The sequence below is a fragment of the Corynebacterium sp. LaCa_282 genome (assembly GCF_057198125.1).
Genome location: NZ_CP191095.1, coordinates 1492781 through 1550451 on the forward strand (window position 1 = coordinate 1492781; position 57671 = coordinate 1550451).

Consider the following 57671-nt stretch of genomic DNA (forward strand, 5'->3'; position numbering starts at 1 on the left):
ACCGCCGGCGGATTCGCCCATGAGGGTGACCGAGTCTGGGTCGCCGCCAAAGGCAGCGATATTGTCGCGGACCCAGTTAAGGGCCAGAATCTGATCCGCCACGGCGGGGTTGGCGCTGCACTCGCCGCCGAGGCTGCGCAGATCGAGATATCCCAGGGCGTTGAGGCGGAAGTTGATGGATACGTAGACCACGTTCATGCGGGTGGCGAGCTCAAACCCGCGCAGCATGAGCATGTGGGACGAGCCCATGATGAAGCTGCCGCCGTGCAGATACACCACGACGGGCAGCTTTTCCTCTGTGCGGGGGCGCACGATGTCGAGGTACAGGCAATCCTCGGAGCCGACGATGCGGTCGGTCCAGGAGTATGTGGGCTGTGGGGCGATCGGCCCGAATTGGCTGCAATCGCGCACCCCGTCCCAGCGCGGTGCTGGGCGCGGGGCGCGGAAGCGGTTGTCGCCGGCCGTAGAGGCGCCGAAGGGAATGCCGCGCCATGTGCGCACCGGACCGGCGCTGATGGGGCGATCTACTCGCAGGTCTTCTTCGATGACCCCGCGCACCCAGCCGGAGGTCGTGCGCACGGTGAGCTCATCCGCGTAGGCGTTCTGTGCCTGTTCGTGGGCCTTACGGGCGCGCTCGTGTGCGCGCATGGCCCGCAAGCGCGCGGCAGCGGTGGACTCTTCGGAATAAAAGTCCCCAGTGTCACGTTGATTTTCCTGCGGGTAAGGCATACTCCCTACCTTAGGTAGGTTGCACGCCGGTGGCGATCCGAATCGCACATGCGCGCCCACCTTATTTCAAGGTCAGGGCTATGCTAGGTAAAAATTCAATTAATACCACTACCCCAACGAACTTAAGGATTGGTATGGGAAAAGGCATGTCCATATTTAAAAAGTCCACCCCGGATAAAGCAGCTAGCGACACGTATGACATCGATCCGGAGCACAGCGGGCGGTTTACTAGGGCGCTGCTGAGCTCCCTGGACCGCGCCGTATCCGTGCAATCTGGTGTTATTTCCAAATACGTCAAGAATCTAAAGAAGCACCACCCGGATGCAACTGACCAAGAGTTGCAGGGCTTTATCAATAAGCACTTCATCAATATCACTACCGGCACGGGCGCGGCCGCTGGTGCCTCCGCTTCCGTGCCCGGCATCGGGCTATTTACGGGTGCGGCCACCATTGGTGCGGAATCCGTGGTCTTCCTCGAAGCCGCAGCCTGGTACATCCTGGCGTCCGCGTACCTGCGCGGCGATGACATCTCCTCGCCCGAGCGCCGCCGCGCCCTAGTGCTGGTGGTATTGACGGGCTCGAAGGGCTCTGCGGTGGTCGATACCTTTGTCGGTGACCTCGGCACGGTCACGGGGGCGCGTTCCGTGGCCTCCCTCTCCCGCTTTTCCGGGCCCACGCTATCTGGCATCAATGGCCGGTTGACCAAGGTATTTACCAAGCAGATCACCAAGCGCATGAAGTGGGCCTGGGTGGGCAAACTCATGCCCATGGGTATCGGGGCGGTCATTGGCACGAAGGCCAATCGCAAGCTGGCCAATCAGGTCATCGAACACGCCCGCCAGCAGCTCTCCCCTCTTTCCCACACAAAGGCGGGGATTCGATGATCGTTTAGAGCGAATTCGCTACCCCTAACATAGTGAAGGTGAGGGATTGGCCCGTATCATATAGGCAGACACTTTGGCGGGTGAGATATGCGCTCGTGCAAAGTCCGAACTAAAGTCGAATAAACGACCATTTTAAAGCAGAGAAATGAGGCGAATACCTGCCGTGAGCACATCGAGCATCTTCGGCCCGAATGCGTGGCTGATAGACGAGCAGTTCCAGCAGTACTCCAAGGATCCTAGCTCCGTAGACAAGGAGTGGCGCGACTATTTCGAAGCAAACGGCGCGCCCAAGGCGCAGCCAGAAGCTGAGGCTCCTTCTCAAGCATCTAAGCCACAGCCAAAGAAGGCGCAGGCAGAGTCTAAGTCCTCGGCCAAGAAGACCGAAGGCACTACCACCGCCCGCAAGCAAGAGGCCCGCGATACCAACGTGAAAGAGTCTGTATCTAAGGCCAAGGAAAAGTCCGCGAAGGCAAAGCATTCTGCGGGCAAGAATGCGCAGTCTCCGCTGGATAACCTAGAAGATTACAAGGGCGGCGACGAGCGCCAGCTCAAGGGCATGTTCAAGGCGATTGCTAAGAACATGGAAGAATCCCTCGAGATTCCTACCGCTACCACCGTGCGCGATATGCCGGTCAAGCTCATGTGGGAAAACCGTTCCATGATCAATGACCACCTGAAGCGCACCCGCGGTGGCAAGATCTCCTTTACCCACATTATTGGCTACGCCATGGTCAAGGCCGTGCAGCTGCACCCTGGAATGAACGTGCGCTACGAGGAAAAGGACGGCAAGCCCTTCGTCGTCCAGCCCGAGCACATCAACTTGGGCCTGGCAATCGACCTCCCGCAGAAGGATGGCTCCCGCGCCCTCGTGGTCGCCGCCATCAAGGAGTGCGAGACCAAGTCCTTCGCCGAGTTCATTGAGGCTTACGAGGACATCGTTACCCGTTCCCGTAAGAACAAGCTCACCATGGATGACTTCTCTGGGGTCACCATTAACCTGACCAACCCGGGCGGCATCGGCACCCGCCACTCCATTGCCCGCCTGACCAAGGGTGCAGGCTCCATTATCGGCGTTGGTTCCATGGATTACCCGGCAGAATTCGCCGGTGCCTCCGCTGACCGCCTGGCTGATCTGGGCGTCGGCCGCCTGGTTACGCTGACCTCCACCTATGACCACCGCGTTATCCAGGGTGCAGAGTCTGGCGAGTTCCTGCGCACCATCGGCCAGCTCATTGTTGATGATGCCTTCTGGGACGAGCTCTTCGAGTCCATGGGCGTTCCTTATGAGCCCTTCCGCTGGGCACAGGATATCCCCAACTCTGGCGTGGACAAGAACACCCGCGTCATGCAGCTCATCGAGTCCTACCGCTCCCGCGGGCACTTGCTTGCCGATGTCAACCCCCTCGGCTGGTCCCAGCCCGGCCTGCCTAGCCCGGATCACCGCGACCTCGACATCGCTACGCACGGCCTGACCATCTGGGACTTGGACCGCGTCTTCAACGTCGGCGGCTTCGGCGGCAAGGAACAGATGACCTTGCGCGAGGTACTCTCCCGCCTGCGCGCTGCTTATACCCTGAAGGTCGGTTCCGAATACACCCACATCCTGGACCGCGACGAGCGCAGCTGGATGCAGGACCGCCTCGAGGCCGGCATGCCTAAGCCGACCAACGCCGAGCAGAAGTACATCCTGCAGAAGGTCAACGCCGCCGAGGCATTCGAGAACTTCCTGCAGACCAAGTACGTGGGCCAAAAGCGCTTCTCCCTCGAGGGTGCCGAGACTCTCATCCCGCTGCTGGATTCCATCATCGACACCGCTGCGGGCCAGGGCCTCGACGAGGTCGTCATGGGCATGCCGCACCGCGGCCGCTTGAACGTGCTGTTTAATATCGTGGGCAAGCCGCTGGCAGATATCTTCGGCGAGTTCGACGGCAACTACAAGGGCGGCCAGCTCGGCGGCTCCGGTGACGTGAAGTACCACTTGGGCTCCGAGGGCGAGCACCTGCAGATGTTCGGCGATGGCGAAATCAAGGTCACCCTTGCCGCCAACCCGTCGCACCTCGAGGCCGTCGACCCAGTCATGGAGGGCATCGCCCGCGCCAAGCAGGACATCTTGGACAAGGGCAAGGACGGCTACTCCGTCGTTCCCGTCATGCTCCACGGCGATGCGTCCTTCACCGGCCTCGGCGTCGTACAGGAGACCATTAACCTGTCCCAGCTGCGCGGCTTTACCAACGGCGGTACCGTCCACATCGTGGTCAACAACCAGGTGGGCTTTACCACCACCCCGGATTCCGGCCGCTCCACCCACTACGTCACCGACCTGGCCAAGGGCTTTGACTGCCCGGTCTTCCACGTCAATGGTGATGACCCAGAGGCCGTTGTCTGGGTAGGCCAGATGGCCGCAGAATACCGCCGCCAGTTTGGCAAGGACGTCTTCATTGACCTCGTGGTCTACCGCCTGCGCGGCCACAACGAGGCCGATGACCCATCCATGACCCAGCCGCAGCTGTACTCGGTCATCGAGAACCACGAGCCGGTGCGCGAGCACTACACCAACGAGCTCATCGGCCGTGGCGACCTGTCTGCCGAGGACGCCGAGGCAGCCGCACGCGACTTCCACGACCAGATGGAGTCCGTGTTCACCGAGCACAAGGAAGCCGAGAAGGCCGGCCCGAAGGAACAGACCGGTATTACCTCTTCGCAGGAACTCACCCGCGGCCTGGATACCTCCATCACCGCAGAAGAGATGGCCGAGCTTGGCGATGCCTACGGCAACCCACCCGAGGACTTCGAGTACCACAAGCGCGTGGCCAAGGTGGCCAAGGACCGTGCGAAGTCTGTCCGCGAAGGCGGCATCGACTGGGGCTGGGGCGAGCTGCTCGCCTTCGGTTCCCTGGCTAACCAGGGCAAAGTCGTGCGCCTGGCCGGCGAGGATTCCCGCCGCGGTACCTTTACCCAGCGCCACGCCGTGACCTTCGACCCCCGCAATAGCAACGAATACAACCCGCTCAACTCCCTGGCAGTGTCCAAGGACAATGGCGGCAAGTTCATGGTCTATAACTCCGCGCTGACCGAGTTCGCCGGCATGGGCTTCGAATACGGCTACACCGTGGGTAACCCCGACGCCCTTGTGGCATGGGAGGCTCAGTTCGGTGACTTCGCCAACGGTGCCCAGACCATCATCGATGAGTACCTGTCTTCCGGTGAGGCCAAGTGGGGCCAGTTGTCCAGCCTGGTTCTCCTCCTGCCGCACGGCTACGAAGGCCAGGGCCCGGACCACTCCTCCGCCCGCATCGAGCGCTACCTGCAGCTGTGCGCGGAAGGTTCCATGACCGTGGCTCAGCCGTCCACCCCGGCTAACCACTTCCACCTGCTGCGCCGTCAGGCTTTGGGCGAGATGAAGCGCCCGCTGGTCGTCTTCACCCCGAAGTCCATGCTGCGTAACAAGGCCGCCACCTCCTCCGTTGAGGAGTTCACCGAGGTCAAAAAGTTCCGCTCCGTTATCAATGACCCCCACTTCGTGGACGTCAATAACAAGAAGGTCGGCGACACGAACAAGGTCAAGACCATCATGCTGGTCTCCGGCAAGCTCTACTGGGACTTGGAGAAGAAGCGTGAGGCCGACGGCCGCGATGACATCGCCATCGTCCGCGTGGAAATGCTCCACCCGATTCCGTTCAACCGCCTGAGCGAGGCATTCGAGATGTACCCGAACGCCACCCAAGTCCGGTTCGTACAGGACGAGCCCGCCAACCAGGGCCCATGGCCGTTCTACAACGAGCACCTGCGCGACCTCATTCCGGATATGCCGGAAATGGTCCGCGTCTCCCGCCGCGCCCAGTCCTCTACGGCTACGGGTAACGCCAAGGTACACCAGATTGAGCAGAAGAACCTGCTTGAAGAGGCCTTCGACGTTTAACCACGTGTAACCGCCGAAAAGGCACCTAGCGCGCTGCAGCGCTGAATGCCCCAGTGAGGTTATTTCCTCACTGGGGCATTTTCATGCGCCTTCGCCTCCCGCCAGCCACCTACCCGCCCCTCGCGCTCACCGGCGAGGTGGAATGGGCATCAGCAAGCACCGCCCGTGAGCGCGAAGGGAGGGGACCGTACTCAGCCTCGAAACCACCCACCCTTCGCGGTCACGGGAAAGGCGATCGCTCATTCAAGACCCGCTGCCGGTGAGCGCCAAGGGCGCGGTGCAGGTATCGCAGCCCAGGACAGGCGCGGCCGACACAACCACACACCCACCTACCCGCCCCTCGCGCTCACCGGCGAAGCGGAATGGTCATCAGCACGCACCGCCCGTGAGCGCCAAGGGAGGGTACCGTACTCAGCCTCGAAACCACCCACCCCTCGCGCTCACGGGGAGGACGATCGCCTGCTGAAGGACGGCTGCCGGTGAGCGCGAAGGGCGGGTGGAGGTGCCAAGGGGCGCGCCGGGGTGAGGCGTGATTGAAGCGCGGGCTAGGAGCTCGTCAGGTCGGAACCGCCGGTGGACGCGGAATCGCCCTCGCCGTCTACGATGTCGCCGCCTGAGGATTGCATCCATTCGCGGACGGCCTTTTCCACGCTGCCCTTTTCCTCGGCGTCTTCGGCTAAGTCGGAGAGGTCTTTGTGCGTGATGAACTTGGTGAGGGAAGCAAAGGCGATTTCCTCCTCACGTTCGAAAAGCCTCTTCTGATAAACCACCACGAAGTTTTCCGGAAGTTCCGGCTCCGCGTCCTCGCAGCCGTAGGCGCCTGAAGGTTCTACGGTGGCTAGATCCGTGGGCAGAGAGGACATCAACGCAATATGGGTGCGGGCGAGGAAGTCTTCCCCGCCAGGCTGAGTGTCTTCTTCGGACTTCTTATAATCTTGCGAGATGTCGCGCGCCTCGCTGGGGTTGAGATAGCTGAGGAAATCGCCCGTACAGCCAACATAGAAGTTGCCTTCTGGATTGAGGCTGCGGCCTTTGTCTCCGTGAGACTGATATTTATCCTCTTTGAGCACGGTGGCCTCGCGCCCTGCGCGTGCGAGCATTTGGCGGTAAATCTCGCCCAGTACCACTTGGTCGGTGTCATCTGGGTCGACCACGATGTCTACGGACTTGCGGTCACTAGCCTCTGCGGAGGGCTCGGTAACAACGTGGTCAGCGCACCCTGCCAGCAACGTGGCGCTGAGTACAGCGCCTGCACAGGCAAGGGCAGGACGGGCGAACATGCGCATGGTGTTAGACGTTCTCCTTCACTAAATGCAGTGGCTTCTCGCTGAGTCTACCGCGCGGGCGTGTTTACCTGAGGTAGCGCCGTGACTAAGATGGCAAGAGTTATGTCTAGCTCTATTACCGAATCAGCCGTACGCGAGGCTCTTTCCCACGTACAGGATCCAGAAATCGGCCGCCCCATCACCGAACTGAATATGGTGAAATCGGTCGATATCGAAGGAAACGATGTCACCGTTGGCATTTACCTGACCATCGCGGGCTGCCCCATGAAGTCCACCATCGAGACCAATACCCGCGCCGCGGTCGAGGATATCGACGGCGTTGGCAAGGTTACCGTGACCATGGACGCGATGAGCGATGAGCAGCGCCGCGAGCTGAAACAGAAGCTGCGCGGCGGCCAGGCCGAGCCCGAGATTCCTTTTGCGAAGCCCGATTCGACGACCCGTGTCTTTGCGGTGGCGTCGGGTAAGGGTGGCGTCGGCAAGTCCTCGATGACCGTCAACCTGGCCGCAGCGCTGGCGGATAAGGGCCTGAAGGTGGGCATTGTCGATGCCGATATTTACGGCCACTCCGTGCCCAGCCTGCTCGGCTCGACCGATGGCCCCACCGTGCTTGATGATGAAATGCTGCTGCCGCCCATCTCTCACGGCATTAAGCACATCTCGATTGGGCAGTTTGTGGAGGGTAACGCGCCCGTCGTCTGGCGCGGGCCCATGCTCCACCGCGCGCTGCAGCAGTTCTTGGCGGACGTCTTCTGGGGCGATCTCGATGTCCTCCTCCTCGACCTGCCTCCGGGTACTGGCGATGTGGCGCTGTCCGTTGCGCAGCTCATCCCAAATGCGGAGCTGCTCATCGTCACCACGCCGCAGGCCGCCGCAGCCGAGGTGGCCGAGCGCGCCGGATCCATCTCCCAACAAACGCGCCAACGCGTGGCCGGCGTGATTGAGAACATGAGCGCCATGGTCATGCCGGATGGCTCCACCATGGACGTCTTTGGTGAAGGCGGCGGCCAAATCGTCGCAGACCGCCTCGGCGTCATTCTGGGCCACGAGGTTCCGCTGCTGGCCTCCGTGCCGCTGGATCCGGCCCTGCGCTCGAATAGCGATGCCGGCACGCCCATCGTGCTCGAGGCACCCGACTCCCCTGCCGCCAAGGAAATCAGGGCGGTTGCTGATAAGCTCGCCATCCGCTCCGATTCCCTCGTGGGCAAGAGCCTCAACCTGGGCGTGAACTAAGAGCGCGTTGTATTAGGTAACGTCGCTCCACTCAGAGCCGCCGCCGGTGGAATCTTCCCCACCGCGCTGCGGCTTTTGTTGTTGCTGGGGCGGCCGCTGCGCCGGCTGCTGGGTGGTGTCGCCGTATACCTCGGCGTAGTTAAAGCTGGGCCGGGCGGGGCCATTGTTGTCCTGCGCGCACTGTTCGGGCTCTTTCGGCGCGGTGCCGGATTTGATGTCTTCGGCCATCTTCTTGGGGTTGAAGTCGTCCCAGGCGGAATCATCGCCATCGAAAAGCGCCTTGGTAATAGCACCCTTGGGGCCTAGCCGCGTCCACTGCGCTGCTTGGTTGAGCGGGCCGCGGATATCGTCGAATTCCGCGGAGATGGACCCCATCTCACCGTTGAGCTCAGCCTTCGCGTTATTGATGGCCTTGCGGGCGGCGTAGATGGCCGCGCGCACGTCCTTGATGACCTCCGGCATGCGCTCCGGGCCGATGATGACGATGCCGAGGAGGACAATGACAATAATCTCGGGCCAGCCAATGGAAGAAAACACGGTTAAATCCTCGCCCTCCGTTTAGTTCTGCCCGCGCTGATTGTGTTTAATCGCGCGTACCACCGTCTCGACTTTATCCAGGAAATCCTGCTCCGGCCGGTGCGCCGGGGTCGACGCATCGGGGCCCGGGGCCACACCCTCCGTAGCCATTCCCGCCAGCTTGGCCAATAAGGACTGCGGGGCCTTCACCACGGAATCATCGCTGCAGTGACGCACCCACTCGGAGGCGTGACGCTGGTGGTGCACGTCGGCGCGGCACTCCGCGCAGTGGACTAGATGGATGCGCACGCGGTGCATGGCTTTGGGCTCCATCTCCCCGTCCACGAAGGCAACGACGGCCTCTGGGCCAAGGTGACCGATGGAATCGCTGCGCCGCGCCCGCGCCTTTGCCTTATCCCGGGCTTTCGCCTGCGCGGGAGTGAACTCGCCCCGCACGCTGAGCGTGGAGAGGGTGCGGCGTCCTCGCAGTGAGTCCATCGACACCCTCCTCACGTTCATTCCACAGACGGATTACTCACACTTAAGTCCCCCTGCCGCGTGGCAGGGGAGGTAATGATTCGATTCTAGCGCGTGCGCAGCAAGATGCGCGCCTCCGCATTGGTCTGTGCCTCTTTTTCCAGCGCCGCGCGCAGTTGGGAGCGGCCGCGGTGGATGCGAGAGCGCACCGTACCCATTTTCACGCCAAGGGTTTCGGCGATTTCGTCATAGCTCATGCCTTCGATATCACACAGAACCACGGCAACGCGGAAATCCGGCGCCAAGCTATCCAGCGCGGACTGCAGCACGGGGTCCAAGTTGGCCACGGTATAGGCCTGCTCCGGGGTCATATCCGTCCCCGGCACCCGCTCGTAATCCTCAGGCAGGGACTCCATACGGATCTTGGAACGGTGACGCACCATATCCAAAAAGAGGTTCGTGGTGATGCGGTGCAGCCAGCCGCCAAAGGTACCCGGTTGGTACTTATCCAAGGAGCGGAAGACACGCATGAAGGTCTCTTGGGTGAGATCCTCGGCATCCTGCTGGTCACCGGATAAACGGTAGGCCAAGCGGTACACGCCATCGGCGTGCTCTGCCACCAATTCGGCCCACGAAGGCATCGTGGCTTCCCCAGCATCGAACGCCGCGGTACCGGTCAACTCCACGTTCGGATCGGTGGAGGCAACGGACTCGGCATCGCGCTTCGTTTCTGTCATGGGTGTCATTTTTCTATACTCGGCGCGGAAACTCCAGCCACTGCGCTGATAATATCCTGTGAGTCCGTCACATACTTCCCACAGACCACAATTTCGCTGGCTAGGCGCGTTTTTGCCACCCTTGCGCGCAACTTTACCTATTGTTTTATTCGTGACTACTACCGCATATGACGCACTGCGCTCCTATATCGATTCCACCAGTGAGCCTTCGGCGGCTCTCCGCGGCGCCCGCAACCACGCCGAGGAATACGGCCTGCCCGTCCCGGATGAATCCACCGGCCAGCTTCTCACCACGCTGACGGCGACGTCTTCCGGTGTGGTAGACCGCCCCCAGGCCGTGGCGATTACCCCCGCCGCCTCCGTCGTGGGTCTCTACCTGTTCGCGGGCATGCCGGATAACGGCATCCTCACGTGCATCGACCCAGAAGCCGAGCACCAGCGCAGCGCCAAGGCCGCCTTCCGCGAGGCCGGCTACGCCCCCACCCGCGGCCGCTTCCTTCCCTCGCGCCCCCTCGACGTGCTCGGGCGCCTGGCCACCGAGGCCTACCAGGTCATTTACGCGGACGTCGCCGCCCTCGACCTCCCCGCCCTCATCAAGGCGGCTTGGCCCCTGCTGCACCAACACGGCACGCTGGTGCTTGCCAATGCGCTTCTCGATGGCACCGTCGCCGACACCTCCCGCACCGACCGCGATACCGCCGCCGCGCGCGAGGCCGATGAATACCTCCGCGAGCTCGAGGGCGCCACCGTAACCCGACTGCCACTGGGTTCGGGGCTGACGCTGGTGACAAAACTTTAAGGGGGCATCGGCAAGCAAGGGCCCCTGCACGCGCTAAAAGATATCCGTATTCTGGGTGTACATGACAGCCGGACACTGCCCCAAAAAGTTCGCGAAAGCACCGCGTGGCAGGTCAACGAGTTTCCTCCCCGGCGTGGCTGCCACCCCAACCCAAGCTTGTAACCCGCACCTGATTTAAGAGAGGAATGCCGTGACGACTCACCGCCCCGAACTCCACTTCATCCCCGATGCCGGCATCCTAGACGCGCCCGCCGGCATCCTTCGCGATGGCGATACGTGGCACATGTTCTACCAGTACCGCCCCACTCCCGATGCCCCGGCTCGCTGGGGACACACGTACTCGGAGGAAGCGCCGTTTAACTGGCTGGACTGCGATGACGTCCTTGCCCCAGTCGGCGGCGAGCTCGCCCTTCGCGCGGGTTCCGTGGCCCAAGGTGAGGACGCCATCAACCTCTATTTCACCTCCGTGACCGCGACGGGCACCTCCATTCGCCTCGCGCGCTATTCCGGCATCGACGATGTCTGCGAGGTCTCCGATGACTCCTCGGCCCTCGACCCCAACGTCGTGCGGTTTGGCGAGGTGGCCGGCAATACCACCGACCACACCCGGTTCCGCTCGCCTTCCGTTGTTCCCGATTGGGCCACCGATGACCGCGAGGACGGCCACAAGGGCTGGCTCATGCTGGCACTTTCTGGCCGCACCGACACCCCGCAGCCAGTCATTCTAGAAAGCCACGACGGCATCTCGTGGTCCCTGCGCGGCGGCCTTACCTTCGAAGGTGACCCGGGCTTCCTCGACGGCGAAGTGCCCGCCGATTCCCCCATTCCTCCGGTGGTCTCCCCGCGCATCGTGCGCCTGCGCGATGAAGTCGACGAAGAGATCTACGACGTACTCTTTGTCACCCTCGAGCGCGACGGCCGCGATGTCTCCGGCTACCTCGTGGGCCAGCTGGAAGACACCACCTTCACGGTGGTCTCCGGTTTCCGCCGCGTGGACTTCGGCCACGATTTCTCCCGCCCGCGCAATACGAATGCCACCGCAGGCACGATTCCTGAAGAACGCCGCTACGAGCGCGCCGTCATCCTCGGCCTGCTCAACGGCAACGGCCGCGGCGACGACGCCACCCAGCACGCCTCTTGGGATGCCGAGGGCTGGTCGAATGCCCTCTCCCTGCCGCGCCAGGTCACGCTCGAGGGCGGCGTCCTGTACCAGGCACCGGCCACCGGCCTGCCCGAAGCGGTCAAGCTTTCGGATTACGCGCGCTCCTGGACCGGCGTCATGGAGGTTCCCACCGGCTCCAGCGTCACCATCACCCTTCGCGATGGCAACGGCGACCCCGCCGCCTCCATCTGCCACTCCGGCGAGGAAATCAGCCTCGATCGTTCCATGAACAAGGCCTTCGATCACTTCTTCGCCGATTCCGCTCCCGCCACCGCCACGCTTGCCGATGGCGACTCCGACACCCTCACCATCATCCAAGACGGCTCCACGGTGGAGGTCTTCGTCGACGGCGGCCTCATCGCCATGGCCTCCCGCGTGTACTTCGACGGCGGCTGCTCCGGCATGGATGTCGAGACCACCGGCGAAGCGGTCATCGAACAAGACTGGCAGCGCTCCGGCTCCAAGCTCTAATACTGCTGCCCTGCCGCCCTGGCGCCACGCGCCTTTCTGCCCCGCCTGTCGCCACCCGCCTTTCTGCCCCCGACCCTCGCCACCCGCCCTTCGGCCCCAGCCTGGCGCCAACCGCCCTTCGCGCTCACCGGCGAGGCGTCGCAACATCGGCAAGCAGCGCCCCGTGAACGCCAAAGGAGGGTACGGTAACTGGCCAATTCCACCCCCGCCCTTCGCGCTCGCCGGCGAGCGACTCCGGCCATCAGAATGTGCTTGCCGTGAGCGCGAAGGGCGGGTATTCCTTCCATCTGACCCCAGGACCGAGCGCACGGGTCAAATGATGCCGGCCTTAGCCGCATTCTGCACCCTCGTTTTCCGTCAGCCACCGCCCTGCCGATGCCACCAGCCCTTCGCGCTCACGGGCAAGGTGGAGGGGCATCGGCAAGCTGTTCCTCGTGAGCGCCAAGGGAGGGTACGGTGACTGGCCGATTCCACACCCGTCCTTCGCGCTCACCGGAAGCGAAAAAGAACCGCCCCGCGCGCTGCTGGTGAGCGCGAAGGGCGGTACAGGTTGCCGCGAGGCGGACCTGCGATTAAGAAACCGCGCGGAGGCGGTCTAGGCGGGCGCGGGCGGTGACCGTCAGCGTGGGTGGAAGGGCGGCCATGCGCTCGGCGAGCTCGTCGGCGCTGATGTGGCGAGCGGACGGGCTCATTCCTACCTGTGCGGCGATGGCCGCTTTGTCCAACTGGATGGGGAAGGAAATATCAACCGGATCGGCGGCTTGCTCGAGGTAGCCTTCCGCCTGCTCATACATGCGCTCGACCTTGCCCTCTTCCACGCCAAGGATGCCGAGGGGTTCGCGCAGCTCATCGAGGTGCCCCGCACCCGGGGTCAGGACGATGACCTGGCCGCCGGGGGCGAGGACGCGCTGGAATTCGGATGGGTTGCGCGGGGCGAAGACCACGGAAATGGCATCGATGGATTCATCGCGGATGGGAAGTTGCTGCCAGACATCGGCAACCACGGCGCCCACGCGCGGGTGACACTTGGCCAGGTGCTTGGCCGCATGCGGGGAAATATCGAGGCCAACGCCGCGCGCGCCGTCGATGGAATCAAGCGTGTGGGCTAGATAGTAGCCGGTTCCGGCGCCGACCTCGAGGAGCGAGGCGGGCGTAGATGCAGACAGCGAGCTGGCATCGAGCGCGTCTTGCACCGCGCCGGTCACAGACTCGACGAAGGGCGCGAAATGGCCGGTGGCTAGGTAGGCTTCGCGGGCGTTGACCATATCCATGTCATCGCCCTTGTGCTTCAGGCCAGCACCGGCCGCTAAGGTCACATACCCTTGCTTGGCCACATCAAAGGAATGGCCAGACTCCGAAACGAGGCGGGAAAAATCATCGGCGCCGGAAAGCGCCGTGCCGTCGTTTGGATCGGCCAGAATGTCGACGATATGAGAAAGCATGTATCCAGACTAGCTAGAAACCTCGGTTAACAAAGAACCGAGCTCCGCGGCCTCTTCTTTGTTCAGCTCGATAACGATGCGCCCGCCGCCGTCAGATGGGATGCGCATGACGATCTTGCGGGATTCCACCACCGCTTCCATTTCGCCGCCAGTGGTACGTGGCTTCATTGCTGCCATAGTAGGGCTCCTTAACTTTCTTCGTTTCTTTCCAGCTTAGTCCCTTTTTGCCCGCTTTTCCGCGCGGCCTCCAATTCCTGCTCCAGCTGCGCGAGCAGATCATCAACCTGATCCTGGCGGTACCCGCGCGGGACGACCTCGAATTGCACATCCTCAAAACGGCCTTGAGCTGCGGCGAAGCGGTTATTTTCCAGCACCTTCTGCGGCTCATCGGGCGGGTCCATCACGGTCCCGGGCCCAAAAATCGAACCCCACAGCCACGTTCCGATCACAATGAACGCAATGAGCACCACGATGAGCACAATCCAGGACAGCATGGCCTAAATCCTACCCAGCAGCGGCGGGCGCTGAGCAATCGGCGCTCCCACCCCAGCGCGCGAAAGCAGCGTGCGTGCCACGATATCCGCCATCGGCGCGAGCTCATCAAGCGGTCGGTTGCGGTGGACTCGGGTACCTAGGTCGACTTCTGTCAGCCCGCCGCGCTTGCCGATGTCCACCAGCAGCCCCGCTTCCACCCCATAGCCCTCCACGAAGGGCACCTCTAGCGCGGCAGAGCGGCGAAGCGCGTACTCGCCGCCTAGGGGCTGATCGATGTGGGCTAGCTCTGGGAAGAATTGCCGGATGAGCGGCTTTGCGGTCAATTCGGTCACGCGTCCGCCACCGGTGGGTTGGCCGTTGAGGCTGCGGCGATAGCGCGCCTTGACCATGTTCACACCCGGATCCGCAAAGGGTGCCGCGAGCGCTGTGACCATGCCGGGCGCGGCGGATTCTAGGTCGGCGTCGATGAATACGACGATGTCCCCGCGCGCGGCGGCGACCCCGCGCCAGAGGGATTCGCCCTTGCCGGGGCGCGGTGGCTCAGGCAGGATATCGCGCCAGTTGCGCACATCGGCACCGGCGGCGCGCGCCACTGCGGCGGTGTAGTCGGTGGAGTCGGCGTCGATGACGAGCACTTCGAGGGGGTCATCGGCAAGGCAGGCGCGGATAACGCCGGCCACGGTGGATTCCTCATTGAGCGCCGGGATGATGACGGAAACGCTCATGCGAGCCCGCGCGTGGTGTCAAGGGGTGCGGCCGTGCCCTGGATGGCGGCGGTCATGCGAATGACGTCGACCGTCTCAGCAACCTCGTGGACGCGGAAGGCGGCCACCCCGTGCGCTGCGGCCCAGGCCGTGGCGGCCAGCGTTCCGGCGACTCGGTCTCCTACCCCGCGCGCGAGGGTCTCGCCCACGAAGTCCTTATTGGAAAGCGCCATGAGCACGGGCCAGCCGGTAGCGACGATCTCGTCGATGCGCCGCAGGAGTTCTAGGCCGTGATAGGTGTTTTTACCAAAGTCGTGTGTGGGATCGATGAAGGTGAGTTCTTCCGGGCAGCCGAGCCCCGCGGCCTTTTCTGCCAGGGCGGTGGTCTCAGCAATGACATCGGCGACGACGTCGTCGAAGTGCACGCGGTGTGGGCGGGTGCGCGGGGTAATCCCGCCGGTATGCGAGCACACGTAGCCCACGCGGTGGTGGCCGGCGACCTCGATAAGCTGCGGCTCCCAGCCGGCCCACGTGTCATTGACCAGCCCGGCCCCGGCGGCGATGGCGGCCTCGGCCACCTCGCTGCGCCAGGTGTCTACGGAAATAAGTACCTCTGGGTGCCGCTCGTGCACGCGGGCGATGGTGGGCACGACGCGGTCGATTTCCTCCGCGCTATCCACCTCCTCGCCCGGCCCAGCCTTGACTCCGCCAATATCGATGATGGAGGCCCCTGCCGCAATGGCTTCATCGCAGCGCTTAAGGGCGGGGTCCATGTCAAAGGTGGCCCCCTTGTCATAAAAGGAATCCGGGGTGCGATTGACTATCGCCATCACGCGCGCGAGGCTCAACGCGGCTCCCTAATGCGTTTATCGCTCATGACCTTGTGGCGCTCGATGATGTGGGCGACGGCCTCATCGGGGTCATCGGTAAGCAGGAAAAGCTCTTGGTCATCTTCGTTGATGTACCCGCCGGCGGCGAGGGTATTTTTCATCCACTCCAGCAGGCCCGACCAGTACTCGGTACCCATGAGCACGATGGGATAGTTGGTGACCTTACCCGTCTGAACCATGCAGAGAACCTCGAAGAATTCATCCATGGTGCCCATGCCGCCGGGCAGGCAGACGAAGGCCTGGGAGTACTTCAAGAACATGGTCTTGCGGGCGAAGAAGTAGCGGAAGTTCAGGCCGAGGTCCACGTACTTATTGAGGCCTTGCTCGTGCGGCAATTCGATGCCGAGTCCCACCGAGAGACCATCGCCCTCGTGCGCGCCCTTATTCGCAGCCTCCATGATGCCGGGGCCACCACCGGTGATGACGGCGTAGGCGCACTCGGCGAGCTTGCGGCCGAGTTCTTCGGCCATCTGATAGCTCGCATCCTCAGGCTTGGTGCGCGCGGAACCAAAGACCGTCACTGCCTTGGGCAACTTGGCAAGCGCATCGAAGCCAGCGACGAATTCGCCTTGGATGCGCAGCACGCGCCACGGATCGGCATGCTGCCACTCGTGGTCCGCGCCGGATTCCAGCAGGCGCTGGTCAAAGGTGGAGCCTTGTTCTCCCTCGCTGCGCAGCAAGAGCGGGCCGCGCAGGGTACGCATGTGGTCAGGGGTCATTTTTATCCCTTCAAGTAATTAAGCAGAGCGGTTGAAACTTCGGTGATTTGCGCCGTGGGCACCTGCTCGTCCTTCTTATGCGCAAAGCCCGGATCGCCGGCGCCAAAATTCACGGCCGGAATGCCCATCTCAGCAAAGCGCGAGACATCGGTCCAGCCGAACTTGGCGCGGACGTTGCCACCGACGGCATCGACAAGCGCGCGTGCCACAGGCTGCCCCAAGCCAGGCAGGGCGGCACCGGCGATGTCATCGATCTCTATGGTGACGTCCTCATGCTTGCCGATGACCCCCTTCATGTACTCCAGCGCCTCCTCCGTGCTGCGATCCGGGGCGAAGCGGAAGTTGACGAACATCCATGCCTCGTCCGGCAGGGTATTGGTGGCCACGCCAGCCTCCATGTGGACGATGTTCAGGCCCTCGCGGTAGGTGCAGCCATCGATGGTGACCTCGCGCGGCTCGTAGTCAGCAATGCGCGTCATGACGGGGGCGAGCTTGTGTGCGGCGTTGGAGCCCAGCCAGGCGCGGGCCGAGTGCGCGCGGGTGCCATGCGCCGTCACGCGCAGGCGAATCGTGCCCTGGCAGCCGGCCTCGACCATGGCGCCGGAGGGCTCGCCCAGGAGCGCGAAATCGCCCTGCAACCACTCGGGGTGGTCCTTTTGCAAGTGGCCCAACCCATTAAATTCAGTAGATACCTCTTCGCCCTCATAGGCAATGACGGTCAGATCGTGCTGGAGCTCTTCCGATTCATGCAGGTGAGCAAAGGCGTTGAGGTAGACCGCCATGCCGGATTTCATGTCCACAGTGCCGCAGCCGAACATGATCTCGGCGCCATCTTCGGCGGTGTCCATGCGATGCGGTACGTTATCTGCCAATGGAACGGTATCGATGTGGCCTGCAAGAACCACGCGAGAATCCATCCCGCGGTTCGTGCGCGCACACACGGTATTGCCAAAGCGGGCGACCTCCACGTCTAGACCACGCAGGGCTTCTTCCACCGCATCCGCGATGGCCTCCTCGTGGTGGGAGGGGCTCGGGATATCGACGAGCGCCTTGGTCACTTCAATGGGGTCGGCATATAGATCTAAAGTCACAAGCCGCCATGGTAGCGCCCCGCTGGGTCCGTTGCATTGTGTAATGTTCACTTCACTGTAAAAAATAACCTCTCACAAGGTGGTAATTATGGCCGAAGCCACACAATTGAAATCGCGACACCTCACCATGATGGGCCTTGGCTCCGCGGTGGGTGCCGGTCTCTTCTTGGGCGTCGGATTGGGAATCCAAATCTCCGGCACCTCGGTGCTCATTTCTTATGCCGTCGCCGGCGTCCTCATCGCGCTCATCATGTGGATGCTCGGGGAAATCGCCGCGGCCCGCCCTTCCCTGGGTTCTTTTTCCACCTATGCCGGCCAGGCCTTCGGCCACTGGGCGCGCTTTACGATGGGCTGGATCTACTGGTTCATGCTCATCATGGTCATGGGTGCCGAAATCACCGGCGCCGCCGCGATCATCGGCAGCTGGTTCGATATTGCCCCGTGGATTCCCGCGCTCATCGCGGTGGCCTTCTTTGCCGTGGTGAACTTAGCCGCCGTGCGGGGCTTCGGTGAATTCGAGTTCTGGTTCGCCATCATCAAGGTCGCCGTCATCATCGCCTTCCTCGTCATCGGCATCCTCATGGCACTGGGCATCCTGCCCGGCATGGATCTCTCCCGCGCTGGAACCAACTTCACCGATAACTTCCTACCCAATGGCATGCCCGGCTTCGCCGCGGGCCTGCTGGCCGTGGCCTTCGCCTTCGGTGGAATCGAGCTGGTGACCATCGCCGCCGCCGAGTCCGAGGATCCAGCCCGCAACGTGGCAACTGCAGTGCGCGCCATCATCGTGCGCATCATGATCTTCTACATCGGCTCCATCGTGGTTATCACCATGGCCCTGCCGTTTAGCCAGATCCAAGACGCCGATGCCGCCGCCGATTCGCCCTTCACCCTGGTGCTTGAGGCTGCCAAGATTCCTTTCGCCGCAGGCTTCATGGAGGCCATCATCGCGCTGGCCCTCCTGTCCGCCTTCAACGCGCAGATTTACGCCACCTCCCGCCTAGTCTTTGATATGGCCAAGGACCACTGCGCGCCCAAGTTCTTCCTCAAGACCAACCACTCCGGCTCCCCCATCAATGCCGTCATCTTGTCCATGATCTTCGCCTTCGCCTCAGTGGGCCTCCAATTCTGGAACCCGCCGGGACTGCTGGCCTTCCTCTTCAACGCCGTCGGCGGCTGCCTCTTGGTGGTCTGGGCCTTTATCGTCGCCTCCTTCCTCAAGCTGCACCCGCAGTTGAAAGCGAACGGCGAGCTTACGGATATCCGCGTGCCCGGCTACCCCTGGTTGCCTTGGGCAACCGCCGCCGCGCTGGCCGCGCTGACCATTTTCATGCTCTTTGATCCCTCCGCCCGCAACCAAGTCATCGCCGTCATCATCCTCTTTGCCGCGCTCGTTGCCTTGTCCTTCGTGGTTCCCGCGGGCAAGCGCGAACAAGTACGGCAGTAATTGCTAAGCTAGCCACCATGACTTCTGCATCCGCACGTGGCCTGGCAACCATTACCCACGACGGCACCGTCTTGGACGTTTGGTTCCCAGCAGTTCATACCGATAAGCAAGTAGAGACCACCGGCACGACGCGTTTGGAGGAGACTCCGCAGCAGTTCTCCGCCCTCGTCGGCCCCGATGAGGAGCGCGGCGTGGCCCGCGTGGCGGTGGAAACCTCCATCGCTGACCTCGACGAGGCCCCCACCGATACCTACGACGCCTACCTGCGCCTCCACCTGCTCTCCCACCGTGAGGTAAAGCCGCACGGCCTCAACATGGACGGCATCTTCCGCCACCTCAATAACGTCGTATGGACCAACTACGGCCCCTGCGCCGTCTCCGATTTCCAGATGGTGCGCGGCCGCCTCGCTTCCCGCGGCCCCGTCGTGGTCTACTCCGTGGATAAGTTCCCCCGCATGGTGGACTACGTTGTCCCCTCCGGCGTGCGCATCGGTGACGCCGACCGCGTCCGCTTGGGCGCCCACCTGGCAGCGGGCACCACGGTCATGCACGAGGGCTTCGTCAACTTCAACGCCGGCACCCTGGGCGCCTCCATGGTGGAAGGCCGCATTTCCGCGGGCGTCGTCGTGGGCGATGGCTCCGATATCGGCGGCGGCGCCTCCATCATGGGCACCCTGTCCGGCGGCGGCAAGGAAGTTATTTCCATCGGCGAGCGCTGCCTGCTCGGCGCTAACTCGGGTATTGGCATTTCGCTTGGCGATGACGCCGTTGTCGAAGCCGGCCTCTACGTCACCGCCGGCACCAAGGTCGCCGTCTTTGGCAAGGTGGCTGAGGCTCTGGGCGTCGGCAATGGCGAGGCCGTCAAGGGCTCCCAACTCTCCGGTGCCTCCGGCCTACTGCTGCGCCGCAATTCCGTCTCCGGTGCCGTCGAGGCCGTGGAGTGGAATGCCGAGGCCGTCGCGCTGAACGAGGACCTCCACAAGAATTAACGCCACCCCAATTCCGGTGCCCTGCGGCCGAGAAATACCATGGAGAAGTGTCTGATAACTCTTCTACCCTTGGTTCTGGCCTGAAGGTCCGCCACCTGACCATGATGGGGCTTGGCTCCACCATTGGCGCCGGTCTCTTCCTCGGCACGGGCGTCGGCATTTCCGCCGCCGGCCCAGCGGTGATCATCGCCTACGCGATCGCCGGCTTCCTCGCCATCCTCGTGATGCAAATGCTTGGGGAAATGGGAACGGTCATCCCCGCCTCCGGCTCCTTTTCCGAATACGCCGAACACGGCATCGGCCGCTGGGCGGGCTTTACCCAAGGGTGGATCTACTGGTGCGCCACCGTCGCCGTCCTCGGCGCCGAAATCACCGGCGCCGCGGGCTTCATCGGCTCGTGGTTCGACGTCCCGCCTTGGATCCCCGCCGCCATCTGCGTCGCCGTCTTCGGCCTCGTCAACTTGCTGCGCGTGCGCAACTTCGGCGAATTCGAGTACTGGTTCGCGCTCATCAAGGTCGTCGTCATCATCGCCTTCCTCATCATCGGCGTCCTCCTCATCTTCGGCCTCCTACCAGGCCACACCTTCGTGGGCACATCCGTCTTCCTTGCCGATGGCTTCATGCCCAACGGCCTCGGCGGCGTCGCCGCCGGCCTGCTCGCCGTAGCCTTCGCCTTCGGCGGCATCGAGGTCGTCGCCATCGCCTCCGCCGAATCCGAGGATCCCGAGAAATCCCTGGTCAACGCCGTGCGCTCCACCATCCTGCGCATCTCCGTGTTCTACTTGGGCTCCGTGCTCGTCATCACGTTCCTGCTTCCCTATTCCAGCCTGGACGCCGCCTCCACCGCCGCCGAATCGCCATTTACCATGGTCCTCGACCGCGCCGGCATTCCCGGTGCCGCCGGCATCATGGAGGTCATCATCGTCCTCGCGCTGCTATCCGCCTTCAACGCGCAAATCTTCGCCTCCTCCCGCATGATGCACTCGCTCGCCTCCCGCGGCGAGGCCCCGCGCATCTTCGCCGCCACCAATACCGAAGGCGTGCCCACGACCGCCATCGCCTTGTCCGTCGCACTGTCCGCGCTCATGGTCGTCCTCAATTACGCCGATACCGGCTGGTTGCTCACCTTCATGCTCAACGCCGCCGGCGCCTCCCTACTCATCGTCTGGGTCTTCATTGCCGTCAGCCAGCTGCGCCTGCGCCGCCAACTCGAGGCCCTGCATCCCCTCCCCATCCGCATGTGGGCCTTCCCCTATCTCACCTGGTTCGCCCTCGGCCTCTTCGCGGCCATCGCGGTGCTCATGCTTACCGATGCCACCGCCCGCACCCAACTCCTCTCCGCCGCCGCCATGTTCGCGGTGCTCGCCATCGCGGGCGTGCTCAATTCCAAGGCTCGCGGCATCGACCCGACCTCCACGCTTCCTCTGACCTAGCGGCCGCTTCCTGCCTCCAGCCCTCACGCCCTACACCGCCTCACATCCAGCTCACCGCGCCTGCCACCCAACCCTCAGCACCTGACGCCCCGCCCTTCGCGCTCACCAGCGCTGGGCGGGGTGCTGCGTTTTCACCTCCCAGTGAGCGCGACGGGTGTGGGGCCGCCCCTCGCGGTCACGGGGAGGAGGAAATGGGCATCGGAAAGCGTGGGCGTGAGCACAAAGGGCGGGCTGGGACCACACTCGCCTCTCGCGCTCACCAGGGGACGTTCCAGCGCACCCAAGTGGCCGCCGGTGAGCGCGAAGGGGGGCGTCGAGGGAGGAGTGGAGGGAGTTATCCACAGGGCAGCGCCGAGAAGGGAGCGCGAAACCTCAAAATAGGCGGGTTATCCACAGGCTGTCGGACCCCGTCTGGACGAGGAGGCGGCCCCTTTTTAAGTTGAAGCCATGGGGGCATGGACAACCGCGCAGTTGCGCGAGCAGGGACTAGGCAAGGACGCGATTCGGCGGCGGGTGCGCGCGGGCAAGCTGCACCGCGTGCACCGGGGAATTTATACCGACGAGTGGTCGCCGCTGGCGGTGGCGAAGGCCCTGGTGCATGGGCTGAGCCGCATTCATTTTACGGGGAAGACCGCGCAAGAAATTCACCTCGACCGGCCGCTGACGTTTCCGCTGGAGGCGGAGGGCCCGCGCACGCTGCGGGGTAAGAATTTCCGGGTTTCGCATTCTCGCCTCAAGGCAACGAGCCTGGTCAAAGGGCTGCCGGTGGTGCAGGTTCTGTGGGCTGCTCGCAAGATTGCTAGGGCCTGTGGCCCGCTGCTGGAAGAGTTTTACCGCGGTGAAAAGGGGCCCGGCCGGCTGGACCGGGACCGCAAACGAATGGGCCGGACACCGCGCGCGTTGAAGGAGACGATTCGGCGCTCCGCCATCGGCGCGGATAGCCCGCCGGAGCGGAAAGTCAGCCGCGCGCTGCGCGCAGAAGGCATTATCCCTGTTCACAACGCCCTAGTGTGTGGCTACCGCTTCGACCTACTGATGGGCAAGCTCATCGTGGAAATCGATGGTTGGACCTACCACAGCCACAGCATCGCGTTCCAGGCCGACCGTTCCAAACAGAACGCCGCAACCGCACACGGGTACACGGTCCTGCGCTTTACTGCCGATGACGTCACGCACCACCTTGACCAAGTCATCCTGCTTATCAAAGCCACCCGTGACCTGCTCAAAGGCCGCAAGCCACAGCTTCCCATGTCCGCCACCCAGCCATATTGGCGCTGGCATCTGTGCGTCTAGCCCTTGCCATAATGTCAAGTTTGATTTACATTAGGTCATGTAAACACGACAAGAGAGGTGATGATGTGGCCGGACAACCCAACATGGTCCGCAAGTGGCGGCGCTGGCGCGAATGGTCGCAAGGCGAACTAGCAGAGCGCGTCGGCGTCTCCCGGCAAACTATCGCAAATATCGAACGTGGCAACTACTCCCCGTCCGTACACCTCGCACTGGACATCTGCCACGAACTAAACAAAACAGTCGAAGAAATCTTTGGAGCTGAACAACATGATTAACGCCATCGCCAACATGTCTCTCAACCACATTGAGCGCGCCTCCACCGACGAGTTCGAGCGCGACATCCTCACCAAGGCCTCCGCCATCACCCTGACCCCAATCACATTCCTCGAGCTCATCGTCGCCGCCATCCTCGCGTGGTCCCTCCCCGGCCACCTCAGCCTCCTCGCCCTCCTCGCCATCGTCCCCTCCATCGCCGGCACGTCCCTCAGCGCCGCCTGGCTGCGCAGGCACATCGCCACCCCAACGGTCCGCTCCAACTGGACTTTGACCGCCCTCTACCTCATCCCGATGTTCCTCTGCTTCGCCGGCATCGCCTACCACGCCTACGCGCTTTCCGATGCCCCCGCTGCCTCCTACCTCATCGGCGCCACCGTAGGTGCCATCACGGCCGTCCTCCTCTCCCCCACACTCCGACGTAAGCAAAACCGCCGCGATCAATCCCGCCTCGACGCCGAGCTCGAGGACTAATGCTCACTCCCACCGCCATCACGCACTCCACCACCCGCCCTTCGCGCTCACCGCGGACGGCGGGTGGCGTTCGTTTACTACTCCCCGTGAGCGCGAAGGGGTCCCAGCGACAACGGCGCCCGGCCTCCCCGCCCTTGCCGCTCACAGGGAGTAGGTTTCACCGCCGTCAACTGTTGCCGGTGAGCGCGAAGGGCGAGGCCTCCCGTGCCGCTCACCGGGGGCGAGCGCTGCGCACGACGACCACCTTCCCGTGAGCGCGAAGGGATGAGTGCCCTGCACGCACTCGCTTGGCGATGCCCCTCCCCGCCCTTGCCGCTCACCGGCGGGTACAAAAAGACCCCAGCAGCCCACGCTGGTGAGCGCGAAGGGCGGCTGGGGTTGTGCGGGCGGCAGGGCCGTGGCCGGCGGCGAAGGGCGGGTAGTTAAACCGGCGCGACCTCGTCGACGACGACGGGCTTATTGGGCTTGGAGCGGAACGTCCAGAGCTTGTTGATGATGAAGTTGATGGGCATCGCCACCACGATGGAAATGGCCTGCGCCCAATAGGACTTGGTGCGCAATCCGGTGGAGTTATCGAAGACATCGGTGGGCAGCCCCACGGGCGAATTGGGGTTCATGAGCAGCGTCAGGATGACCTGACTGACGATAAACGCCCCGATTCCCGCCAAAAGGAACGGGAAGAAACCGCGAATCCAGGACACTTTGGACACGGTCCGGAAGGTCCACATGCGGTTGAGCTGGTAGTTCCAGGTATTGGCCACGAGGAAGGAGATGGTGGCAAAGACGTGGTACCAGCGGATGTGGAATGCAGAGCCGAAGAGGTTCATGAAGGGATCCTCGGCAAAGATATCCGCCGCGCCAAAGAGTTTCTGCGCGAGAAAATACACGAAGAGGTTGACCGCGGTTCCCGAGCCGCCGACAAGACCGAACTTAAGGAATTGCCCAAAATTGGACGCAAAGCGCGCAACGCTGAGGTCTGCCATGGGCCGCCTTTCTTGCCGGAAGTTAGTAATTACCTGATTGTAGTTCCTAAGCCCCGCGAACTGAAAAACTGACGCTCCGAATGTGATAAAGGATCTATAAAAGATATAGTTTCGTGCAGCAAGGAAAGCGGGCGCGAGAAATCGTAGAGGTCGAGCGGACGCGGCGTGGGATAGGTGTCATCGCCAATGAGCGGGCTCCCAAGGTGGTTCAGCAGCACCCGGAGCTGGTGCGTATGCCCGGTCCGCGGCCACATGGTCACCTCCCGCCCCGCAGCGCGCACATACGTCGAAGTCGGCGTGCCATTGTCAGCCACGAGCACCTGCCTGCTGCCCCGCGGCTTGTGCATGGGCAGCTGGATTTCCTCATCGCAGAAAAGCGGCTGCTTGACGATGCCCCTATACCTCTTCACCGCCCTCCCCTCCAGGAAGATGCGCTGGTAGGCCGCGCGGGTCGCGGGATTGCGCGAGCAGATGACAAGACCTGCGGTGAGGCGGTCGAGGCGGTGAAGCGGCACAATTTCGTCTTCGCCGAAGTCCACGCGCAGCCGGGTTTGCAGGGTCTCGCGCTGCAAGCGACCATTCGTGGTGGTGGGAAGAAAGTGCGGTTTATCGGCAACGATGATGTCTTCATCCGCGTGGACGACGGTGTAGCCAAAGGGGATCGGATCCTCCGGCGGGACGACGGGATGGTGCCACACGGGGATGGGGCGCGAAAGAACCGCACCCGCGGGAAGGAGGGTCCCCTCCGGAAAGGGCGAGTCCCCGGCACGGGCGGCCCAGTACTCGCCTTCTAAAGGAACGCGATCGCGCAAGACCACCTTGCGGGGAGAAATCCCCTCCCGCGCAGGCGGGCGAAACGCGCGAGGTGAGTTAGGCACTGGCGAGGCGTTCGACGGCGGCGCGCACCCGCTCGTCGGTGCCGTTTAAGCCAATGCGCACGTGTTGTGCGCCCGAGGGACCGTAGAAATCACCGGGGGCAGCGAGGATGCCCAAAGAAGCCAACCAGTCGATGGTCTCGCGGCAGTCTTCGCCGCGGGTGGCCCAGAGGTACAGGCCGGCGTCCGAGTGGTCAATGGTAAAGCCCGCCTTGATGAGCGCCTGCATCAATTCGGCGCGGCGCGCGGCGTAGCGCTGGCGTTGGAGGGCTTCGGTGGGGTCATCGTCAAGCGCGGCAACCATGGCCGCCTGAATCGGGCCTGGCACGATGAGGCCGGCGTGCTTGCGTAGCTCCAAGAGCTCAGCGATGAGATCGTTATCGCCGGCGAAGAATCCGGCGCGGTAGGAGGCCATATTCGCGGACTTAGACAGCGAATGCATGGCGATAAGCCCGGTATTATCGCCGTCGGTCACGCGGGGATCCAGGATGGATACCGGCGGGTTGTCGTCGTTCCAGCCCAAGCCCATATAGCACTCGTCGGAGGCGATGATGGCGCCCGTCGAGCGGGCCCAGGCCACGATGCGGCGCAGCTCCTCTACCCCAGCGACTCGGCCAGTAGGGTTGGATGGGGAATTAATGAATACCAGGGAGGCATCCTGGAAGTCGTCGTCGGCGCGCAGCGGGGTGGCCCCAGCGAGGAGGGCGCCGACCTCGTAGGTGGGATAGGCCACCGAGGGGAAGGCGACGGTCTCGCCGCGCATGCCCAGCAGGGTGGGCAACCACGCGATGGCCTCCTTCGTGCCCACCACGGGCAGGACGCGGTCCACGTCCATGTGGTAGCGGCGGCGGAGAGCGGAGGCGATGGCTTCGCGCAGCTCGGAAGTGCCCTGCGTTTGCGGGTAGCCGGGGGCCTCGGCGGCAGAGGACAGCGCCAGCTGCACGCCGGGGGCGACCGGATCTACGGGGTTGCCCACCGAAAGGTCAACGATTCCATCTGGGTACGCCTGGGCCTTCTTCTTGGCGCCAGCCAGCGAGTTCCAGGGGAAATCCGGAAGCGATTGTCCTAGCGGTGTGCGGGCCATGAATTACTCCTGATTCTGTGGGGGCAGCGCGGCTACCATTGACGCATCGAAATCTTGCGGGCCAAGGGCTGCCGCTCCACCGGGTGAGCCCAAGTCATCGAAGAATGCTGCGTTGGCATCGTTGTAATCGATCCACTCATCGGGAACGTCGTCCTCGTAGAAGATGGCTTCTACCGGGCATGCGGGCTCGCAGGCGCCGCAATCCACGCACTCATCTGGGTGGATGTAGAGCATGCGCTTGCCTTCGTAAATGCAATCGACGGGGCATTCCTCAACACAGCCGCGGTCCATTACATCAACGCAAGGTTGAGCGATTGTATAAGTCATGGAGAATCCTTGAATCTTCCTGATTTCATGGGGTTGGGGGATGAAATATAGTATGTCACTTCTGCTTTAGGAAAGGCCAAACGCCGCCGCCAATCCCAGCCAAAAGCAGGAGCAAGCTGAGAATATTATTGCCCACTATGACATCGCCGGTAATCGGAACCAGCAGCATAAGCCCGAAAAAGCCCAGGCCCCAGACGATGAGCGGGATGGCCGCGATGTAAGTACTATCACTCCACAGCCGCGCGGTGCGGGTTAACACCACATTGAATGCGGCAGCGATGAGGATGGTGATGGGAAACGCGATGCTCGCGCCATCAGCCAGCGGAATCCGGGCAGTGAGGTAAATGACCTCCAGAAATAGCGATAGCAGAGCGCCGAGGGAGAGCCAGATAAGCCCGGTAACCTGCTCGCCGCGGCTAAAATCAGTGCGCATTACAGATCCCCTAGGAGGTCGCGTGTGGGCTCGCCCCTGCCGAGTTGGAAGTATTCGGCACGCAGCAACGGCATGAGCAATCTATTGGACAGGCAGTAGGCCCCGGGCACCGCGGCGGGGTCGTGGACGGCGGCCACGGCGGCCTCGGGGTTGGTGGCGGAGGTGCTGCCATCGGCCAGCCAGATTTGGGTGGCGTGGGCGCGCATGGCGGCGCGTTTGGCGTGCAGGGCGGCATCGTCAAGCGCGAAGGTCAGATCCGCGCCGGCGGTGGTGAAATTATCCAGGTACGCGGCATCGGGTTTGCGCCAGCCCGCGGGCGCATCGAGGGTGTCCAGGCCGGCGTAATTGGCGTCGCGGTCAAAGATCGCCCACCAAATGCGCGTGCTTGCCGATGCCGCCTTTTCCACCACCCTATGCACCGCCACGTGGTCCGGGTGGTTATAGCCGCCATCCGGCCCATAGGTCAGGATGGCGTGCGGCTGGAGCACCTCTAATTCCGCGCGGAGCAAATCTGCCGCCTCATCCAGGCGATTGACCAGCGCGCGGGGGCTGTCGTGAGAGGGAGATCCCACCATGCCAGAATCGTGGAAGTGGCCGAATCCACCCAGCTGTATGCCCTCTACGCCTAAGGCAGTGAGGGCGCAGGCCAATTCGCGGGCGCGGAAGCCGCCGAGCTGATGGTGCTCGGCAAGACCTTGATAGGGCGCGCCGATGACCTCGCCGTCCTCGCCAAGGGTAAGGGTGATGACCGTGACCTGCGCCCCGCGCGCGGCCAGAGTGGCGAGGCTGCCGCCGGTAAAAAGCGTTTCATCATCGGGGTGCGCGTGCACTGCAACAACGCGGTAGCCCACCAAGTCCTTAGTCCTCATCTATCCTCCAAACCGGCGCGGTGACCAGACCTTTATCCCAATCATCAATACTTTGGCCGGGGCCTACAATACCCTCCCCCAGCGCGTGCACACGCGTTTCATCTAAGAGCGGGACGTATAACACGTCCTGGGCGTTGATCTCGCGGATTCGCCCCAGCGCGGTCGAGGGGCTTATCTTTCCAGAGAGGATGTCCATGCGCGTCTCAGCAGCGTTGTCGGGGCAGAACCCGGAGAGATCCCCGGCGAGCGGTTCGTCTTCGGCGCAATTGAAGATATTCGCGGCCGACAGCGAGGTTAAGGTGATATCCTCCCAGGTCACGACCGCATCCACCTTGCCTTCCGGCAGCAGCTTAGAGGTAATGGTGGTAAGCCTATCGGTGGTGACCTCGGCGGGGATGCCGTGAGCCTCGAGGATATCGTAAAGCGTATTTGCCGCAGCCAAAGCCGTGGGGCTGGTCGGATCGACGGCGAAGCGGATGGGTTTCTTGCTGGCGCGCTCGCGCAGGGCGGTCAGGTTCGCCTCGCCGGAGACCGGGTTATGCCCGGCCTTCAGGTTGGAGGCGCGGCCGGTGGCGAGACGGGCGACCTGCCCGGTATCGATAAGCGAGGCCAGACCGCGCCGCGCGGCGGCGTCCTCCAAGGCTCCTTGCTCGGTGGACATGTGCAAGCGCAGCTGGCGCGGCCGGGTAACCGTCTTGTCGCTCACGTGCCCCAGCAAGCCGAGCGCTTCCTGCGAGGTCTGATCCGGGGTGAAGTCCGCGAAGCCAATCTGGCCGGAGCGCAGCATATTCAGCGCCTGGGTGCTATCGCGCACCTCGCGCAGCTGGACGACGTCGATGTGGGCGGGATCGGCACCCCAGAAGCGGTCATTGCGGTTGAGGGTGATGACCCCGCGGCTGCGGTCCACGCTATCGACCGAGAAGCGGCCGGCCGAGGCTGGGATGTCATTGGCCAGCGCCGAATCAAAATCAGAATTTTGCAGCAGGTGCGAGGGCAGGAGCTGGTTGAATAGCTGCTTCCAATCTTTAACCCGCTCTGCAAAATCCACCGTGACCACGCGCCCGCCATCGGAGGTGGTCACCGCGGAAATGGCGCGGTACCCCGCCGGGTCCTTGACTCCTGCGGTCGCGGTCATCTTCTTCCACAAGTAGCTGAAATCCGCCCCGGAAATTGGGGTGCCATCGGACCACTGCGCGGGAGAGGCAATGACGTAGCGCACCCGCTGGGCCACGCCCTCCGGCGCGGTGACCTCCGCGGCGGATTCTAGGACGTCTGTATCCATGCGGCCCCAGTGGAACGTTGAGGGCAAGACCAGCTCGGCGATCTGATCCACGAGCTCGGAATTATTGGCCACCAGGTGTGGGTTGAGTCCAGCACGCAGGGGATCGACGCCGATGGAAATGGTAGGCCGCGACTTATCTTCCTCCGCACGCGGCGGCTCATCGTCTGTCGTTGCTGGGGTTGATTCCGTTTCTTGGGCGGTAGATTCCTGTTCGTCCGAGTCTTCTACCACCGGCGGTGGGCCAGGATTGGCCGAACACCCGCTGACAAACGCGAGGCCGATGGCGGCAGTGGCCGCAAGTGCACGGGCCTTGAGACTATTTTTCATCGCGGACTACTTTAGTACCTTCTCGCCGCCACACGAAGATCCTTTGCGCTAAACTCGGCCAAAATCACCGTTGAAGGGATTGCCCCACCATGCTTATCTGCCAAGAAATGTTCCTACTGCTTACCAAGGACAATGGTAAAAAGGAAGTGCTATCTAATAACGAGACCGCCCTGCGCGCCGGACTTTTTAGCGATTTGCTTCTGCACGACGCAGTTGACATAACTGCAAAGAATAAGGTGCACGCCACGGATAAAAAGCCAGAGCACCCGGTGCTTGCCTGGGCGTGGGATAGCCTGCACGAGCACCGGATAAGCTCGGTCAAAACGCTGCTGCAGGCGGGGTGGTTCTCCCCGCGCGAGAAGATTGCCCAGGATTTTCAGGACCGCGGCCAATTGGAAATTGAGGATGCCGCGTGGTGGCAGTTGAGCGGCGACCGCTACATCATGACGGACACGGCGCTAGAAAATGAAGTGCGCGAGAGGCTCGCGGCGGTGCTTGACGGGACTAAAGCCCCTAGCGCCAAGGACGTGATTATCTTGGATATTCTCCGCGAAATTAATGGGGCCTATCCCCTGCTCAAGGAGGATGCGCCCGAAATGAAACGCCGGGAGATGCGCAACCGCATCAAAGAATTAAAACAACAGGTGGAATACGACGATGCCGCCGCCTCTGCGGTAAAAACCATTTTGCAGGAGACGACGGCGATTATCGCGGCGGTTGCGGTATCAACCGCCGGCACTACTTAGGTCGGCAGGTTACTTCTTCATCTGCTTAGCGCGGGAAGCGGCGCGCTTGCGGTCGGTGGCGGAAAGCTCCAGCTTGCGCACGCGCAGCACGTCTGGGGCGACCTCGACGCACTCGTCATTGCCACAGAATTCCAGCGCCTCTTCCAGAGAGAGCGTGTGGGCCTTGGCCAGGGTGACCGTGGCGTCTGCGGTGGCAGAGCGCATATTGGTCAGCTTCTTTTCCTTGGTGATATTGATGTCAATATCCTCATCGCGGTTATTGGCACCCACGACCATGCCTTCGTAGGCCTCGGCGCCTGGCTCGACGAAGAAGTTGCCGCGGTCAGCCAGCTGCATCAGTGCGTACTGGGTGATCTGGCCGGTGCGGTCAGCCACCAAGGAGCCGGTGGCGCGGGACTTGATCTCGCCGGCCCAGACATCGAGGCCATCGGAAATGGAGTTGGCGATGCCGGCACCGCGGGTCTCGGTCATGAACTGGGTGCGGAAACCGATAAGGCCGCGGGCGGGAACGCGGAAGATCATGCGCACCCAGTCACCCTCGCGCACGTCCATGGACTGCATCTGGCCCTTGCGGGAGGCCAGCAGCTGGGTGATGGCACCCTGGTGCTCCGACGGGGAGTCGATGGTGAGGATCTCATAAGGCTCGTAGGTCTTGCCATCGATCTGCTGGGTCACAACCTGCGGCTTACCGATGGTCAGCTCGAAGCCCTCGCGACGCATGGACTCGATGAGCACGGACAGAGCCATCTCGCCGCGGCCCTGAACCTCCCAGGTATCGGGGCGCTCGGTGGGCAGCACGCGCAGGGAGACGTTACCGATAAGCTCCTGCTCCAAGCGGGCCTTGACCATGCGGGCGGTCAGCTTGGTGCCGCCGCCGCGGCCTGCCATCGGCGAGGTGTTGACGCCGATGGTCATGGAGATGGCCGGCTCATCAACGGTGATGCGCGGCAGGGCCTCGGGGTTTTCTGGATCGGCGATGGTGTCACCAATCATGACATCGGAGATACCAGAGATGGCGACGATATCGCCGGCGATGGCCTCTTCGGCCGGCTGGCGCTCGAAGCCGACGGTGCGCAGCAGCTCGGCGACCTTGACGGTCTTGGTGTGCTGGTTGCCCTCATCGTCGTAGTGGATCCAAGCCACCTGCTGGCCCTTCTTGATGCGGCCGGCGTAGATACGCAGCAGCGCGATACGGCCGAGGAAGTCGGAGGCGTCCAGGTTGGTCACGTGCGCCTGCAGCGGGGCATCGACGGTAGCGGAAGGCTCGGGCAGGACGTTGTAGATGACATCGAAAAGCGCCTGCAGGTCCTCGCTATCGGGGACGTTGCCATCGCCCGGGTTCTCGGTGGAGGCAACGCCGGCGCGGCCAGAGGCGTACAGGACCGGGAGATCTAGCAGCTCTTCGGCGGCGGCTGCGGCCTCCTCATCCTCGAGGCCGGCGGCGATTTCCAGCAGCAGGTCCTGAGACTCGGTAACAACCTCGTCGATGCGGGCATCGGGGCGGTCGGTCTTGTTCACGCAGACGATAACCGGCAGCTTGGCCTCGAGCGCCTTGGTCAGGACGAAGCGGGTCTGTGGGAGGGGACCCTCAGAGGCATCGACAAGCAGCACGACTCCGTCCACCATGGAAATGCCGCGCTCGACCTCGCCGCCGAAGTCGGCGTGGCCCGGGGTGTCGATGACGTTGATGATGAGGTCTGCGCCGTCCTTGCCCAGACCCTGGCGGCGGATGGCCGTGTTCTTGGCCAAAATGGTAATGCCGCGCTCGCGCTCCTGATCGTTGGAGTCCATGACGCGGTCCGTGTGCTCACCGTGTTCGCCAAAGGCACCGGACTGCTCCAGCATGCCGTTGACCAACGTGGTCTTGCCATGGTCAACGTGCGCGACAATGGCAACATTACGGAACTCGGTATTACTCACTAGTTGGGTTCTCCTTCGGAGGATCTACAAGCGCTGGTGCGCGAGAAATGTTCTTGAACGACGTCCTACGATACCCCCTAACAGGGCATAGTGCAGCATCGGGGAGCCAAGACGCGACCTATGCCACCCCGTAACGTCTCGCGCGCCGGAAACGACCTAGTACTTGACACTTCCCAGCGGATCACTATCGTTACTAGAGTTATTATTGTTACTGATGTGATTAATGGGGCTGTATTGCTTTCCCTCCGCGAGATAACAAGGACCTGATACCGTGAGCCACGCCCGAACCTCTTGGCGCCTAAGCGGGCGCACCGGCTATATCGCCGCTGCCACCGCCGCACTAATTGGCCTTGCCTCTCCCCTGGTTGCGCCCGCGCAGGCCTTCGCCCCGGACCTCTCCTCACTGGCCCAGCAGCACTTGCCCGCCAGCCCCTTAGATGAGCTCGGCCGCCCCACCCCGGAGACCCAGGACCGCGTGCGCGCCTTTGCCGCACAGCCGTGGATCCCCGAAGAGGCCCGCAATGCAATCCTGTCAGGCCTGGCCTTCTTTGCCGGCAACGGCGACGGCGATGGCGGCGTCGCCTTACCACAGGGCGATAACCCGCACTTCCGGCAGTTCTACTGGCCCACCGTCTCCGCGCACTGCATCGGCGGCACCAACGCCGCCACCGGCTCTGCCATCGCGGTCCCCGGCCCCACGGAGATTCCCGCCCCCGGTGCCGGCGAGAGCGAGACCGCCTTCCTCTTTACCGCCCTGGGCACCCCACCGGCAGCACCGGATCAAGGCGGCATGCACGTGCAGTGGTTCAATATCAATACCCTGCAAAGCGGTATTACCCCGCTGCACAATAACGGCATCAACCAGGATGGGCCCACGACGCTCTCCGGCACCGCACACACGGGCAAGGGCCTGGTCATCGCGCTGCTTTCCGGCTCCGTTAATACCACCGAGGCGCGCTGCGATTTCGCCCCCACCGCCGCCTTCCTGGAGGTGAAGTAATGGCCGTCGATCTCCACCCAGTCAAGCGCGAGACCTTTAATACCGCGGATTTTACCAATACCGATCCCAAGGGCTACCTTCGCAAGGTCGATACCTACACCGAAACCGAGTTTGGCCTGTACATGGCCCGCGGCGCCGATCACCCGCGCTTTGGCTACCTCGAATCCTGGCTGCTGCCAAGCCTCAACCTGCGCGCGAATATCTTCCACTTCCGCCCCGGCGTTGAGGTAGAGCAGGACTTTTATATCGACGTCGCCGAAATCCAGCGCCACGGCAACGAGTGGACCACCCGCGATCTCTACGTTGACCTGGTGACTACCACCGGCGAGCCCATCACCGTCCTCGACATCGACGAGCTCTCCGCGGCGACGTCTGCGGGCCTCATTTCCGCCGAGGACGCCGAGCTCGCCATCGATACCACCCTGAACGCGGTCGAGGGAATTACCCGCCACGGCGACGATGCAATGGCCTGGCTTGCCCACCACGGCATAGACTTGTCTTGGTCAGACAACGTAACTTTAGCCCCCGAAGGATAAGCCATGGCCGGTGGCCTTTTCGCCCTGCTTGACGATGTCTCCTTAATCGCCCGCGCCGCCGCCTCCAGCGTCGACGATGTGGCCGCCCTAGGCGGCAAGACCTCCATGAAGGCCATCGGCGTCGTCGTCGATGATGCCGCGGTGACCCCGCAATACGTCGAGGGCATCAAACCGCAGCGTGAGCTGCCAATGATCTGGCGCATCACCAAGGGCTCGCTCATCAATAAGCTCGTCATCATCTTGCCTATTGCGATGATCCTGTCCTGGATCGCGCCGTGGGCGCTGACACCCATCTTGATGTGCGGCGGTACCTATTTGTGTTTCGAAGGCGCGGAAAAGATCCTCTCCTTCTTCCACTCCAGCCCAAGCGATGCCACCGATACCGTCCAGCACAAGGGCCCCGAGGCCGAAGATAGCCTGGTGAAATCCGCCATCACCACCGATCTCATCCTGTCCGCTGAAATCATGGTGATTTCCTTAAATGAGGTCATCGATCAGCCCTTCTGGCTGCGCCTCGGCGCGCTCATTGCCGTCGGCATAATCTTGACCCTGGGCGTCTACGGCGCCGTGGGGCTGCTGGTCAAGATGGATGACATCGGACTTGCCTTAACCCAGCGCCGCGATGGCAACTCTCTTCTTGGCAATGCCCTGGTCAAGGGCATGCCCATCGTGCTCGATATCATCGGCATTATCGGTACCGCCGCCATGTTGTGGGTAGGCGGGCATATCGTCACCACGGGCCTGCATGAATTCGGGGTGGACCAGCCGCACGGGTTTATCGAGGCCGCCACTGAACATATCCACAATGACGCGCTGAGCTGGCTGGCCGAAACCGGCCTGTCCATGGTGTGCGGGCTCATCCTCGGCCTTGTCATCGCCAGCATCGTCATAGCCGTCAAGGCCTCAACCGGCTCGCCGTCTGCCACCTCGGCAGCGCAACACTAAGAATTACATAAACAGCATGAGCGATACCGCCATAATGGCCATGCCGGCAATAAGGCCGTAGATGGCGTAGTGGTGCTCGCCAGTTTCTTCCGCGGTGGGAAGCAGCTCATCGAGGGAAATAAACACCATGACTCCTGCCACGGCGGCAAAGCTAATGCCCATGGTGGCCGGCCCCAATACCGGCATGAGCAGGCCAAAACCGATGAGCGCGCCGAGTGGTTCAGCCAGTCCGGAAAGCGTGGCCCACCAGAAGGCCTTCTTGCGCGAGCCGGTCGCCTCCCGCAGCGGCACTGCGACGGCGATGCCTTCCGGGATATTGTGAATGGCAATCGCCACGGCCACCGGCACCGCAATCTCCTTGGACTCCAGGCCGGATAAGAAGGTGGCAAAGCCCTCCGGGAAATTGTGTAAGCCCAGCGCTACTGCGGTAAATACGCCCGTCTTCATCAACCTGCCCCGGCGGGCGTCTTCTTCCGTCGTGCCCGGTTCGTGCGGGTTAATTTCTTCTGGCACCATCCGGTCAATAATCGCGATGACCGCAATACCGGCAAAGAAGGCCCCTACCGCGGCCCAGGTGCCAGGCTTTTCGCCCCCGAGGGCATCGCCAAGCTGCTCTATGCCTTCCGGCAGGATTTCCATGAAGGAAACATAGAGCATCACACCCGCCGAAAGGCCCAGGGCCGCGGCCATAAATGCGGGCCCTGGCTGGCGCTTTCCCACCGCCAGCGCCCCGCCGATGGAGGTGGACAGGCCCGAGAGCAGGACCAATCCAAAGGCGAAGGCGAACGTGGACAAGGTCATGGTCTGTGACTGTACCTAACTAAACTTATCGAGCCTTAATGAGCGGGCGGAGTCTGTGCATCGTCATCGGTGGAGCCAGAGACGAACTCGCCATCGGCCACCGAAGGATCATCATCCACGTAGCGGCCGGCTTCGTAGTCGTAACCGATAGCATGGCCCTCCTCATCGGTGCGCGCGTACCACTCAGTGACCTCTGCGGCGGTGGAATCAAATTCGCCGCCGGTGGCGTAATCGGAGTCTCCCGCAGTGGGCTCGATCGACAGGGCAAAGTTATCGCCGTATTCGCGCACGCCGTGGATGACCGCATTGGACACGGCCTGGTGCTCGTAATAGTGGCGGATGGAGGCCGGATCGTGGCGCAGTTCCCTAATCAGGGCAATGCACATCAACACGATGATGACGGCAAAGGGAAGCGCCGTAATGGTGATGAGGTTTTGCAGGCCTTGCAGCGCGTTTTTGCCGCCGGACATGAGGATAACCACGGCGATGCCCGCCATGCAGATCACCCAAAAGACGGTGACCAAGGGCTTCGGCTGTGGGTTGCCGCGCTGGGTGAGCTGGGAATTGACCAGCGAGGCTGAGTCCGCAGTGGTGATGAAAAATACCACGAGCATGACGATGACCAGTGGGGCCATCCAATTGGATCCGGGGAAATGGTCCAAGACGTTGAAGAAGATGTCTTCGGCCGCCGGCATGGAATCGATGGTGCCATCGGGGGCGATATCGCCATCGCGGCGCTGCAGCCAAATGGTGGTGCCACCCAAGATGGTGAATGCGGCGATGATGATGGCAGAAGGAATAAACAGCACGCCAAGGACGAATTGGCGGATGGTGCGACCGCGGGAAATCTTGGCCACGAATACGCCGACAAACGGCGACCAGGATACCCACCACGCCCAGTAGAACGTGGTCCACGAGGATAGGAAGGAGACCATATCTTCGCCTTCGCCCATGTTGGCGGACAACATTTCAGGGGTGTTATCGAGGTACTCGATGATGACTGCGGGCATCATATTGGCCAGCAAGGCAGTCGGTCCGATGACGAAGAAGAAGATGGCGATGCCTAGCGCCAATGCCAGGTTGATATTGGATAGCCACCGCACGCCCTTAGCCACACCAGACACGGCGGAAAAGATGGTGCCGATGGACAGCACAATGATGATGACCAACGCCGCGGTATTGCCGGCGGTGGACCAGCCACTGACGATTTCCACGCCGCGGCCGATCTGCAGCGCGCCAATGCCCAAAGTAGCCGCGGTACCAAAGAGGGTGGCGATGATAGCCAGGCCATCGATAATGCGCGCCGGTGTGGAATCGGTGGAGCGGTTGCCAAAAAGCGGCATCAAGATAGAGCTCATCAGGGGTACGCGCCCGCGGCGGAAGGACACATAGGCCACGCACAGCCCGACGATAGCATAGATAGCCCACGCATTAAGGCCCCAGTGCATGGCCGATTGGGCCAGCGCGCCGAGCACCGCTTCATCGCTGGCGGCCTCATAGGCACCAGGGCGCGGCGAGAGATAATGGGTAAGCGGTTCGTAGGGGCCGAAGAAGATAAGCCCGATGCCGATGCCCGCGCCAAAGAGCATGGCGGCCCAACTGATCGTGGAAAACTCCGGCTTTTCGCCATCCACGCCGAGTGGGATTTTCCCGTACTTGGAAAAGGCCAGGATCAACAGCAGGAACATCAGGAAGGTGGCCAGCGCCGTAAAGATCCAGCCTAGGTTGCGCATAACCCAGTCCAGGGCCGTAGAGGAGGTATTAAAAACCTGTTCGGGGGCGAGCACTCCCCACACCACGAAGGCGATGACGAGCCCACCGACAACGCTCAAGATGGTCTTATCCACGCTGTATTTAACCTTTTGGTCCTCAATGGATACGCCAGGGACCAAGGCGGGGTGAATATTGTGCGGGTAGATGATGTCGTGCAGGATGCGCTTGGCGCCGCGCACGCGCTTTTGGCTTTCTTCCGTATTATTAACGTTTTCCAGCCCACTGGTGGTTCCGTTATCGGGCCGGGGCGATGAATTAGACGACAAAGCCCTACTCCTATTTCGTTATGCACTTTTCAACTTGAGGGGATCATTAATACGTTAACGAACATTGGCTAAAACCACCGACTAAGCGCTGTTTTACCCCCACATGCGTAAAATGAGATCCGTACGTTACGCCCCGCTTTAACGCTTTGGAGTTACTTTTCCTATGGTGCCCTACCCGCTTGCGACCAGCTACTTCGGCGTCGAACACGTCGCCATCCTGGAACATGTCATCTCCGGCACGGTGCTGAGCATTCCTGGCGTGGGTAGTCAGCCTGCTCTTATCGATGTCTCTCTAGAGCCCGATACCTACTCCAACGGCTGGCGGGTGCGTTCGGAATTTGGTTTCATCGGGTTCCTCGACGAGGTAGAGGCAGCCGAATACCCGGACCTACACCGATTGAAGGCATCGCAGGCCACTCCGCAGACGGTAGCCACGGTCGGCATCGTTGACGGCGAACTCGAGGTCGCCGTCTCCCTCGGGCTGTGGCCGTGGATGGTACCGGTCAATGACCAGCCGGCCGAATCGGCGCTTCTTGCCGGCGGTCACGGTGCGGTCATCGATTCTGCGGCAGGCGATCTGACCGATGAGCAGCTATCTCACCTTGAAACGCAGCAATTCTTTGTCACGCTCAAGGTCATCGATGACGCCGTCGTGGCCTCGTGTGGCGATACTGTGGTCGGCCCGTGCGGCGTGTTAAGCCAGTTGCCGGGTCTGCGCGCAGCGTATGCGGCGGCACAAGAAGCCGGTACTGTGTTGGCAGCCCGTGCCTATAGCGGCGGCGGGATGATCGCGGTCGATATCCCCGCAGAGGATGCCACAGATACCGAATTATTCTCCCCGGCGGTACCACCCCTGCGGGTGCCGTCTGGCCGCACCGCGCTTCCCAGCACCACCACATCCCGCCCTACCACCCCAGCCCAGCCCGAGGGGTGGGAGTTCGCGCTGGAGTCCGCCGACATTGCAGGCGATCTTCCCGCCGGCTTCCGGTGCCCAGTCAGCCCGAGTGCCAACAAGGATCTGGGCTCGGCCGAAGCGTCGCCCGCAATGCCCAGCGCTGCTCCAGAGAACGACGCTGCCCCGACCACGCCTCGTGCCCACGAGGGCGACCAGGCTGCGGCACCGCCCGCTAGCAGCGGCTTGGCCGACTTGGTCTCGTCCATGCCGGGCTCACAGAACCTGAGCTGGCGCGCACTTCCCGTCGCGGAGGAACCGGGCCGCTTTTCTTCCGAATCCGCCCGCGTGCGCGCCCGGCGCGTGGCGCGCGAACAGTCCCGCCCGCGCGGCGGAAACCACCGCAAATAAGTCGGCCGCGTTTGCTTAGCGCAGTGTGCGCTTGCCACCCTCGCCACGGCGGGTAATGCCTTGGGCATCGAGGTATTCCAGCAGTGGGATAGCCACCCGGCGGGTGGTCCCCAGCACTTGGCGCGCGGCGGACAAGGTAAAGGGCTGTTCGAGTTGTGAGAGGTGCTCCCGTGCCTTGTCTGGGGCGTCCGGCAGGAGGATGATGCCATCTTTCAGACGTAGCAGGCGCCCAGCGCGCTCGGCGGCGGCCAGTTCTTTTTCGCTCAGCCCCAGCTCTTTAAGCTCGTGTGCCTCCGGCGCGGCAAAGGGTTCAGTTTCTAACCTGCGTTCCAATTCGGCCACGGCGGGCTCGGCGGCGCCGAGATCTACGGTGTGGCCAGGCAGCCGGATTAAGCCTTCGGATTCTTCAGCGTGCGCAGCGGCTACCGCTAGGCGCAGCAGCCCTTCTTCCTTAAGGCCCAAGGCATCGAGTGCCGCATTGCGCGGCATGCCGGGTGCGAGCGGGTTGGCCGCGGCGTGTTCCTGCAGCGCGGTAGTCAGCGCTTCTTTCCAGCGCGTTACCTGGCGGGCGGCAATCCACCACTGTTGGAAGTTAATGATGCCCGGCGGCGTGGCATCGGTGTCATAACCATCGAGTTCCAGGTCCGCGCGCCGGGCATAGCCCGCGCGCTGCAGGTAGGAGGAAGGATTGCGGAAAGAGGTGTGCTCCGCCAATGCCTCGGCACGCTTGCGGGCGGCGCCGCGGCGGTCTAGCTCCGGCGGGCGCACGTCGATGACCTCCACGCCGGCGCTAACATGTCGGCCGCCGGGGCTGCGGACGACTAGGCGATCCAGGATGACCAGCGGCATAGCGCGCGATAGGCGCAGGCGGGCAAAATCCGCTGACAACGGCCGCAGGTGCGCTTCTATCCCGGCGGTGCCGCAGTGGACCACGAGGTTATCGGGTAGTTCATCAAGCGCGGTGCCAAAAGTGCGGTGGACGTCCACGATATCGACACCGCGCCACGCACCTGGGGTAAGCAGCAGATCACCGCGGTGGATATCGGCGGCATCGACCCCGCGCAGGTTGACCGCGGCACGTGTTACGGGGCCCAAGGATTCCTGCGCGGTATTTTCGCTATGCAAGCCGCGAATCTCCACGCGCTTGTCCCCTGCCACGGTGGAAAGCACCAGGGCATCGCCGGTGCGCAGCGTGCCAGCACTCAGCGTCCCGGTCACCACGGTTCCCGCGCCCTTGACGCTAAAAGCGCGATCGATCCACAGCCGCACCGGGGCGTCTGTGTCGGGTGCGGGCACGCGGGCCACCAAGTCATCGAGCGCCGCGCCCAGTTCCGCCAGGCCCTCGCCGGTGTGGGAGGAGACGGGGATGATGGGGGCATCGGCAAGCGGGGTGGCAGAAAACTGCATGCACACCTGGGCGGTGACCTCCGCGCGGCGCTTATCATCGGCGCGGTCGCTGCGGGTCAAGGCGATGATGCCGTGCTCGATGCCCAGCGCGTGCAGCGCGTCGCGATGGTCGGTGGATTGGGCCTGCCAGCCCTCATCCGCGGCAACGACAAAGAGCACCACGGAGGCTGGGCCCACCCCGGCGAGCATATTGCCAAAGAACTTTTCGTGGCCGGGGACGTCGACAAAGGCCACGTCCGCACCCGAGGGCAGCGCCGTCCAGACAAAGCCCAGGTCAATGGTCAGCCCGCGGCGTTTTTCCTCGGCCCACCTATCCGGATCCATGTCTGTGAGGGCGCGCACCAGGCTGGACTTGCCGTGATCCACGTGTCCGGCGGTCGCGATAACGTACACCTACATCACCGCCCGAATGGCCGCGATGAGCACCTCGTCCTGGGACTCGGGCACGCAGCGCACGTCAATGAGGCAGCGGCCTTGGTGCTGGCGCGCCACCACCGGCGGGGTGTGCTGGCGCAGTTTTGGCGCAAGTTCCTCCGGCAGGGATACCGCTACGCCGGGCAGCGGGTACTCGGGGGCTCCTCCCCCGCCCACGCGGCCAGCATGCTCAACAACCTCGCCACCCACCGCCGCGGCGATGGCCTCGGTGCGCGCGCGGTGGCGCGCCGGGTCAAGGTGGAGGGCCTGATTCACCGCATTGGCAGGCGTCGTGATCGCTGCCTCTAAGGCATTGAGCCGCAGCTTATCTATGCGCACCGCCCGCGCCAGCGGGTGCTTTTTCACCGCCGCAATCGCGTCCTTAGTGCCCAATAAGATGCCGGCCTGCGGCCCGCCCAAAAGCTTATCGCCCGAGGCGATGACGATATCCGCCCCGGCTTTCAGCTGCGCGTGAATATCGGGCTCATCTGGCAGCACCGGATCGTGGGTAAGCAAGCCCGAGCCGAGATCCACAATAAGGTTCGTGCCTTGTTTCTTCGCCAGGCGCGCCAGCTCGCCCACGCCCACAGAGGAGCTAAACCCCTCAATCCGAAAATTGGACGGGTGCACCTTCAAAATCGCGCCGGTCTCCTCCCCCAGCGCGGCTTCATAATCGTGGAGGTGCGTCCGGTTGGTCGCACCCACCTCGCGCAGCCGCGTCGCGGTGGATTCAATAAGTTCCGGCAGGCGAAACCCCGCGCCAATTTCAATGAGCTCGCCGCGCGAGATGATGACCTCCTTGCCCGGGGCCAGCGCGGCCGTGGCCAGCAATAAGGCCGCCGCACCGTTATTGACCAGCAGCGCATCCTCCGCGCCGGGGCACGCCGCCAATAGGGCCTGGGTGGCACCGGCACCGCGCCGGGACGAGCGCCGCCCGGTGTCTAAGTCCATTTCCACGTCGGTATATCCGGCCGCGTCCTGCAGCGCGTCGATCGCGGCCGCAGGCAGCGGGGCGCGGCCCAAGTTTGTATGGATGATGACGCCGGTGGCATTGATGACCGGCTGCAAGGAATGGGTGCTGTGGTCAGCCAGCCTTAGCGCTATTTCTTCCTCCACGCTGGCAACGGGCACGTCCCCGCGGCGGGCGGCAGAGAGCACGGCCCTAATCGTGGCGCGGATGGCGTGTTCAGCGAATATCTCCCGTGCGCGCTCTACCGCGGGGAGCCGCAATAGCTCATCCATGCGGGGTAAATTCCGGCGGGGATCACGGGCATTATTCGCGGGGCGACCAGCGTTATGACTCGGCACTCGTTTTCCTCCTTGCGCGCTTTTGGCGGAGACGGACAGGAATCGAACCTGCCAGACCGAGATGCTCGGCCTCACCGGTTTTGAAGACCGGGGCGCCCACCAGGACACGTACGCCTCCGCCTGGCTACTTTACAGATCCCGCGCGCACCCCACCGTCGCCGCCCCACCACTTTCCGGCGGGTAAAATGACCACCATGACGGAGCAGATTAACTTAACCTCTTTCGCCGCAGGTGGCGGCTGCGCCTGCAAGATTCCCGCCGGTCAATTGGAATCCGCAGTAGAAGGGCTCATCGGCAAGGCCGATCCCAACGTCTTGGTCGGCCTCGACGATGGCGATGACGCCGCAGCGGTCAAGATCGACAACGGCGTCGCCGTGATTTCTACCGCGGACTTTTTCACCCCCATGGTCAATGATCCCTATACCTGGGGCCAGATTGCCGCGGCCAATGCGCTATCTGATGTTTACGCCATGGGTGGCACCCCCATTACCGCCATCAACCTCGTGGGCTGGCCCAATGAGAAGCTTGGCTTGGACGTCCTGCGCGAGGTGCTGCGCGGCGGCATGGATAAGGCCACCGAGGCAGGCATTTCCATTACCGGCGGCCACTCCATTACCGCCCCGGAGCCCTTGTACGGCATGGCGGCGACGGGCATCGTTGATCCCGAAAAACTCATGCGCAACGATGCCGCGGAGGCCGGCCTGCCCATTACGCTGACCAAGCCCATCGGCGTGGGCATTTTGAATAATAAACACAAGGCCACCGGCGAGGTATCCCAGGCCGCCATCGATTCCATGACCGCGCTCAACCGCCAGGCCGCCCAGGATGCGGTCGCCGCAGGTGCGCGCGCGGCCACCGATGTCACCGGCTTCGGGTTATTGGGCCACCTGTACAAGATGTGCCGCGCCTCTGGCGTATCGGCTGAGCTGGACTTTTCCGCGGTCCCCACCGTGGACGGCGCCACCGATGCCCTCGCGGAAGGCTTTATCCCGGGCGGTTCGCGCCGCAACCTGGATTGGGTGCGCCCGCACCTGCAGCCCTCCTCCCTTACGGAGGAAGAGCTAGTGCTGCTTGCCGATGCCCAAACCTCCGGCGGCCTCCTCATCATCGGCGAGGTCCCGGGCTACCCCGTTATTGGTCGCACGACACCGCTTTCTGACGATTCCTATATCACCATTTCCTAAGATGAATCACCGCATTTTTAGCCTGCCCCTTGCCACCCTCGCCCTCGGTGCGAGCCTTGTCGCCTGCGCTGACGAGAGCACCAACCGCGGTTGCTCGCCCATCGAATTATCGGAACTGCGCACGTCATTGCCAGACACCCTGATCGGCGCTAACCAGGATCCCGATTCCACCAGCGATGAGGATGACTCCTTTTCCGTGCTCTATGGCGGCGATTCGCCGGAAAAGATTAGCGTGCTGGGCACGAAATACGAGTCCGATAATGAGGCCGTATGCCCCGATGACCCAGATGCGGCGGCGGAGCGCTACTTGGAGCTGGTCAATGAGGACATCGATAAGCAAAATGCCGCCCAAGGCCGCGTGGGAAATGAGTACAAGCCGTTCGATTTCACCGCCGCGGACCGGCATTTTTATTGCTCGGCCTGGGAGATAGAGGATGCCGTCTCAACCACCTGCGTGACCACGGTGCATGACGCTGCGGTGAACTACTATCTCCACCGCGATTCCGAGTCCTTGGAGGCGGAGCAATCGCGCATGCAGGAGATCGGCGAAGAGCTTGCCGATTCCTTCGCCAACCTCGACTAAACTAGCTAGCCCTCGCTAGCCTGCGCTGAGCACGTCGGTGGCAAGCCCTTGCTCGCGCCGGCGCCGCTCCGCACGGCGTTTTTGCGGCCCCATCGTGGTGGCCGGGTTCTTCACCGCCTCCAAGCCAGCGTTGAGCACACCAAAGCGCGTGCACGCAGAACCAGCAAGCAAGGCCAGGCCCGAAGCCACAGACACGGCGCGGGACTTCGTTGCCGCCGCCACCGCGCTGCCCACGCCGCCAGCGGCAATCAGGTACTCCGAGGCGCGCATGAGCTTCCCCGGTGCGCCGTGGTGCAATTCCTCGCGCGGCTCCGGCTCCATATTGTTTTCTAATACCTTCGTCGCCGCGATATCGCTGGCCGCAGCCGCCATGCCCAAGGCCCGGGCAGGCCCGGCGTGTTTCACCGGGGTGGTGACCATGGCCAGGCCGGAGGCCGCTGCCGAGGCAGAGGATACAAAGACATAGGGCAGGTGCCGCTTCATGTCATTCCATACCGGGTTGGACGTATTGGACAGCAACACCGCCGTATATCCGGCCAACGGGCCGCCGAGCACGCCGGTTATCACCCCGGCCGAAGTCGCGGCCTTGCCTAGGCTCGCGCGCAGCCACTTCGGCAGCGGCAGCTTCCGCTTGGTCGCGTCATCTATCTCTATCACGGCAGGAATGGCCGCCGCGGTGGAAAAGCCCGCGAGTAACCACGATCCGAGAGACATCGGCGAGGTCACCTTGAAGACGCGGAACATATTCAACGCGCGTTCCGGCCGGCCTAGGTCCAAAATCAAAAAGACCGATCCGGCGGCCGCCGCGCCAAAGGCCGCTACCCGCGTGGTCCGGCGCAATGGCGCATTGCCCGCCGCCTGTGCACCGGTGGCGAGAAGACCCGAACCGCCGGCAATACCGCCCAAGAAGAAATACCCACCGATGGGCCACTCCCACGGCGGGGCCTTAACTACCGGCCTGCCGTAATAGGAAGAAAACTCGAAGTCTTCTGCCATCCGCTCCTCTTTGGAGCCATCCTGCGCACCCGCACCCGGGCGCTTGCGCTTCTTCTTGCGCTTCGGCCCATCGAAGTTGCGGTAGCGATTCGGCCGCTCCGGCTGCGGTGGCCGGTACTCATCAAAACCGCTCATTTGCGCCCTCCAATCAAAAAGGAACCCGCCACGGCCAGCGCCATCCCGCCGATGGCCTTGGCCGCGGTCTTATACATGCTCGGCAAATCCGCGGTGGGCACGCGCGGATCCGGCGGCAGGCCATAGACCTCTGGCGAATCTAGCAATAAGAAGATAGAGCCGGTTCCGCCCACGCCATCGTTATCATTGGCGCCGTAGAGCCGCGCCTCCGTTATGCCCTGTTCGTGCAGGACGCGCACGCGATCCTTCGCCGCGGCCAGCATGTCCTCATAGGTACCGAACTGGATGGAATCCGTGGGACACGTCTTGGAACAGGCCGGTTGCTCGCCCTGTTTCAGGCGGTCATAGCACATGGTGCACTTCTGGGCGACGCCCACATTCTTAATCGGCATCGCCTCGCCCGGCGTATGGTCAGTGCCTTGGGGTTTGCGCTGCTTGAGCTTCTTGAGCACGTTGATGCCGGCATGCGAATTATCCTGATAATCCACCGTCGCGGTCTTATCGTATTTCAACGACACCCCGCCGTCATCGCGGCGTTCGATGACGCCGAAGGGACAACCCGCCACGCAGGTTCCGCAACCATTGCACACATCATCTTGGACGACCACGGTGCCAAACTCTGTGCGGAAGAGCGCGCCCGTGGGGCACACGTCCAGACACCCTGCATGCGTGCAGTGCTTGCAGACGTCCGAGGACATCAACCACCGGAACGTATCCGTATCAGGCGGAGTGGTATCGACCTCGTCAGGCTTTCCACCGATGGTGGGCATGCCCAGGGAAATAAGCTGTTTTCCCTCTTCACGAGCCTTTTCGATGCGGTCATTGTTTTGTTCCACAAAGGCCACGTGGCGCCACGTATTAGCGCCCAAGGCACCGGTGTTGTCATAGGAATCACCGGTGACGTCATATCCCTCTACCGGGTTGCGGTTCCATTCCTTGCACGCCACCTCGCAGGCCTTGCAGCCGATGCACACGGACGTATCGGTGAAAAAGGCCATGCGGCGGTAGGAATCATAGCCGTGCCGGCCCGCGTCCTCGGTCAGTAGATTAGTCATTTACTTACCTTCTTCGCCTTTACTTGCCGTCTCGCCGTCACTACTTTCCGCCCCAGGCTGGCCATGCTTTTCGGGCTCGCGGTTATAGGTAAACGAGTCAGGGACCGACAACAAATCATTGCCGGAATCCACGCTCAACTGCGCCCGCTCCTGATACTGCTTGAGTAGCTTCAAGCGGCCTTCTCCCCTTGGCCGGCGGCCCGGCTGGATATCGCAGGCACCGATCTTTGAGTTCTGAATAAACACATTCGGCTCGAGGGTCAGGCCCAAGAGATCGTTAGCGCCGTCACCGGCCACAGCGGTGGTCTCGGACTCGCCGTAGTGGAAGGGCAGGCCAATCTGGTGGAATTCTTCCCCATTGATCTTCAGCATCTGCATGCGATCGGTAACCAAGACCTGCGCCTCAATCACACCGCGCGGCGAGATAATCGTTGCCCACTCGCCATTTTCCAAGCCGCGCTTTGCGGCCAAGTCCTTATCCACCTCGCAGAATAGGCCCGGCTGCAGCTCCGCCAGATAGGGCAGGCGGCGCGACATCGCACCCGAGGTGTACATCTCCGTGAGGCGGTAAGTAGAAAATACGAACGGGAACACTTCCGCACCGGGCATGCCCGGTTCTGGGCGCTGCAGGTTATCCGGGCGCTTGATGGTCAAGCGCGTCGGCGATTGCTGCTGCTTATACAGCACATTGGTCACCGGGGACTCCTGCGGCTCATAGTGGGTGGGCAAAGGGCCATCGGAAAGCCCGGAAGGCGCAAAGAGCCAACCGCGACCGTCCGCCTGCATGATGAAGGCGTCCGTGCCATCGAGGGCGTCGGGACCGACGGCATCGGCAGGAGCCTTGTACTCCGGCGACTTCGTCACCGGGAAGTCAGGGACGTCATCGCCTACCCACTTGCCCTGGGCCTCGTCCCACCACACGTACTTCTTGCGCTCGGACCACGGGGTGCCATCCGGCTTCGCCGAAGCGCGGTTGTACAAAATGCGGCGGTTAGCAGGCCAGACCCAGCCCCACTCGGGCGCGACCTCGTTCTGCTCCGAGCCCGGGACCTTGCGTGCGGACTGGTTGACGCCATCCTTGTACACGCCGGTGTAGATCCAGCAGCCGCCGGAGGTCGTGCCGTCATTCTTCATCTCTACGAAGGTGGGCAAAAGCTCGCCCTTCTTGGGACCATCCAGGTAGTAGCCGTTGATCTCTTTGAGGACGTCCTCCGAGTTCGGCTCGCCTTCCTCATTTTCCACGTAATCCCACGTCACCTTCTGGAGCGGGAGATCGCGCGGATCGGTGGAATCGCGCAGGCGTTCCTTCAGCTTTTTACCCAGCTGGTAGAAGAACCACAGATCGCTCTTGGCATCGCCTGGCGGCGGTGCCGCTTGGAAGCGCCACTGCAGCATACGTTGGGTCTGAGTAAAGGTACCGGCCTTTTCCACGTGGGTGGCTGCGGGCATTAGGAAGACCTCGGTTTCGATGTCTTCGGTCTTCAGCTCGCCGTTTTTAATCTCCGGCGCATCCTTCCAGAACGATGCGGTTTCGATTTCCTGGAAATCGCGTACGACCAGCCACTTCAGCGACGCCAAACCGCGGCGCTGCATGCCGCCATTGGACTGCGCCACCGCCGGGTTTTGGCCGAAGACGAAGTAGCCATCTACCCGACCATTGAGCATGGCCTGCAGGGTTTCATAGGTAGAATGCGCGCCGGAAATGCGCGGCATGAGGTCATAGCCCCAGTTATTTTCCTTGGTAGCCGCATCTCCCCAGTAGGACTTCATCAAGGACACTGCGTAATTCTCGCCAATCTGCCAGAAGCCCTTTTGGGACTCATCCCGGATCTCATCCACAAATTCCGGCCACGTCTGCTTTTCCACGCTCGGCATGGGCAGGTAGCCAGGCAGGGAGTGGAAAAGGGTCGGGATATCGGTGGAACCCTGAATGGAGGCATGCCCGCGCAGGGCCATGATTCCCGAGCCCGGTCGGCCCACATTGCCCATCAAAAGCTGCAAAATGGCAGCGGTACGGATGAACTGCGCGCCCAAGGTGTGCTGGGTAAAGCCCAACGCATAGGCGAAACACGTGGTGTGTTCCGGATCAGAATTCTGCGCAATGGAATCCGCCAGGTAGTAGAAGTCTTCCTGCGCGATGCCGCAGGTTTCTTCTACCAGCTCAGGGGTATAACGCGCATAATGGCGCTTGAGAATCTGGAAAACCGAATTCGGATGCTCCAGGGTGTCATCGCGCTCGACATTCCAGGAGGAACCTTCCGGTTTTTGCACGTATTGCCACGAATCGGTCACGTACGTGCCGGTTTCCGGGTCATAGCCAGAAAACAGTCCGTCCAATTCCTCGGTGTCTTGGTAATCCTCCGAGATGATCATCGGCGCATTGGTATACGCGACCACATAATCGCGGAAATACAGCTCATTTTGGAGCATGTAGTTGATAACAGCGCCCAACAACACCACGTCGGTACCGCCGCGAATGCCAATGTGGCGGTTAGCAAACGCAGAGGTACGCGTATACCGCGGATCCACGTGAATAATGCGGGCACCACGCTTTTTGGCTTCCACGACCCACTGGAATCCCACCGGGTGGCATTCAGCCATATTCGAACCCTCGATGACGATGCAATCAGCATTCGCCATATCCTGCAGCGGTTGGGTCGCGCCGCCGCGGCCAAACGAAGTTCCTAAACTAGGAACTGTGGCGGAGTGTCATATGCGCGCTTGGTTTTCGAGCTGCACCGCACCGGCAGCGGTAAAAAGCTTCTTAATGAGGTAGTTTTCCTCATTATCCAAGGTCGCACCACCAAGGCCAGCGACACCCAGCGTGCGGTTCAACGTCCGCCCCGAATCATCGGTGTCTTGCCAACCATTCCGGCGCGCTTCCAAAAAGCGATCCGCGATCATCTCCATCGCGGTGTCTTCATCCAGCTCCTGCCACTCGGTAGAGCGCGGGGCACGGTACTTAATCTTGGTCAATCGCGTTGCGGAGTTGACCAACTGCTCCGACGCCGAGCCCTTGGGGCACAAACGTCCGCGCGAAATCGGCGAATCTGGATCGCCCTCAATCTGGATGACCCGGTCATCTTTAACGTATACGCGCTGGGCACAACCTACCGCGCAATATGGGCACACGGATTGCACCACGCGGTCAGCTTCCACCGTGCGCCCGTGCTTTTCCTTACTCTTGGTTGATTGCGTATTGATATCCCTGCCAAAGGGATCGCCGCTACGCAGCTGGCGCACCACCGGCCAGTTGAGAGGACTTAAGCGAGACATGACTTTAAATCTATATTTGGGCGGAAAATTTCTCTAGCAAGGTGACCCTAAGCGCTTTTCGCCACGGCACTAATCGCGCGCTCCACGCCCTGCACGACGTCCGTAAGCTCCAGCATCGGGCTGTTTTCTTTAGCCTGTTCCTTAATAAACGGCACGTGGATAAAGCCTGCTTTTACCTGCGTATCTTTGAAATGATGCAGCAGGCCATAGAGCAGGTGGTTGCAGACGAATGTTCCCGCCGTGGTCGAGACTTGCGCTGGAATCTCGGCCTCCTGAATCGCTGCAACCATTGCCTTGACTGGCAGGGTGGAAAAGTACGCGGCCGGGCCACCTTCAACCACTGCTTCATCGCTGGGCTGGTTACCCGCATTATCCGGAATAGAAGCATCCGCCAAGTTGATACCTACTCGCTCCGGAGTGATATGGCCGCGCCCGCCGGCCTGCCCCAGGCAGACCACCGCGTCCACGTTTTCTTCCTCGGCCACAGCAATTGCCTGCTTCAGTGCTTCACCGAACACTGTTGGCACAGGATGCTTAATAATCTGCGCGCCACCGATTTCATCCGGCAAGCGATCCAGCGCGCGTTCCGTAGGGTTAATTTCTTCGCCACCAAAGGCATCAAAAGCAGTTACCAGAATCTTCATCATTCCAGTATGACAGCTGACGGCGCCCCGCTGCTTTGATTCCACGCTGTCCTCTTAGTTTCCTCGTAGTGCCCCATCGCCCTTCGCGCTCACGGGCGTTGGGGTTTCACCGGGGCACTGTGCTCACGGTGAGCGCGAAGGGTGAGGTGGACGGATTCGAACGGACGGGCAGTGCGTTACGTTGAGGCCTAAGATGCATCGCGCCCCGTCCCCCGTCCCACCGCCCTTCGCGCTCACGGGCATTGGGGTTTCACCGACGCGTTGCGCTCGCGGTGAGCGCGAAGGGCGGAGTTCTAAAACTGAGCAGTTAGCCGATTTGTTGCTTGGTCGTGCAATCAATCTTTGCGTAGGCACGGCCCTTCTTATCCACGGAGGTAAAGGCGTAGTTGCCGCCGTATGCACGGCACCCGGTGTAGGTATCCACGCGTGGTGCCTGTTGCGGCTGCGGGACCATGTACTGGCTTCCGGCCGTGTTTGAATTAGACCCTGCGGCGGGCGCTGTGGCGTCTACATGTGCAGCTTCTTCTGCCAGTCGCCTCTCGCGCTCAGTCTCTCGCTCCGCCGCTTCGCGCTCAGCCGCCTCCTGGCGCTCGCGCTCTTGTTCCCTTCGCTCCTCTTCTTTCGCCTTTTCCCGCTTGGCGGTCTCTACCTGTTCCTCAATTTCTTCTTCATGTTCAGATAGTTCCTTCTCCATCTGTTTTGCCAAGCGCTCTGGAGCTTCTGGATATGCGGCTTTTTGGAACTCACTGCGATCATCGCTACGTCCACGCAAGGCGTCCAACCCCTTCCGGGCAGCGTAGATCTGGGCCAGAGCCTTTGTGGCCCCACCGTCGTCGCTATCGATGTTGGCAGCAATAATTCCGATCCCAGCGGCAGCAGCCGTAGCACTTTCAGCTTGCTGAAGTGACTCTGCCATATCTTCATCGCTGGACACTTGACATTCATCGGAAACCCCGAAGACTCCCGTGCCCTTAGTCCTTGGCCCGCTTTCTGCTTCTTTTACCTCGTTATAGAACTTGCCATTAGCGCCAATCTTTTTGGCAACCGCAAGCCCCTCAGCAGCAATGTCTGCATTTACAAGATCGCCTCCAAGAAAGACACCGGCCAATGTGCGCCCATACTTATCAGTCTTCTCCTCGTCGTATTCCAGTGTCACCTCGGTTCCTTGTGGCAATCGACCTTCGAGGTACTCCTTGGCTTCTTCCGCTAAGCACTCGCTGGGCTTCCCATTGCGCCCCATTTCGGGAGTATCGATATTGAGGAGTCGAACCCTTGTCTTTTCGCCATCAAGCATGACGTCTATGGTGTCGCCATCGATGACGCGATTAACCACTGCGCGCTCATCACTATTCGCTGCACCGACTCCCATCGACACCACGCCACCGAGTACGGCAACGCCAATTAATGGCTTTATCCAGCCCATGCCTCTACCTCCTGTAAAAGAAATAAGAGTAAAGGTACCAGGAGGTTCACGGGCTACCTATTGGGTACACCCAGCATCTTGTTTGCGCCATCCCCCTCTCCCCACCCTTCGCGCTCACGGGGGATGGGAGCGCTAACCGAAATGAGGCTCGCGGTGAGCGCGAAGGGCGGGTTACAGGATGAGGATTGAAGGGTGGGGTTGCAGGACAAGGGATGAAGCGCGGGATCGGCGGATGAGGATTGAGGGGCGCAGATTGAATGGCTCGGTGTGGGTAAGAGGGTACACCGGCGCTGAACTGCTTAGTCTACAAAGCAGTCTTAACGGCATCGCAGCTGGAAACGAGACCCTTTTTCCTTGTGGTTTGACGCATGGAATAAAGTAAGACGGGTTGAAGTTGAACAGAACCGTACTAAGAAAATAGTCAGACCTGTTCAGTTGATTTCTAAAGGACGTTCTATGACACAAAAAGTTTCCTCTCGCTCCAAGCTCCCTAGCTGGGCAACAGGGTTTGGCGCGCAAGTCATTGCGGGCCTTATCATCGGCCTTATCCTGGGACTGATCGCATCTGGCATGGATACCGATCCTGATAATCCAGGGTGGCTGACCAATCTGCTCAGCGGTGTCGGTGGCGCCTATGTCCAGCTATTGAAGGTCATGGTTCCACCGCTCATCTTCGCCGCGGTGGTCACCTCTGTGGCTAACCTGCGCAAGGTTGCCAATGCCGCATCCTTGGCCGTTTCTACGTTGATGTGGTTCGCCATTACGGCGTTCTTCTCCGTCATCGTGGGCATCGTCGTGGCATTGGTCATGAAGCCCGGTGCTGGCGCGAGCGTCGATGCATCCGCTGCAAAGGATCCATCGAGCGTCGGTTCGTGGACTGCCTTCTTCGAGCAGCTGCTCCCTCAAAACTTCATCGGGCTTACGGCCTCTGCTAGCGATGGCGAAGTTACCCTCAACTTCGGTGCGCTCCAGCTGCTGGTTATTTCCTTGGCCATTGGCATCGCCGCGGTACAGACCGGTAAGGCTGCCGATCCGTTCTTGCACTTTACGGAGTCCTTTCTCAAGGTCATCCAAAAGGTCCTGTGGTGGATTATCCGCCTGGCACCGATTGGTACCGCAGCGCTTATCGGTAAGGCCGTTGCTACCTACGGGTGGGACGCACTTGGTTCGCTGGGCAAGTTCGTCTTGGCAATGTATGTGGGTCTGGCCATCGTCTTCGCCGTGGTCTACCCTGCAGTGCTGAAGTTCAACAATATTCCGGTCAAGGGCTTCTACAAGCGCATCTGGCCGGTAACCTCCTTGGGCTTTGTCACCCGTTCTTCCATGGGTGTTATGCCTGCAACGCAACGCTTTAGCGAACGCGCCTTGGGCGTTCCCACCGAGTACGCATCCTTCGCAGTGCCCCTCGGCGCTACCACGAAGATGGATGGCTGCGCCTCCGTCTACCCTGCCGTTGCTGCGATCTTCGTTGCGCAGTTCTATGGCGTGGACCTAGACTTCACGCAGTACCTGCTCATCATCTTCGTCTCCGTCATTGGTTCCGCGGCTACCGCGGGTACCACTGGCGCGACGGTTATGCTCACGCTGACCCTGTCCACGCTGGGTCTGCCGTTGGCTGGCGTCGGTTTGCTGCTGGCCGTTGAGCCCATCATTGACATGGGCCGTACGGCGCTGAACGTCACGGGTCAGGCATTGTGCGCGACGGTCGTCGCCAAGCGCGCAGGCATCCAGAACCAAGAGGTCTGGGATGAAGCCGAAAATGGCGTCAAGCACATCATGGAGGAAGACTCCGACGAGGAAGTAAGCGTCAAGGCTTAATAAATCGCGAACGAAGGCCCAGGGCAGTACGCCTTGGGCCTTAATTTATTGCCGGAATGGAAGTGGGCGGCGATGCGCGACGCCGGCCGGCTCCACGTGGATAAACACGCTGCATCCGGGGAAAAGCTGGTCGAGGGCGACTTCGACGTCGTCGGCGATCTCGTGCGAGTATAAAACGCTCCAGCTCGCCGGCACCTCCATGGTCAGGTAGACCATCCTTTGCCTGCCGGAGGCTACCGTGCGCCGGTCCGTGAAGGTCACGGCCTTTTCTTTTTCCAGTTCAGTTAAGAGATCCCAAATCTGATCCTGCTCTTCTTCCGGGAGCGCCTCAGAAAGCAGGCTGCTGACGGATTCGCGCAAAATCTTAAATCCTGTCCACAAGATATTGATGCCAACGGCCAGGGCGACGAGCGCATCGAGCCACAGCCAGCCCGTGAGATACACCGCAGCCATGCCGGCGAGGACGCCGACGGAGGTCCACACATCCGTAAGCAGGTGGTGGCCATCGGCATTCAGCGTCGCGGAACGGTAGCGCTTGCCCGCCTTAATCAAGGCCAACCCGACGCCCAGGTTGAGCAGCGAGGACAAGAGCGACAGCGCTAAGCCCCAGCCGCCTTCTTCAACGGGCTGGGGAGTAATGAGGCGCTGGATCGCGGTGTAGATGATGGCCCCTGCGGCGAGGAAGATCATCGCGCCTTCTACCAACGCGGACACATACTCGGCCTTGCCGTGTCCAAAGTGGTGATTATGATCGGCGGGCTTGGCGGCAATGCGCAAGGCGCAATAACCCGCGATGGCGGCTGCGAGGTTCACGAGGGATTCGAGGGCATCAGAGAAGAAACCAACCGAGCCCGTTAGCCAAGCCGCCAGGGATTTCAAGATAATCGTCGCCACCGCCGCGGCGATGGACAACATCATAAAGCGCTCTAAAATGCGCTGCTCAGAACTTAAAGAAGACAAGGTCTACTACTCTCCCTTCGGCAACCAAAATCAGTCCGAAGGTCTCGTTCGCATCAAAGGCATCGATGCTGAGTGGCCGGGCTTTGAGGCCAGTGTGTCGACCAGTCATCGCGGCGCAGTGGGCGCCGTAGGAACTACTCCCCTTCTGAGGTCATAGGTTATCAGACAGAGGGAAGGGGAAAAATACAGCCAAAGCCTGGATCCTCCCATGGGCCCTTGCAGCCGCTAGAGACGAAAAACTCCCTACGAACCAGAAGGATTCTCACGCTCTGGCTCGTAGGGAGTAATTAAGGCTCTAGCCTAATTTAGTGCTGGCCCTCTGCGAACTCTTCAACCAACTTCGCGTTGAATGCAGGCAGGTCATCAGGGGTACGGGAGGAGACCAAGCCCTGGTCGCAGTGGACCTCCTCGTCAACCCAGGTAGCACCTGCGTTGCGGAGATCGGTCTGCAGGGACGGGAAGGACGTCAAGGTACGGCCCTTGAGTGCTTCTGCATCGGCTAGGATCCAACCGCCGTGGCAGATGGCGCCCAAGGGGCGGTCCTCGCCCATGTGCTTGCGCACAATGCTAACGGCTGCCTCGTCCAAGCGGATGAGGTCGGCGTTATTGGTGCCGCCAGGCAAGATGATGCCGTCGAAGGTCTCACCCTCGGAGTCCTTGGTCGTAGCATCAACGTTAATTTCGGTACCGTTCTTGCCCGTAATGGTGCCGGCCTTAGGTGCCAATACCTTTACGGTGGCACCAGCCTTCTGCACGGCCTCCAGCGGAGAGGTCAGCTCGGAGTCTTCAAAGTCATTGGTAGCAATGATTGCGATCGTCTTGTTTTCTAGCTCAGCCATTATTATGACCTCCTTATTGTTGTTAAGTACGCAAATAGGATAACTCTAAATTAGCGCACTCGCCACGTCTACTCCCGCGACCTGCAACAAGCTAGGATTTAGCCACCGATCTTGAAGTCACACACGTCCCCATCGTGCATGATGTAGTCCTTGCCTTCTTGGCGGACCTTGCCGTTGGCGCGCGCCTCGGCCATGGAGCCGGCGGCAACGAGATCGTCGAAGGAGACGATTTCAGCCTTGATGAACTTCTTTTCAAAGTCGGTGTGGATAACGCCAGCGGCCTGGGGTGCGGCGGCGCCTTGCTTAATAGTCCACGCGCGGGCTTCCTTTTCACCGGCGGTGAGATAGGTCTGCAGTCCCAAGGTGGAGAAACCGGCCTTGGCCAAGGTAGCCAAGCCAGGCTCTTCTTGCCCTACGGCCTCGAGCAGCTCGCTTGCCTCGTCCTCATCCAGCTCCAAGAGCTCGGACTCGGTTTGTGCATCGAGGAAGACGCAATCTGCTGGGGCGACGAGCTGGCGCAGTTCGTCCTTCTTGGCGGCATCGGTAAGCACAGCCTCATCCGAGTTAAAGACGTAGAGGAAGGGCTTAGCCGTCATCAGGTGCAGCTCGCGCACGAGGGAGAGATCGATCTCGCCGGTCTTGGCGGCGGCGAAGAGGGTGCGGTCATCCTCCAGGATTTCCTGCGCCTTCTTGGTTGCCTCCACCACGGGTGCCAAGTCCTTATTCTTCCGGGCATCTTTTTCCAGGCGCGGCAGGGCCTTCTCGATGGTCTGCAGATCCGCCAGAATCAACTCCGTATTAATAACGGAAATGTCGTTGCCGGGATCTACCTGGCCATCGACGTGGATGACATTGTCATCAGAAAAGGCGCGGACCACCTGGCAGATGGCGTCGGCCTCGCGGATATTAGCTAGGAAGGCGTTACCCATGCCCTCGCCCTGCGAGGCACCTGCGACGATGCCGGCGATATCCACGAAGGACACGGTCGCCGGCAAAATGCGCTCGGAATTGAACATCTTAGCGAGGGTGTCCAAACGGGGATCCGGCAGTTCCACCAAGCCCACGTTGGGCTCAATGGTGGCGAATGGGTAGTTAGCCGCCAGGATTTCGGAACGGGTCAGGGCATTAAACAAAGTGGACTTGCCCACATTGGGCAAGCCGACGATTCCTAGTGTAAGACTCACGGGGCTAATCCTAACGCACCGGCTTTCTTTTAAGGCAAGATGGTGGGGTGAGTTCTGATAAGCAACCAAAACCCGAAAAGCCGCAGGCAAGCCCGGGCGATAAATTGGACGGTGACTTCGACACCAGCCAATTGGACGATGTATCGCCACATCCCCCGGGCAATCAGGTCGATCGCTCCGTCATTGCGGGCGAAATGGTGAAGTCGACCTCCCTGTGGGCCATACGCCTGCTGATAATCGGCGTATTTCTTTTTGCGATCTACCACGTGTTGGGGAGTTTCTGGCAGGGCATCCTCCCGGTGCTCTTAGCTCTTATTATCTGTACCGTCTTACACCCCATCGCGCGGTGGATGCGCACAAAGGGCCTGCCAGCGGGCTTGGCGGCAATTGTGACGATCCTGATCTCCTCGGCCGCCGTCGGTGGGCTCATCGCCTCGGTGGCGCCGGACTTCATGCGGCAATCCCAGTCGCTCTACTTGCAAACGGTCTCCGGCATCCAGCAGCTTCAGGTATGGGCCCAGGGACCGCCCCTGAACCTCGATAGTGATGATATGAGCACCTATATCGACGAGGCCGCTGGCTGGTTACAGGAGCGCGCCGGCGTGATTGCTGGGTCGGTGTTTACGGGCATCGGCAATGCCACCTCATTTTTCGTCACGGTGTTCATCGTGTTGGTGCTCACCTTCTTCTTCCTCAAGGACGGCACCAAATTCCTGCCGTGGCTGCGCGATGCCACTGGCCGGCGCGCCGGCTGGCACCTGACGGAATTGCTCACGCGGGCCTGGAATACCCTGGGCGGATTCATTCGCGCACAGGCGGTGGTCTCGCTTATCGATGCCGTCTTTATCGGCCTCGGCCTCGTTATCATCGGCGTGCCCTTGGCGATGGCCCTGGCGATCATCACCTTCATCGCCGGCTTCATCCCATTCGTCGGCGCCATCGTCTCTGGCGCGCTCGCGGTGGTTATCGCCCTGGTGTCTTTGGGCTTTACCCAAGCCCTGTTGGTGTTGGGCCTAGTCCTTTTGGTCCAGCAGCTTGAAGGCAACGTCCTCTCGCCATGGCTGCAGGCGAAGGCCATGAACCTGCACCCAGTTATTGTTTTAGTCTCCGTTATCGTCGGCTCCGCGCTCTTTGGGCTCATCGGTGGATTCCTAGCCGTACCGACCGCCGCCATGATCGCGGTGGCATATCGATATGTGCAGGACATGTTGAAGTTGCAGTCCGGGGAAAAGCACTCCTCCGATCTCAATTACTCTACCGTTGCGGGCTATCTCATCGGCCGCTATACCGAAGAACAGGCGCAATACAAGCGCGAACAATGGCGCAAGGTTCCAGAGCATGCCTCCCCCGACATCGCAGGCGCCGATGCAGCATCCGATGGCGCATCCGCCACGCTCGATGATTCCGTCGATGTCGATTCCACCCCGAAGGACTATGACGAGCCAAGCATGCGCTCCAACTTGCGCCGGGCGCGGAATACCTTCGAAAATCTTTTGAACGGAGATTCGAAAA

The 57671-nt window shown here is 61.8% G+C and carries 52 protein-coding genes and 1 tRNA gene (2 of these 53 running past the window's edge); 20 read left to right on the plus strand and 33 right to left on the minus strand.

Annotation, left to right across the window (positions count from 1 at the left end; all coding sequences use genetic code 11):
- On the minus strand, positions 1–729 hold the 5' portion of the coding sequence (locus tag ACP8KU_RS06965) for a carboxylesterase/lipase family protein (protein WP_484483507.1). The gene continues 975 nt to the left of window position 1, outside the view; 729 of the gene's 1704 nt are visible here — the first part of the coding sequence; its start codon is at positions 727–729; its stop codon lies off the left edge, out of view.
- A gap of 146 nt (positions 730–875) precedes the next feature.
- On the opposite strand from ACP8KU_RS06965, the gene ACP8KU_RS06970 reads away from it, so the two are divergent.
- Complete coding sequence (locus tag ACP8KU_RS06970; protein ID WP_050749146.1) at positions 876–1613, plus strand: hypothetical protein; 738 nt, start codon at positions 876–878, stop codon at positions 1611–1613.
- Positions 1614–1776: 163 nt separating this feature from the next.
- A complete protein-coding gene (locus tag ACP8KU_RS06975) occupies positions 1777–5532 on the plus strand; it encodes a multifunctional oxoglutarate decarboxylase/oxoglutarate dehydrogenase thiamine pyrophosphate-binding subunit/dihydrolipoyllysine-residue succinyltransferase subunit (RefSeq protein WP_431603637.1) in 3756 nt (1251 codons plus the stop codon).
- Positions 5533–6077: 545 nt separating this feature from the next.
- Here the strand turns inward: ACP8KU_RS06975 and ACP8KU_RS06980 are convergent.
- The gene (locus tag ACP8KU_RS06980) at positions 6078–6818 is read right to left on the minus strand and encodes a hypothetical protein (protein ID WP_484483508.1); all 741 of its coding nucleotides are present in this window, start codon (positions 6816–6818) and stop codon (positions 6078–6080) included.
- A gap of 102 nt (positions 6819–6920) precedes the next feature.
- On the opposite strand from ACP8KU_RS06980, the gene ACP8KU_RS06985 reads away from it, so the two are divergent.
- Positions 6921–8051 (plus strand): Mrp/NBP35 family ATP-binding protein, encoded by a 1131-nt coding sequence (locus ACP8KU_RS06985; RefSeq protein ID WP_005282272.1) that lies wholly within the window; start codon positions 6921–6923, stop codon positions 8049–8051.
- A gap of 12 nt (positions 8052–8063) precedes the next feature.
- Here ACP8KU_RS06985 and ACP8KU_RS06990 read toward each other — a convergent pair whose 3' ends face one another.
- From ACP8KU_RS06990 to sigE, 3 genes are all read right to left on the minus strand, one after another.
- The gene (locus ACP8KU_RS06990) at positions 8064–8588 is read right to left on the minus strand and encodes a twin-arginine translocase TatA/TatE family subunit (protein ID WP_484483509.1); all 525 of its coding nucleotides are present in this window, start codon (positions 8586–8588) and stop codon (positions 8064–8066) included.
- A 21-nt stretch (positions 8589–8609) separates the two neighbouring features.
- Positions 8610–9086, minus strand: coding sequence for an anti-sigma factor family protein (locus tag ACP8KU_RS06995; RefSeq protein ID WP_484483510.1), 477 nt, complete (start codon positions 9084–9086; stop codon positions 8610–8612).
- Positions 9087–9151: 65 nt separating this feature from the next.
- Positions 9152–9781, minus strand: coding sequence for an RNA polymerase sigma factor SigE (gene sigE / locus ACP8KU_RS07000; protein WP_005280118.1), 630 nt, complete (start codon positions 9779–9781; stop codon positions 9152–9154).
- Between the two features lie 151 nt (positions 9782–9932).
- On the opposite strand from sigE, the gene ACP8KU_RS07005 reads away from it, so the two are divergent.
- On the plus strand, positions 9933–10580 hold the full coding sequence (locus ACP8KU_RS07005) for an O-methyltransferase (RefSeq protein ID WP_023030949.1): 648 nt from the start codon (positions 9933–9935) through the stop codon (positions 10578–10580).
- Positions 10581–10770: 190 nt separating this feature from the next.
- Entirely contained in the window at positions 10771–12213 is a 1443-nt protein-coding gene (locus tag ACP8KU_RS07010) for a GH32 C-terminal domain-containing protein (RefSeq protein ID WP_484483511.1), read from the plus strand.
- A gap of 572 nt (positions 12214–12785) precedes the next feature.
- Here ACP8KU_RS07010 and ACP8KU_RS07015 read toward each other — a convergent pair.
- From ACP8KU_RS07015 to dapE, 7 genes are read right to left on the minus strand one after another with little or no spacing between them, the layout of a single operon-like run.
- Positions 12786–13655 carry a methyltransferase domain-containing protein gene (locus tag ACP8KU_RS07015; RefSeq protein ID WP_023017735.1) on the minus strand — a complete coding sequence of 290 codons (870 nt, stop codon included), beginning with the start codon at positions 13653–13655 and terminating at the stop codon, positions 12786–12788.
- Between the two features lie 9 nt (positions 13656–13664).
- The gene (locus tag ACP8KU_RS07020) at positions 13665–13832 is read right to left on the minus strand and encodes a DUF3117 domain-containing protein (protein ID WP_005280113.1); all 168 of its coding nucleotides are present in this window, start codon (positions 13830–13832) and stop codon (positions 13665–13667) included.
- Between the two features lie 11 nt (positions 13833–13843).
- On the minus strand, positions 13844–14149 hold the full coding sequence (locus ACP8KU_RS07025; protein WP_484483512.1) for a DivIVA domain-containing protein: 306 nt from the start codon (positions 14147–14149) through the stop codon (positions 13844–13846).
- 3 nt (positions 14150–14152) lie between these two features.
- A complete protein-coding gene (locus ACP8KU_RS07030) occupies positions 14153–14875 on the minus strand; it encodes a glucosyl-3-phosphoglycerate synthase (protein ID WP_484483513.1) in 723 nt (240 codons plus the stop codon).
- On the minus strand, positions 14872–15684 hold the full coding sequence (gene folP, locus ACP8KU_RS07035; protein ID WP_484484160.1) for a dihydropteroate synthase: 813 nt from the start codon (positions 15682–15684) through the stop codon (positions 14872–14874). The genes ACP8KU_RS07030 and folP overlap by 4 nt, the downstream gene beginning before the upstream one ends.
- A gap of 14 nt (positions 15685–15698) precedes the next feature.
- A complete protein-coding gene (locus ACP8KU_RS07040) occupies positions 15699–16463 on the minus strand; it encodes an LOG family protein (RefSeq protein WP_005280109.1) in 765 nt (254 codons plus the stop codon).
- 2 nt (positions 16464–16465) lie between these two features.
- Positions 16466–17554 carry a succinyl-diaminopimelate desuccinylase gene (dapE, locus tag ACP8KU_RS07045; RefSeq protein ID WP_484483514.1) on the minus strand — a complete coding sequence of 363 codons (1089 nt, stop codon included), beginning with the start codon at positions 17552–17554 and terminating at the stop codon, positions 16466–16468.
- 88 nt (positions 17555–17642) lie between these two features.
- On the opposite strand from dapE, the gene ACP8KU_RS07050 reads away from it, so the two are divergent.
- From ACP8KU_RS07050 to ACP8KU_RS07075, 6 genes are all read left to right on the plus strand, one after another.
- Positions 17643–19001, plus strand: a complete 1359-nt coding sequence (locus ACP8KU_RS07050) for an amino acid permease (protein WP_484483515.1) — start codon at positions 17643–17645, stop codon at positions 18999–19001.
- Positions 19002–19018: 17 nt separating this feature from the next.
- The gene (dapD, locus tag ACP8KU_RS07055) at positions 19019–19990 is read left to right on the plus strand and encodes a 2,3,4,5-tetrahydropyridine-2,6-dicarboxylate N-succinyltransferase (protein ID WP_484483516.1); all 972 of its coding nucleotides are present in this window, start codon (positions 19019–19021) and stop codon (positions 19988–19990) included.
- Positions 19991–20091: 101 nt separating this feature from the next.
- Positions 20092–21423 (plus strand): amino acid permease, encoded by a 1332-nt coding sequence (locus tag ACP8KU_RS07060; RefSeq protein WP_484484161.1) that lies wholly within the window; start codon positions 20092–20094, stop codon positions 21421–21423.
- Between the two features lie 447 nt (positions 21424–21870).
- Positions 21871–22716 (plus strand): DUF559 domain-containing protein, encoded by an 846-nt coding sequence (locus ACP8KU_RS07065; RefSeq protein WP_484483517.1) that lies wholly within the window; start codon positions 21871–21873, stop codon positions 22714–22716.
- Positions 22717–22781: 65 nt separating this feature from the next.
- A complete protein-coding gene (locus ACP8KU_RS07070; protein WP_023017728.1) occupies positions 22782–22991 on the plus strand; it encodes a helix-turn-helix transcriptional regulator in 210 nt (69 codons plus the stop codon).
- Positions 22984–23463: a transcriptional regulator gene (locus ACP8KU_RS07075; protein ID WP_484483518.1), complete on the plus strand. Its 480-nt coding sequence runs from the start codon at positions 22984–22986 to the stop codon at positions 23461–23463. Before ACP8KU_RS07070 ends, ACP8KU_RS07075 begins: the two co-directional genes overlap by 8 nt.
- A 422-nt stretch (positions 23464–23885) precedes the next feature.
- On the opposite strand, the gene ACP8KU_RS07080 is transcribed toward ACP8KU_RS07075, so the two are convergent.
- From ACP8KU_RS07080 to ACP8KU_RS07110, 7 genes are read right to left on the minus strand one after another with little or no spacing between them, the layout of a single operon-like run.
- On the minus strand, positions 23886–24446 hold the full coding sequence (locus tag ACP8KU_RS07080; RefSeq protein ID WP_005280100.1) for a GtrA family protein: 561 nt from the start codon (positions 24444–24446) through the stop codon (positions 23886–23888).
- Positions 24447–24475: 29 nt separating this feature from the next.
- On the minus strand, positions 24476–25264 hold the full coding sequence (locus tag ACP8KU_RS07085) for a pseudouridine synthase (RefSeq protein ID WP_484484162.1): 789 nt from the start codon (positions 25262–25264) through the stop codon (positions 24476–24478).
- A gap of 52 nt (positions 25265–25316) precedes the next feature.
- Complete coding sequence (dapC, locus tag ACP8KU_RS07090; protein ID WP_484483519.1) at positions 25317–26405, minus strand: succinyldiaminopimelate transaminase; 1089 nt, start codon at positions 26403–26405, stop codon at positions 25317–25319.
- 3 nt (positions 26406–26408) lie between these two features.
- Complete coding sequence (fdxA, locus tag ACP8KU_RS07095) at positions 26409–26732, minus strand: ferredoxin (RefSeq protein ID WP_023017724.1); 324 nt, start codon at positions 26730–26732, stop codon at positions 26409–26411.
- Between the two features lie 55 nt (positions 26733–26787).
- Positions 26788–27165, minus strand: a complete 378-nt coding sequence (locus ACP8KU_RS07100; protein ID WP_005280091.1) for a hypothetical protein — start codon at positions 27163–27165, stop codon at positions 26788–26790.
- Entirely contained in the window at positions 27165–28034 is an 870-nt protein-coding gene (locus ACP8KU_RS07105) for a PIG-L family deacetylase (RefSeq protein ID WP_484483520.1), read from the minus strand. The genes ACP8KU_RS07100 and ACP8KU_RS07105 overlap by 1 nt, the downstream gene beginning before the upstream one ends.
- Complete coding sequence (locus ACP8KU_RS07110) at positions 28024–29643, minus strand: ABC transporter family substrate-binding protein (RefSeq protein ID WP_484483521.1); 1620 nt, start codon at positions 29641–29643, stop codon at positions 28024–28026. Before ACP8KU_RS07110 ends, ACP8KU_RS07105 begins: the two co-directional genes overlap by 11 nt.
- Positions 29644–29732: 89 nt before the next feature.
- Between ACP8KU_RS07110 and ACP8KU_RS07115 the strand changes: the two genes are divergently transcribed.
- Positions 29733–30389, plus strand: a complete 657-nt coding sequence (locus tag ACP8KU_RS07115; protein ID WP_284631211.1) for a GOLPH3/VPS74 family protein — start codon at positions 29733–29735, stop codon at positions 30387–30389.
- A 9-nt stretch (positions 30390–30398) separates the two neighbouring features.
- Here ACP8KU_RS07115 and typA read toward each other — a convergent pair whose 3' ends face one another.
- Entirely contained in the window at positions 30399–32309 is a 1911-nt protein-coding gene (gene typA / locus ACP8KU_RS07120; RefSeq protein WP_005280085.1) for a translational GTPase TypA, read from the minus strand.
- Between the two features lie 271 nt (positions 32310–32580).
- On the opposite strand from typA, the gene ACP8KU_RS07125 reads away from it, so the two are divergent.
- The 3 genes from ACP8KU_RS07125 to ACP8KU_RS07135 are packed head-to-tail and all read left to right on the plus strand — an operon-like array spanning position 32581 to position 34790.
- Positions 32581–33309, plus strand: a complete 729-nt coding sequence (locus tag ACP8KU_RS07125; protein ID WP_484483522.1) for an Rv1157c family protein — start codon at positions 32581–32583, stop codon at positions 33307–33309.
- Positions 33309–33845 carry a ribonuclease FAU-1 family protein gene (locus ACP8KU_RS07130; protein ID WP_484483523.1) on the plus strand — a complete coding sequence of 179 codons (537 nt, stop codon included), beginning with the start codon at positions 33309–33311 and terminating at the stop codon, positions 33843–33845. Before ACP8KU_RS07125 ends, ACP8KU_RS07130 begins: the two co-directional genes overlap by 1 nt.
- A gap of 3 nt (positions 33846–33848) precedes the next feature.
- On the plus strand, positions 33849–34790 hold the full coding sequence (locus ACP8KU_RS07135) for a DUF808 domain-containing protein (RefSeq protein WP_023028611.1): 942 nt from the start codon (positions 33849–33851) through the stop codon (positions 34788–34790).
- Positions 34791–34793: 3 nt separating this feature from the next.
- Here ACP8KU_RS07135 and zupT read toward each other — a convergent pair whose 3' ends face one another.
- A complete protein-coding gene (zupT, locus tag ACP8KU_RS07140) occupies positions 34794–35591 on the minus strand; it encodes a zinc transporter ZupT (RefSeq protein ID WP_005280080.1) in 798 nt (265 codons plus the stop codon).
- Positions 35592–35626: 35 nt separating this feature from the next.
- Positions 35627–37543 carry a BCCT family transporter gene (locus tag ACP8KU_RS07145; protein WP_431603707.1) on the minus strand — a complete coding sequence of 639 codons (1917 nt, stop codon included), beginning with the start codon at positions 37541–37543 and terminating at the stop codon, positions 35627–35629.
- Positions 37544–37793: 250 nt separating this feature from the next.
- On the opposite strand from ACP8KU_RS07145, the gene ACP8KU_RS07150 reads away from it, so the two are divergent.
- Positions 37794–38933, plus strand: a complete 1140-nt coding sequence (locus ACP8KU_RS07150) for a hypothetical protein (RefSeq protein ID WP_023017714.1) — start codon at positions 37794–37796, stop codon at positions 38931–38933.
- 15 nt (positions 38934–38948) lie between these two features.
- Here the strand turns inward: ACP8KU_RS07150 and selB are convergent, their stop codons facing one another.
- The 3 genes from selB to ACP8KU_RS07165 all read right to left on the minus strand — a co-directional run bounded on the left by selB (position 38949) and on the right by ACP8KU_RS07165 (position 42180).
- Positions 38949–40733, minus strand: coding sequence for a selenocysteine-specific translation elongation factor (gene selB, locus ACP8KU_RS07155; protein WP_484483524.1), 1785 nt, complete (start codon positions 40731–40733; stop codon positions 38949–38951).
- Positions 40734–42062: an L-seryl-tRNA(Sec) selenium transferase gene (gene selA / locus ACP8KU_RS07160; RefSeq protein WP_484483525.1), complete on the minus strand. Its 1329-nt coding sequence runs from the start codon at positions 42060–42062 to the stop codon at positions 40734–40736.
- 23 nt (positions 42063–42085) lie between these two features.
- Positions 42086–42180 (minus strand) — tRNA-Sec (locus ACP8KU_RS07165).
- 76 nt (positions 42181–42256) lie between these two features.
- Between ACP8KU_RS07165 and selD the strand changes: the two genes are divergently transcribed.
- Both selD and ACP8KU_RS07175 read left to right on the plus strand, forming a co-directional pair.
- Positions 42257–43246, plus strand: a complete 990-nt coding sequence (gene selD, locus ACP8KU_RS07170) for a selenide, water dikinase SelD (RefSeq protein ID WP_284644287.1) — start codon at positions 42257–42259, stop codon at positions 43244–43246.
- Position 43247: 1 nt separating this feature from the next.
- Entirely contained in the window at positions 43248–43829 is a 582-nt protein-coding gene (locus tag ACP8KU_RS07175; RefSeq protein WP_284810114.1) for a hypothetical protein, read from the plus strand.
- A 15-nt stretch (positions 43830–43844) separates the two neighbouring features.
- Here the strand turns inward: ACP8KU_RS07175 and nrfD are convergent, their stop codons facing one another.
- The 5 genes from nrfD to ACP8KU_RS07200 all read right to left on the minus strand — a co-directional run bounded on the left by nrfD (position 43845) and on the right by ACP8KU_RS07200 (position 51358).
- Entirely contained in the window at positions 43845–44960 is a 1116-nt protein-coding gene (gene nrfD, locus ACP8KU_RS07180) for an NrfD/PsrC family molybdoenzyme membrane anchor subunit (protein WP_284611070.1), read from the minus strand.
- The gene (locus tag ACP8KU_RS07185) at positions 44957–46015 is read right to left on the minus strand and encodes a 4Fe-4S dicluster domain-containing protein (protein ID WP_005280072.1); all 1059 of its coding nucleotides are present in this window, start codon (positions 46013–46015) and stop codon (positions 44957–44959) included. Before ACP8KU_RS07185 ends, nrfD begins: the two co-directional genes overlap by 4 nt.
- Complete coding sequence (gene fdnG, locus ACP8KU_RS07190; protein WP_484483526.1) at positions 46016–49291, minus strand: formate dehydrogenase-N subunit alpha; 3276 nt, start codon at positions 49289–49291, stop codon at positions 46016–46018.
- A 47-nt stretch (positions 49292–49338) separates the two neighbouring features.
- A complete protein-coding gene (pcp, locus tag ACP8KU_RS07195; RefSeq protein ID WP_484483527.1) occupies positions 49339–49980 on the minus strand; it encodes a pyroglutamyl-peptidase I in 642 nt (213 codons plus the stop codon).
- 262 nt (positions 49981–50242) lie between these two features.
- A complete protein-coding gene (locus ACP8KU_RS07200; RefSeq protein WP_484483528.1) occupies positions 50243–51358 on the minus strand; it encodes a thermonuclease family protein in 1116 nt (371 codons plus the stop codon).
- A gap of 456 nt (positions 51359–51814) precedes the next feature.
- On the opposite strand from ACP8KU_RS07200, the gene ACP8KU_RS07205 reads away from it, so the two are divergent.
- On the plus strand, positions 51815–53176 hold the full coding sequence (locus tag ACP8KU_RS07205) for a dicarboxylate/amino acid:cation symporter (protein WP_005280065.1): 1362 nt from the start codon (positions 51815–51817) through the stop codon (positions 53174–53176).
- Positions 53177–53221: 45 nt separating this feature from the next.
- On the opposite strand, the gene ACP8KU_RS07210 is transcribed toward ACP8KU_RS07205, so the two are convergent.
- The 3 genes from ACP8KU_RS07210 to ychF form a co-directional block, all read right to left on the minus strand.
- Entirely contained in the window at positions 53222–54136 is a 915-nt protein-coding gene (locus ACP8KU_RS07210; RefSeq protein ID WP_484483529.1) for a cation diffusion facilitator family transporter, read from the minus strand.
- A gap of 305 nt (positions 54137–54441) precedes the next feature.
- Entirely contained in the window at positions 54442–54975 is a 534-nt protein-coding gene (locus tag ACP8KU_RS07215) for a type 1 glutamine amidotransferase domain-containing protein (protein WP_005282146.1), read from the minus strand.
- A 98-nt stretch (positions 54976–55073) separates the two neighbouring features.
- Positions 55074–56159, minus strand: coding sequence for a redox-regulated ATPase YchF (gene ychF, locus ACP8KU_RS07220; protein ID WP_005282143.1), 1086 nt, complete (start codon positions 56157–56159; stop codon positions 55074–55076).
- A gap of 47 nt (positions 56160–56206) precedes the next feature.
- Here ychF and ACP8KU_RS07225 point away from each other — a divergent pair, with 47 nt between their 5' ends.
- Positions 56207–57671, plus strand: the 5' portion of a protein-coding gene (locus ACP8KU_RS07225) for an AI-2E family transporter (protein WP_484483530.1). Its footprint extends 5 nt past the window's final position; the window shows 1465 of its 1470 coding nt (coding positions 1–1465); its start codon is at positions 56207–56209; its stop codon lies off the right edge, out of view.

What these genes read in the sequence shown, in the direction of transcription:
- ACP8KU_RS07135 (WP_023028611.1), top strand. Translation starts at nt 33,849, where the DNA reads ATGGCCGGTGGCCTTTTCGCCCTGCTTGACGATGTCTCCTTAATCGCC.
- ACP8KU_RS07215 (WP_005282146.1), bottom strand. Translation starts at nt 54,975, where the DNA reads ATGGCTGAGCTAGAAAACAAGACGATCGCAATCATTGCTACCAATGAC.
- ACP8KU_RS07025 (WP_484483512.1), bottom strand. Translation starts at nt 14,149, where the DNA reads ATGCTGTCCTGGATTGTGCTCATCGTGGTGCTCATTGCGTTCATTGTG.
- ACP8KU_RS07105 (WP_484483520.1), bottom strand. Translation starts at nt 28,034, where the DNA reads ATGAGGACTAAGGACTTGGTGGGCTACCGCGTTGTTGCAGTGCACGCG.
- ACP8KU_RS07015 (WP_023017735.1), bottom strand. Translation starts at nt 13,655, where the DNA reads ATGCTTTCTCATATCGTCGACATTCTGGCCGATCCAAACGACGGCACG.
- ACP8KU_RS07205 (WP_005280065.1), top strand. Translation starts at nt 51,815, where the DNA reads ATGACACAAAAAGTTTCCTCTCGCTCCAAGCTCCCTAGCTGGGCAACA.
- nrfD (WP_284611070.1), bottom strand. Translation starts at nt 44,960, where the DNA reads ATGAGCGGTTTTGATGAGTACCGGCCACCGCAGCCGGAGCGGCCGAAT.
- ACP8KU_RS07200 (WP_484483528.1), bottom strand. Translation starts at nt 51,358, where the DNA reads ATGGGCTGGATAAAGCCATTAATTGGCGTTGCCGTACTCGGTGGCGTG.
- ACP8KU_RS07050 (WP_484483515.1), top strand. Translation starts at nt 17,643, where the DNA reads ATGGCCGAAGCCACACAATTGAAATCGCGACACCTCACCATGATGGGC.
- ACP8KU_RS07040 (WP_005280109.1), bottom strand. Translation starts at nt 16,463, where the DNA reads ATGACCCCTGACCACATGCGTACCCTGCGCGGCCCGCTCTTGCTGCGC.
- ACP8KU_RS06985 (WP_005282272.1), top strand. Translation starts at nt 6,921, where the DNA reads ATGTCTAGCTCTATTACCGAATCAGCCGTACGCGAGGCTCTTTCCCAC.
- ACP8KU_RS07150 (WP_023017714.1), top strand. Translation starts at nt 37,794, where the DNA reads ATGGTGCCCTACCCGCTTGCGACCAGCTACTTCGGCGTCGAACACGTC.
- ACP8KU_RS06995 (WP_484483510.1), bottom strand. Translation starts at nt 9,086, where the DNA reads ATGAACGTGAGGAGGGTGTCGATGGACTCACTGCGAGGACGCCGCACC.
- ACP8KU_RS07065 (WP_484483517.1), top strand. Translation starts at nt 21,871, where the DNA reads ATGGGGGCATGGACAACCGCGCAGTTGCGCGAGCAGGGACTAGGCAAG.
- ACP8KU_RS07175 (WP_284810114.1), top strand. Translation starts at nt 43,248, where the DNA reads ATGAATCACCGCATTTTTAGCCTGCCCCTTGCCACCCTCGCCCTCGGT.
- ACP8KU_RS06980 (WP_484483508.1), bottom strand. Translation starts at nt 6,818, where the DNA reads ATGCGCATGTTCGCCCGTCCTGCCCTTGCCTGTGCAGGCGCTGTACTC.
- ACP8KU_RS07080 (WP_005280100.1), bottom strand. Translation starts at nt 24,446, where the DNA reads ATGGCAGACCTCAGCGTTGCGCGCTTTGCGTCCAATTTTGGGCAATTC.
- ACP8KU_RS07130 (WP_484483523.1), top strand. Translation starts at nt 33,309, where the DNA reads ATGGCCGTCGATCTCCACCCAGTCAAGCGCGAGACCTTTAATACCGCG.
- folP (WP_484484160.1), bottom strand. Translation starts at nt 15,684, where the DNA reads ATGGCGATAGTCAATCGCACCCCGGATTCCTTTTATGACAAGGGGGCC.
- zupT (WP_005280080.1), bottom strand. Translation starts at nt 35,591, where the DNA reads ATGACCTTGTCCACGTTCGCCTTCGCCTTTGGATTGGTCCTGCTCTCG.
- fdxA (WP_023017724.1), bottom strand. Translation starts at nt 26,732, where the DNA reads ATGACTTATACAATCGCTCAACCTTGCGTTGATGTAATGGACCGCGGC.
- selD (WP_284644287.1), top strand. Translation starts at nt 42,257, where the DNA reads ATGACGGAGCAGATTAACTTAACCTCTTTCGCCGCAGGTGGCGGCTGC.
- ACP8KU_RS07030 (WP_484483513.1), bottom strand. Translation starts at nt 14,875, where the DNA reads ATGAGCGTTTCCGTCATCATCCCGGCGCTCAATGAGGAATCCACCGTG.
- dapC (WP_484483519.1), bottom strand. Translation starts at nt 26,405, where the DNA reads ATGGCCCGCACACCGCTAGGACAATCGCTTCCGGATTTCCCCTGGAAC.
- ACP8KU_RS07115 (WP_284631211.1), top strand. Translation starts at nt 29,733, where the DNA reads ATGCTTATCTGCCAAGAAATGTTCCTACTGCTTACCAAGGACAATGGT.
- sigE (WP_005280118.1), bottom strand. Translation starts at nt 9,781, where the DNA reads ATGACAGAAACGAAGCGCGATGCCGAGTCCGTTGCCTCCACCGATCCG.
- dapD (WP_484483516.1), top strand. Translation starts at nt 19,019, where the DNA reads ATGACTTCTGCATCCGCACGTGGCCTGGCAACCATTACCCACGACGGC.
- ACP8KU_RS07060 (WP_484484161.1), top strand. Translation starts at nt 20,092, where the DNA reads ATGATGGGGCTTGGCTCCACCATTGGCGCCGGTCTCTTCCTCGGCACG.
- ACP8KU_RS07075 (WP_484483518.1), top strand. Translation starts at nt 22,984, where the DNA reads ATGATTAACGCCATCGCCAACATGTCTCTCAACCACATTGAGCGCGCC.
- ACP8KU_RS07110 (WP_484483521.1), bottom strand. Translation starts at nt 29,643, where the DNA reads ATGAAAAATAGTCTCAAGGCCCGTGCACTTGCGGCCACTGCCGCCATC.
- ACP8KU_RS07100 (WP_005280091.1), bottom strand. Translation starts at nt 27,165, where the DNA reads ATGCGCACTGATTTTAGCCGCGGCGAGCAGGTTACCGGGCTTATCTGG.
- ACP8KU_RS07020 (WP_005280113.1), bottom strand. Translation starts at nt 13,832, where the DNA reads ATGGCAGCAATGAAGCCACGTACCACTGGCGGCGAAATGGAAGCGGTG.
- ACP8KU_RS07185 (WP_005280072.1), bottom strand. Translation starts at nt 46,015, where the DNA reads ATGACTAATCTACTGACCGAGGACGCGGGCCGGCACGGCTATGATTCC.
- ACP8KU_RS06970 (WP_050749146.1), top strand. Translation starts at nt 876, where the DNA reads ATGTCCATATTTAAAAAGTCCACCCCGGATAAAGCAGCTAGCGACACG.